54 protein-coding genes (2 of these 54 running past the window's edge) are annotated in these 55,223 nt (G+C 67.9%); 31 read left to right on the forward strand and 23 right to left on the reverse strand.

Going from position 1 to position 55,223, the window contains the following annotated elements:
- The 3 genes from AC5P6S_RS00815 to AC5P6S_RS00825 form a co-directional block, all read right to left on the reverse strand.
- Window positions 1–80: the beginning of an LPS-assembly lipoprotein LptE gene (locus tag AC5P6S_RS00815; RefSeq protein WP_005410539.1), read on the reverse strand. 505 nt of this gene lie to the left of the window's left edge; 80 of the gene's 585 nt are visible here — the first part of the coding sequence; the start codon lies at window positions 78–80; its stop codon lies beyond the left edge, outside the window.
- Between the two features lie 136 nt (window positions 81–216).
- Window positions 217–2,859 (reverse strand): leucine--tRNA ligase, encoded by a 2,643-nt coding sequence (gene leuS, locus AC5P6S_RS00820; protein ID WP_012480931.1) that lies wholly within the window; start codon window positions 2,857–2,859, stop codon window positions 217–219.
- Between the two features lie 105 nt (window positions 2,860–2,964).
- The gene (locus AC5P6S_RS00825; RefSeq protein ID WP_062606135.1) at window positions 2,965–3,567 is read right to left on the reverse strand and encodes a DUF998 domain-containing protein; all 603 of its coding nucleotides are present in this window, start codon (window positions 3,565–3,567) and stop codon (window positions 2,965–2,967) included.
- 124 nt (window positions 3,568–3,691) lie between these two features.
- Here AC5P6S_RS00825 and trxA point away from each other — a divergent pair, with 124 nt between their 5' ends.
- The 4 genes from trxA (at window position 3,692) to AC5P6S_RS00845 (ending at window position 8,507) form a co-directional block, all read left to right on the forward strand.
- On the forward strand, window positions 3,692–4,549 hold the full coding sequence (gene trxA, locus AC5P6S_RS00830) for a thioredoxin (protein ID WP_012480933.1): 858 nt from the start codon (window positions 3,692–3,694) through the stop codon (window positions 4,547–4,549).
- Between the two features lie 153 nt (window positions 4,550–4,702).
- A complete protein-coding gene (locus AC5P6S_RS00835; RefSeq protein ID WP_235643505.1) occupies window positions 4,703–6,358 on the forward strand; it encodes a FecR family protein in 1,656 nt (551 codons plus the stop codon).
- Window positions 6,355–7,980, forward strand: a complete 1,626-nt coding sequence (locus tag AC5P6S_RS00840; protein ID WP_235643504.1) for a CHASE2 domain-containing protein — start codon at window positions 6,355–6,357, stop codon at window positions 7,978–7,980. The genes AC5P6S_RS00835 and AC5P6S_RS00840 overlap by 4 nt, the downstream gene beginning before the upstream one ends.
- Before the next feature lie 74 nt (window positions 7,981–8,054).
- Window positions 8,055–8,507, forward strand: a complete 453-nt coding sequence (locus AC5P6S_RS00845) for a DUF4442 domain-containing protein (RefSeq protein ID WP_010482929.1) — start codon at window positions 8,055–8,057, stop codon at window positions 8,505–8,507.
- 7 nt (window positions 8,508–8,514) lie between these two features.
- Here the strand turns inward: AC5P6S_RS00845 and AC5P6S_RS00850 are convergent, their stop codons facing one another.
- On the reverse strand, window positions 8,515–9,831 hold the full coding sequence (locus tag AC5P6S_RS00850) for a hypothetical protein (protein ID WP_065183441.1): 1,317 nt from the start codon (window positions 9,829–9,831) through the stop codon (window positions 8,515–8,517).
- A gap of 76 nt (window positions 9,832–9,907) precedes the next feature.
- On the opposite strand from AC5P6S_RS00850, the gene AC5P6S_RS00855 reads away from it, so the two are divergent.
- The 9 genes from AC5P6S_RS00855 (at window position 9,908) to rnfB (ending at window position 19,036) form a co-directional block, all read left to right on the forward strand.
- Window positions 9,908–10,603 (forward strand): DUF502 domain-containing protein, encoded by a 696-nt coding sequence (locus AC5P6S_RS00855; RefSeq protein WP_005414135.1) that lies wholly within the window; start codon window positions 9,908–9,910, stop codon window positions 10,601–10,603.
- Window positions 10,600–11,385, forward strand: coding sequence for a queuosine precursor transporter (locus AC5P6S_RS00860; RefSeq protein WP_049459669.1), 786 nt, complete (start codon window positions 10,600–10,602; stop codon window positions 11,383–11,385). Before AC5P6S_RS00855 ends, AC5P6S_RS00860 begins: the two co-directional genes overlap by 4 nt.
- A gap of 95 nt (window positions 11,386–11,480) precedes the next feature.
- On the forward strand, window positions 11,481–13,421 hold the full coding sequence (locus tag AC5P6S_RS00865; RefSeq protein ID WP_099484055.1) for a DUF885 domain-containing protein: 1,941 nt from the start codon (window positions 11,481–11,483) through the stop codon (window positions 13,419–13,421).
- Window positions 13,422–13,437: 16 nt separating this feature from the next.
- Window positions 13,438–14,505 (forward strand): serine hydrolase domain-containing protein, encoded by a 1,068-nt coding sequence (locus AC5P6S_RS00870; RefSeq protein WP_043035453.1) that lies wholly within the window; start codon window positions 13,438–13,440, stop codon window positions 14,503–14,505.
- Window positions 14,502–14,906 carry an SMU1112c/YaeR family gloxylase I-like metalloprotein gene (gene gloA2 / locus AC5P6S_RS00875; RefSeq protein WP_005414138.1) on the forward strand — a complete coding sequence of 135 codons (405 nt, stop codon included), beginning with the start codon at window positions 14,502–14,504 and terminating at the stop codon, window positions 14,904–14,906. Before AC5P6S_RS00870 ends, gloA2 begins: the two co-directional genes overlap by 4 nt.
- Before the next feature lie 410 nt (window positions 14,907–15,316).
- Complete coding sequence (locus AC5P6S_RS00880) at window positions 15,317–15,760, forward strand: DUF2147 domain-containing protein (protein WP_012480941.1); 444 nt, start codon at window positions 15,317–15,319, stop codon at window positions 15,758–15,760.
- Window positions 15,761–15,862: 102 nt separating this feature from the next.
- The gene (gene metG / locus AC5P6S_RS00885; RefSeq protein ID WP_043035451.1) at window positions 15,863–17,929 is read left to right on the forward strand and encodes a methionine--tRNA ligase; all 2,067 of its coding nucleotides are present in this window, start codon (window positions 15,863–15,865) and stop codon (window positions 17,927–17,929) included.
- Between the two features lie 78 nt (window positions 17,930–18,007).
- Window positions 18,008–18,598, forward strand: coding sequence for an HAD family hydrolase (locus AC5P6S_RS00890; protein WP_005414141.1), 591 nt, complete (start codon window positions 18,008–18,010; stop codon window positions 18,596–18,598).
- A gap of 24 nt (window positions 18,599–18,622) precedes the next feature.
- On the forward strand, window positions 18,623–19,036 hold the full coding sequence (gene rnfB / locus AC5P6S_RS00895) for an Rnf electron transport complex subunit RnfB (RefSeq protein ID WP_012480943.1): 414 nt from the start codon (window positions 18,623–18,625) through the stop codon (window positions 19,034–19,036).
- Between the two features lie 151 nt (window positions 19,037–19,187).
- On the opposite strand, the gene AC5P6S_RS00900 is transcribed toward rnfB, so the two are convergent.
- Window positions 19,188–19,535: a RidA family protein gene (locus AC5P6S_RS00900; protein ID WP_005410556.1), complete on the reverse strand. Its 348-nt coding sequence runs from the start codon at window positions 19,533–19,535 to the stop codon at window positions 19,188–19,190.
- 192 nt (window positions 19,536–19,727) lie between these two features.
- Between AC5P6S_RS00900 and mprF the strand changes: the two genes are divergently transcribed.
- Window positions 19,728–22,292 (forward strand): bifunctional lysylphosphatidylglycerol flippase/synthetase MprF, encoded by a 2,565-nt coding sequence (gene mprF, locus AC5P6S_RS00905; RefSeq protein WP_049461140.1) that lies wholly within the window; start codon window positions 19,728–19,730, stop codon window positions 22,290–22,292.
- Window positions 22,293–22,390: 98 nt separating this feature from the next.
- On the opposite strand, the gene AC5P6S_RS00910 is transcribed toward mprF, so the two are convergent.
- The 4 genes from AC5P6S_RS00910 to AC5P6S_RS00925 form a co-directional block, all read right to left on the reverse strand.
- On the reverse strand, window positions 22,391–23,737 hold the full coding sequence (locus AC5P6S_RS00910; RefSeq protein WP_223846435.1) for a virulence factor family protein: 1,347 nt from the start codon (window positions 23,735–23,737) through the stop codon (window positions 22,391–22,393).
- Between the two features lie 78 nt (window positions 23,738–23,815).
- Window positions 23,816–24,433, reverse strand: coding sequence for a DUF998 domain-containing protein (locus AC5P6S_RS00915; protein WP_060381071.1), 618 nt, complete (start codon window positions 24,431–24,433; stop codon window positions 23,816–23,818).
- Entirely contained in the window at window positions 24,430–24,603 is a 174-nt protein-coding gene (locus tag AC5P6S_RS00920; RefSeq protein ID WP_050550426.1) for an oxidoreductase-like domain-containing protein, read from the reverse strand. Before AC5P6S_RS00920 ends, AC5P6S_RS00915 begins: the two co-directional genes overlap by 4 nt.
- Before the next feature lie 49 nt (window positions 24,604–24,652).
- Complete coding sequence (locus AC5P6S_RS00925) at window positions 24,653–25,255, reverse strand: HD domain-containing protein (protein WP_005410561.1); 603 nt, start codon at window positions 25,253–25,255, stop codon at window positions 24,653–24,655.
- Window positions 25,256–25,495: 240 nt separating this feature from the next.
- On the opposite strand from AC5P6S_RS00925, the gene AC5P6S_RS00930 reads away from it, so the two are divergent.
- Complete coding sequence (locus AC5P6S_RS00930; protein WP_012480949.1) at window positions 25,496–26,647, forward strand: transglutaminase-like domain-containing protein; 1,152 nt, start codon at window positions 25,496–25,498, stop codon at window positions 26,645–26,647.
- Between the two features lie 6 nt (window positions 26,648–26,653).
- Here AC5P6S_RS00930 and AC5P6S_RS00935 read toward each other — a convergent pair whose 3' ends face one another.
- Window positions 26,654–26,989, reverse strand: a complete 336-nt coding sequence (locus AC5P6S_RS00935) for a zinc ribbon domain-containing protein YjdM (RefSeq protein WP_005414225.1) — start codon at window positions 26,987–26,989, stop codon at window positions 26,654–26,656.
- Window positions 26,990–27,171: 182 nt separating this feature from the next.
- Between AC5P6S_RS00935 and AC5P6S_RS00940 the strand changes: the two genes are divergently transcribed.
- From AC5P6S_RS00940 to AC5P6S_RS00950, 3 genes are all read left to right on the forward strand, one after another.
- Complete coding sequence (locus AC5P6S_RS00940) at window positions 27,172–28,533, forward strand: Hsp70 family protein (RefSeq protein WP_012480950.1); 1,362 nt, start codon at window positions 27,172–27,174, stop codon at window positions 28,531–28,533.
- Between the two features lie 229 nt (window positions 28,534–28,762).
- Window positions 28,763–29,056 carry a YkgJ family cysteine cluster protein gene (locus AC5P6S_RS00945; protein WP_053462562.1) on the forward strand — a complete coding sequence of 98 codons (294 nt, stop codon included), beginning with the start codon at window positions 28,763–28,765 and terminating at the stop codon, window positions 29,054–29,056.
- Between the two features lie 11 nt (window positions 29,057–29,067).
- The gene (locus tag AC5P6S_RS00950) at window positions 29,068–29,250 is read left to right on the forward strand and encodes a hypothetical protein (protein ID WP_005410566.1); all 183 of its coding nucleotides are present in this window, start codon (window positions 29,068–29,070) and stop codon (window positions 29,248–29,250) included.
- Between the two features lie 49 nt (window positions 29,251–29,299).
- Here the strand turns inward: AC5P6S_RS00950 and AC5P6S_RS00955 are convergent, their stop codons facing one another.
- From AC5P6S_RS00955 to AC5P6S_RS00965, 3 genes are read right to left on the reverse strand one after another with little or no spacing between them, the layout of a single operon-like run.
- Complete coding sequence (locus tag AC5P6S_RS00955; RefSeq protein WP_242875228.1) at window positions 29,300–30,181, reverse strand: DUF4097 family beta strand repeat-containing protein; 882 nt, start codon at window positions 30,179–30,181, stop codon at window positions 29,300–29,302.
- Window positions 30,182–30,191: 10 nt separating this feature from the next.
- Window positions 30,192–30,725 (reverse strand): hypothetical protein, encoded by a 534-nt coding sequence (locus tag AC5P6S_RS00960; RefSeq protein ID WP_242875227.1) that lies wholly within the window; start codon window positions 30,723–30,725, stop codon window positions 30,192–30,194.
- A complete protein-coding gene (locus tag AC5P6S_RS00965; protein ID WP_005414221.1) occupies window positions 30,722–31,300 on the reverse strand; it encodes an RNA polymerase sigma factor in 579 nt (192 codons plus the stop codon). The genes AC5P6S_RS00960 and AC5P6S_RS00965 overlap by 4 nt, the downstream gene beginning before the upstream one ends.
- 126 nt (window positions 31,301–31,426) lie before the next feature.
- On the opposite strand from AC5P6S_RS00965, the gene AC5P6S_RS00970 reads away from it, so the two are divergent.
- Window positions 31,427–31,606 (forward strand): hypothetical protein, encoded by a 180-nt coding sequence (locus AC5P6S_RS00970; RefSeq protein WP_005410570.1) that lies wholly within the window; start codon window positions 31,427–31,429, stop codon window positions 31,604–31,606.
- Between the two features lie 33 nt (window positions 31,607–31,639).
- On the forward strand, window positions 31,640–32,233 hold the full coding sequence (locus AC5P6S_RS00975) for a mechanosensitive ion channel family protein (protein WP_005414220.1): 594 nt from the start codon (window positions 31,640–31,642) through the stop codon (window positions 32,231–32,233).
- Window positions 32,234–32,741: 508 nt separating this feature from the next.
- Here the strand turns inward: AC5P6S_RS00975 and AC5P6S_RS00980 are convergent.
- Entirely contained in the window at window positions 32,742–33,008 is a 267-nt protein-coding gene (locus AC5P6S_RS00980; RefSeq protein ID WP_012480956.1) for a DksA/TraR family C4-type zinc finger protein, read from the reverse strand.
- 170 nt (window positions 33,009–33,178) lie between these two features.
- Window positions 33,179–33,736 (reverse strand): DUF2058 domain-containing protein, encoded by a 558-nt coding sequence (locus tag AC5P6S_RS00985; RefSeq protein ID WP_062607877.1) that lies wholly within the window; start codon window positions 33,734–33,736, stop codon window positions 33,179–33,181.
- 62 nt (window positions 33,737–33,798) lie between these two features.
- Here AC5P6S_RS00985 and AC5P6S_RS00990 point away from each other — a divergent pair, with 62 nt between their 5' ends.
- The 3 genes from AC5P6S_RS00990 (at window position 33,799) to AC5P6S_RS01000 (ending at window position 36,768) form a co-directional block, all read left to right on the forward strand.
- Window positions 33,799–34,299: a M48 metallopeptidase family protein gene (locus AC5P6S_RS00990; protein ID WP_005414217.1), complete on the forward strand. Its 501-nt coding sequence runs from the start codon at window positions 33,799–33,801 to the stop codon at window positions 34,297–34,299.
- A 47-nt stretch (window positions 34,300–34,346) separates the two neighbouring features.
- Complete coding sequence (locus tag AC5P6S_RS00995) at window positions 34,347–35,045, forward strand: RNA pseudouridine synthase (protein ID WP_043035442.1); 699 nt, start codon at window positions 34,347–34,349, stop codon at window positions 35,043–35,045.
- A gap of 130 nt (window positions 35,046–35,175) precedes the next feature.
- Window positions 35,176–36,768 carry a phospholipase D family protein gene (locus AC5P6S_RS01000; protein WP_235643502.1) on the forward strand — a complete coding sequence of 531 codons (1,593 nt, stop codon included), beginning with the start codon at window positions 35,176–35,178 and terminating at the stop codon, window positions 36,766–36,768.
- A 3-nt stretch (window positions 36,769–36,771) separates the two neighbouring features.
- On the opposite strand, the gene AC5P6S_RS01005 is transcribed toward AC5P6S_RS01000, so the two are convergent.
- On the reverse strand, window positions 36,772–37,848 hold the full coding sequence (locus tag AC5P6S_RS01005; protein WP_005410577.1) for an HDOD domain-containing protein: 1,077 nt from the start codon (window positions 37,846–37,848) through the stop codon (window positions 36,772–36,774).
- Window positions 37,849–38,127: 279 nt separating this feature from the next.
- Between AC5P6S_RS01005 and AC5P6S_RS01010 the strand changes: the two genes are divergently transcribed.
- On the forward strand, window positions 38,128–39,225 hold the full coding sequence (locus AC5P6S_RS01010; RefSeq protein ID WP_005410578.1) for a Glu/Leu/Phe/Val dehydrogenase dimerization domain-containing protein: 1,098 nt from the start codon (window positions 38,128–38,130) through the stop codon (window positions 39,223–39,225).
- A gap of 45 nt (window positions 39,226–39,270) precedes the next feature.
- Here the strand turns inward: AC5P6S_RS01010 and AC5P6S_RS01015 are convergent, their stop codons facing one another.
- On the reverse strand, window positions 39,271–42,117 hold the full coding sequence (locus AC5P6S_RS01015) for an autotransporter serine protease (RefSeq protein WP_012480961.1): 2,847 nt from the start codon (window positions 42,115–42,117) through the stop codon (window positions 39,271–39,273).
- A gap of 183 nt (window positions 42,118–42,300) precedes the next feature.
- Here AC5P6S_RS01015 and AC5P6S_RS01020 point away from each other — a divergent pair, with 183 nt between their 5' ends.
- The 3 genes from AC5P6S_RS01020 (at window position 42,301) to AC5P6S_RS01030 (ending at window position 44,510) form a co-directional block, all read left to right on the forward strand.
- Window positions 42,301–43,476, forward strand: coding sequence for a thiolase family protein (locus tag AC5P6S_RS01020; protein ID WP_005410580.1), 1,176 nt, complete (start codon window positions 42,301–42,303; stop codon window positions 43,474–43,476).
- Window positions 43,477–43,600: 124 nt separating this feature from the next.
- On the forward strand, window positions 43,601–43,942 hold the full coding sequence (locus AC5P6S_RS01025) for a hypothetical protein (RefSeq protein WP_005410581.1): 342 nt from the start codon (window positions 43,601–43,603) through the stop codon (window positions 43,940–43,942).
- A gap of 157 nt (window positions 43,943–44,099) precedes the next feature.
- On the forward strand, window positions 44,100–44,510 hold the full coding sequence (locus AC5P6S_RS01030; RefSeq protein WP_005410582.1) for a hypothetical protein: 411 nt from the start codon (window positions 44,100–44,102) through the stop codon (window positions 44,508–44,510).
- A 236-nt stretch (window positions 44,511–44,746) separates the two neighbouring features.
- Here the strand turns inward: AC5P6S_RS01030 and AC5P6S_RS01035 are convergent, their stop codons facing one another.
- A complete protein-coding gene (locus AC5P6S_RS01035; protein WP_012480962.1) occupies window positions 44,747–46,384 on the reverse strand; it encodes an acyl-CoA dehydrogenase family protein in 1,638 nt (545 codons plus the stop codon).
- Window positions 46,385–46,497: 113 nt separating this feature from the next.
- Between AC5P6S_RS01035 and AC5P6S_RS01040 the strand changes: the two genes are divergently transcribed.
- Genes AC5P6S_RS01040 through pdeM form a run of 4 tightly spaced genes read left to right on the forward strand, consistent with a single transcriptional unit; the run spans window position 46,498 to window position 52,187 of the window.
- Window positions 46,498–47,496 carry a ligase-associated DNA damage response exonuclease gene (locus AC5P6S_RS01040; RefSeq protein ID WP_005414211.1) on the forward strand — a complete coding sequence of 333 codons (999 nt, stop codon included), beginning with the start codon at window positions 46,498–46,500 and terminating at the stop codon, window positions 47,494–47,496.
- Entirely contained in the window at window positions 47,493–49,100 is a 1,608-nt protein-coding gene (locus AC5P6S_RS01045; RefSeq protein WP_495204429.1) for an ATP-dependent DNA ligase, read from the forward strand. The genes AC5P6S_RS01040 and AC5P6S_RS01045 overlap by 4 nt, the downstream gene beginning before the upstream one ends.
- Window positions 49,097–51,556 carry a ligase-associated DNA damage response DEXH box helicase gene (locus AC5P6S_RS01050; protein WP_043035437.1) on the forward strand — a complete coding sequence of 820 codons (2,460 nt, stop codon included), beginning with the start codon at window positions 49,097–49,099 and terminating at the stop codon, window positions 51,554–51,556. The genes AC5P6S_RS01045 and AC5P6S_RS01050 overlap by 4 nt, the downstream gene beginning before the upstream one ends.
- Window positions 51,546–52,187, forward strand: a complete 642-nt coding sequence (pdeM, locus tag AC5P6S_RS01055) for a ligase-associated DNA damage response endonuclease PdeM (protein ID WP_043035436.1) — start codon at window positions 51,546–51,548, stop codon at window positions 52,185–52,187. Before AC5P6S_RS01050 ends, pdeM begins: the two co-directional genes overlap by 11 nt.
- A gap of 1 nt (window position 52,188) precedes the next feature.
- Here pdeM and AC5P6S_RS01060 read toward each other — a convergent pair whose 3' ends face one another.
- From AC5P6S_RS01060 to AC5P6S_RS01080, 5 genes are all read right to left on the reverse strand, one after another.
- Window positions 52,189–52,458: a hypothetical protein gene (locus AC5P6S_RS01060; RefSeq protein ID WP_024958257.1), complete on the reverse strand. Its 270-nt coding sequence runs from the start codon at window positions 52,456–52,458 to the stop codon at window positions 52,189–52,191.
- A gap of 177 nt (window positions 52,459–52,635) precedes the next feature.
- Window positions 52,636–53,904, reverse strand: coding sequence for an FAD-dependent oxidoreductase (locus tag AC5P6S_RS01065; RefSeq protein WP_012480967.1), 1,269 nt, complete (start codon window positions 53,902–53,904; stop codon window positions 52,636–52,638).
- A 103-nt stretch (window positions 53,905–54,007) separates the two neighbouring features.
- A complete protein-coding gene (locus AC5P6S_RS01070) occupies window positions 54,008–54,214 on the reverse strand; it encodes a cold-shock protein (protein WP_005410590.1) in 207 nt (68 codons plus the stop codon).
- 88 nt (window positions 54,215–54,302) lie between these two features.
- Window positions 54,303–55,049, reverse strand: a complete 747-nt coding sequence (locus AC5P6S_RS01075) for an S-methyl-5'-thioinosine phosphorylase (RefSeq protein WP_006461208.1) — start codon at window positions 55,047–55,049, stop codon at window positions 54,303–54,305.
- 82 nt (window positions 55,050–55,131) lie between these two features.
- Window positions 55,132–55,223 carry the end of a hypoxanthine-guanine phosphoribosyltransferase gene (locus AC5P6S_RS01080; protein ID WP_005410592.1) on the reverse strand. Its footprint extends 463 nt past the window's final position, so only the last 92 of its 555 coding nucleotides appear in the window; its start codon lies off the right edge, out of view — the gene reads right to left on this strand; its stop codon occupies window positions 55,132–55,134.

Here is a 55,223-nt window from a genome sequence, read left to right on the forward strand (position 1 = left end):
AGCATCAGCTTGTTGCGCAGATGGAAACCGCAGCCGGCAAGGCCGAGGACAAGAACGAGGGCAAGCAGTATTCGGGTCATGGAGACAGTCTGGCGGAGCCGGGCGATCACGGCAACACACAGCCTGCCCGAAGCCGCGTGAATGCAGGGCCATCAAGTGCATGGCCCCGCACCGGGAAGGTACCGGCCACCGCGTGGGTGACCGGCCCAGGATGCATCAGGCAGCGACGATGTTCACGATCTTGCCCGGCACGATGATGATCTTGCGCACGGTCAGGCCTTCCATGAACTTGGCCGCATTCGGCTCGGCCAGAGCCAGTGCTTCGACCTGCTCGCGTGCAGCATCGGCGGCCACCTCGATGGTGCCACGCAGCTTGCCGTTGACCTGCACGGCCAGGGTCAGCGCGTCGCGCACCAGCGCACCGGCGTCGGCCTGCGGGAACGGCTGGTCTTCCAGCAGCGTCTCGCCATGGCCCAGCACCTGCCACAGGGCGTGGCTGGCATGCGGGGTGATCGGGTTCAGCAGCAGCACGATGGCCTGCAGCGCTTCCTGGCGCACCGCACGGCCCTGCTCGCTGCCGTCCTCGAACTTGGCCAGCGCGTTCATCAGTTCCATCACCGCCGCGATGGCGGTATTGAAGCTGTGGCGACGGCCATAGTCGTCACCGACCTTGCCGATGGTCTCGTGGGTCTTGCGACGCAGTGCCTTCTGGTTGGCGTCCAGCGCGGCCACGTCCAGCGCCGGGGCGGCACCGTCGGCGGCGTGCTTCTGCACCTGGGCCCACAGGCGGCGCAGGAAGCGCGCCATGCCGTCCACGCCGGCTTCGTTCCACTCCAGCGACTGTTCCGGCGGGGCGGCGAACATCGAGAACAGGCGCACGGTGTCGGCACCGTACTTGTCGACCATCGCCTGCGGGTCCACGCCGTTGTTCTTCGACTTGGACATCTTTTCAGTGCCACCGACCACCACCGGCTGGCCGTCGGCGATCAGCGTGGCGCCAGTGATGCGGCCGCGCTCGTCGCGCTGCACTTCTACATCGGCCGGATTGATCCAGTCCTTCGAGCCGTCCGGGTTCGGGCGGTAGTAGGTCTCGGCGATCACCATGCCCTGGCACAGCAGGTTGCGTGCCGGTTCGTTGCTGTCCACCATCCGCGCGTCGCGCAGCAGCTTGTGGTAGAAGCGGAAATACATCAGGTGCAGGATCGCGTGCTCGATGCCGCCGATGTACTGGTCGACCGGCAACCAGTAATTGCCGCGCTTGTCGACCGCATCTCGGGCACCCGGCGAGGTGTAGCGGGCGTAGTACCAGCTCGACTCCATGAAGGTGTCGAAGGTGTCGGTCTCGCGCTCGGCCGCGCCGCCGCATTCCGGGCAGGTGGTCTTGCGCCATTCCGGATCGGTCTTGATCGGCGAACCAGTCCCCGAGAACGCCACGTCCTCCGGCAGCACCACCGGCAGCTGCTCTTCCGGCACCGGCACCGCACCGCACTTGTCGCAGTAGATCACCGGAATCGGGCAACCCCAGTAGCGCTGGCGGCTCACGCCCCAGTCGCGCAGGCGATAGTTGACGCGGCGCTGGCCCTGGGCCTTGCGCTCGAAGCGTTCGGCCAGGGCTTCGAAGGCGCCCTGGAAATCCAGCCCATCGAATTCGGCCGAGTTGACCAGCTCGAAGGCACGGTTCTTGTCGCTGTACCAGTCCTGCCAGCGGGCACCATCCCAGGTGCGCTCGTCGTCGTTGCGCGGATCCTTCAGCGCGATCACCTGCTTGATCGGCAGGCCGTACTTGTTGGCCACTTCATTGTCGCGCTGGTCGTGGCCCGGAACAGCCATCACCGCACCGGTGCCGTAGCCCATCAGCACGAAGTTGGCGACCCACACCGGCACCTTTTCGCCGGTGACCGGATGGATGGCACGCAGGCCGGTGTCCATGCCGCGCTTTTCCTGGGTTTCCAGCTCGGCCTCGGACACGCCACCCTGCTTCATTTCCGACAGCAGCGCAGCCAGTTCCGGGTTGTTCTTCGCCGCATGCAGGGCCAGCGGATGTTCGGCGGCGATCGACACGAAGGTCACGCCCATCACGGTATCCGGACGGGTGGTGAACACGCGCAGCGGATCCAGCGCAGTGCCGTCGACATCACGCACGTCGAACTGGATTTCCAGGCCTTCGGAGCGGCCGATCCAGTTGCGCTGCATGGTCTTGACCGAATCCGGCCAGCCGTCCAGTTCATCCAGGCCGTCCAGCAGTTCCTGGGCGTAATCGGTGATGCGCAGGAACCACTGCGGGATCTCGCGCTTCTCGACCAGCGCACCGGAACGCCAACCACGGCCATCGATGACCTGCTCGTTGGCCAGCACGGTCTGGTCGACCGGATCCCAGTTCACCACCGCATTGCGGCGGTAGGCCAGGCCCTTGCGCATCAGGCGCGTGAACATGCGCTGTTCGTGTACATAGTAGTCCGGGCGGCAGGTGGCGAATTCGCGCGACCAGTCCACCGCATAGCCCATGGCCTTGAACTGGCCACGCATGTGCTCGATGTTCTTGTAGGTCCAGGCCGCCGGTGCGGTCTTGTTCTTGATTGCCGCGTTCTCCGCCGGCAGGCCGAACGCGTCCCAGCCCATCGGCTGCAGCACGTTGTGGCCGGTCATGCGCTTGTAGCGGCTGATCACGTCGCCGATGGTGTAATTGCGCACGTGGCCCATGTGCAGCGCACCGGACGGGTACGGAAGCATCGACAGGCAGTAGTACTTCGGCTTGTCCGAAGTCTCGTCGACTTCGAAGGCACGGGTGGCGTCCCAGTACTTCTGGGCGGCGGATTCAACCTGCTGCGGGTCGTAGGCGTTGGTTTCAGCGCTGGTCATGGAACACGCGGATGCGGCGGCAAAGCGGTACAGCGTACCGCAGTGCGGCAAACGTCTCCAATCCTGCCCGCCGACCGCCGGCCCCGCCAGCGCCCGGAGCCGGTCTCAGCGCGGTCGCGACAGAGGCAGGGCCAGCGCCAGCCAGACCGCCCAGCAGGCGAATGCAAGCCGTTGTGCCAGCGGCGCCGGCAGCACGCCCTGCAGCGCAAAGGCAGCCAGCGCCGCCAGCACGCCACAGGCGATCGCCACCCCGCCCAAGGCGCGCCCGTGCGTCTGGCGCAGCTGCGAGATGCCCAGCAACAGGGTGCCGGCGACGAAGCCCAGCACCCAGATCATCCAGGCACTGGCGTGCAGCTGGCTGGCCGGCCCGTGCAGATCGTCCACATCCAGCGGCATCAAGCCCATCGCGGTGAAGGCCAGTCCGCCCAGCAACAGCATCTGGCTGCCCACCCGCGGCGCCCAGCCAGCACTGGCCGGCAGCTGTCGGCGCAGGCACTCGGCCACGACCACCGCCAACAGGCCCGGCAGTACGAAGCCCAGCAGATTGAAGGCCAACGCGTGCGGCACGCCGTGTGCGCCCAGCAGGGCCACCGGGTGCCGCGCCTGTGCATAACCTTCCAGGCCGGTGCCGAAGCCCAGCACCGCCAGCACGAACAGCAGTGCGGCGGCGGGGCCGGACAGACGCAACAGGGAAGACGGGGAGGTCATGCAGGCTCCAGGAGCAACGGCGGCGGGAACGACGCATTGTCGGGCATTTGCCGCAGTCCGGGTTGAGACTGGCATCGATCGTCACCATAGAATCGGTCTCCAGATGCCAATCGATGCCTCCCCCATGACCGAGACGACCTACGTATTCGACGCCACCACTGCGACCTTCGAGGCCGAAGTCCTGCAGAAGTCGCTGCAGACGCCGGTGCTGGTCGACTTCTGGGCCACGTGGTGCGGCCCCTGCAAGACCCTGGGGCCGATGCTGGAAAAGCTGGCCGCCGAATACAACGGCGCCTTTGAGCTGGCCAAGGTCGATGTCGACAAGGAACAGCAGATCGCCGCCGCCTTCCAGATCCGCTCGGTGCCGACCGTGTTCCTGGTCAAGGGCGGCCAGCTGGTGGACGGCTTCCCCGGCGCCATCCCGGAAGGCCAGCTGCGTGAGTTCCTGGCCCAGCACGGCATCGTGCCGGCCGACGTCGGTGACACCGCCGCCGACGACGAAGCGCCGTTGGATCCGCAGGCACAGGTGGATGTACTGCGTGCGCAGATCGCCGCCGAGCCGGACAAGGACGAGCTGAAGCTCGACCTGGCCCTGGCCCTGCTGCAGATCGGCGGCGTGGACGAAGCCGGTACGCTGATCGACGGCCTGCCCGCCAACCTGGCCACCGACGACCGCGCCGTGCGCGCCCGCGCCCGGTTGTCCTTTGCCGCTGCCCTGAAGGACGCCCCGGCCGCCGAGGTGCTGGACGCGCGCATCGCCGCCAACGGCAATGACCTCAAGGCCCGCCACCTGCGCGGCGTGCAGCTGCTGCTCGGCGGCCATGACGAAGCCGCGCTGGCGCAGTTCCTGGACATGCTGCGGATCGACCGGAGTTTCGAGGAAGGCCTGCCGCGCAAGGCGCTGATCGATGCCTTCAATGTGATCTCCGACGAGGACCTGGTCGGCCAGTACCGCCGCAGGATGGCCTCCCTGCTGTTCTGAACGGAAGCCGGGTTCGTTCAGAATCCCTGCACTGGACGCGGGCAATAATGCGCACGATGGCGGCCGTAGGGCCGCCACGATCCGTTCGGGGGGATGAGGTCGGGGCCATGGGGTCTTGCAGCTGCACCCCCGCATTGCCGGGATTGCAAAACTGTGACCTTCGTCCGCTCGCTGTTGTTTGCCATGCGCTTCCAGGGCGCCCTGCTCTGTGCCCTGCTTCTGCTGCCGGCCATCGCCGCCGCGCAGGACTGGAACTACCGGGTCCGCCCCGGCGACACCCTGTGGGATCTGGGTGGCGTGTATCTGAAACCCTCGGTGCGCTGGCAACAGCTCCAGCAGCACAACCGAATCGACAATCCCTACCGGCTGCCGCCCGGCCAGCTGCTGCGTTTCCCCATCAGCTGGCTGCGCATCGAACCGGCACCGGCGCGGGTGCTCTCGGTCCGCGGCAAGGTCGAACTGTCCAGTGGAGACGGCAGCGCCAGCCGCGCCATCCAGGCCGGCGAGCAGCTGCATATCGGAGACACCGTACAGACCGAGGGCGAATCCAGCGTCACGCTGGAATTTGCCGATGCGTCGCGCCTGCAGCTGCGTGAGTACTCGCGCCTGCGCCTGGACCAGCTCAGCCGCTATGGCCACACCGGCATGGTCGACACCCGCCTGCGCCTGCAGCAGGGCCGCGCCAGCAATCGGGTGACGCCCGCGCGCGGCCCGGCATCGCGCTACATCATCGATGCGCCCACCGCCACCAGCAGCGTGCGCGGCACCGTCTTCCGGGTCAGTGCCGGCGACGGTCGTGATGTCGCGGCCACCGAGGTCCTGCAGGGCAAGGTGCAGGTCGGCAACGCCCATGGCCAGCGCATGGTCCAGCCCGGACAGGCCACCCGCAGCGCCAGCGCAGACGCCGCTCCGGACACAGTCTCCGTACTGCTGCCGGCACCGCAGCTGCGCAACGATGAACTGCGCCTGGCCCCGTTGCCGACGCTGCTGGCATGGACTCCGGTCGCCGGCGCCGCGCATTACCGCGTTGAAGTGGTGGAGGCAGCCACGCCGGAGATCCTGCTGTTCGCTGCCACCACCCCCGATACCCGCCTGGCCATCGGCGATCTGCCGCCGGGCCAGCTGCGCATCCTGCTGCGCGCGGTCGATGCGCAGGGTGTGGAAGGCATCGACGCCAGTGCCGACTTCGAACTCAGCGACCAGCCTCCACCGCCGCTGACCCTGGCCCCGCTGCATGGACAGACAATCAACAGCGACCGCCCGCGTTTCCGCTGGAGCCAAGCCCCCGGTGCGCGCAGCAGCGTGCTGCAGATCGCGGCTGATTCCACCTTCGTACAGCCACTGCAGGAACAGACCAGCACCGGCACCGACCTGCGCCTGGCGCAGCCATTGCCGCCGGGTCACTACTTCTGGCGGATCGCCTCCCGCAGCGCCAATGGGCACCAGGGGCGCTATGGCCAGGCCCTGCCACTGCAACTGAGCAACGAGCCGGTGGATCCTGCGCTGCAACCGCCCGAGGCCGCGCACGGTGAGCTGACCCTGCGTTGGCAGGCCGGCAGCGAAGGCCAGCGCTATCGCGTGCAGGTCGACCGCCGCGGCGACTTCAAGGCACCCCTGGTCGACGAAACCGTGGCCGAACCGCAGGTCAGCTTCAAGCGTCCGTGGCGCGGCACCCTGCATGTGCGCGTGCAGTACATCGACGATGACGGCCATGCCGGCGAGTTCTCGCCTGCCCAGCAGATCGCCCTGCCGTGTCGCCTCTGCTATGGCACCGGCGGCGGTGCCCTGCTGCTGTGGCTGCTGTTGTGAGGCGCTCGCCGCTGCCGTGGTCGAAGCGGATCCTGCTGGCCATGCTGGCCGGGATACTGACCCTCGTCGCCAGCCAGGGCCAATGGCTGTGGCGGCAGGACGAGGCCACCTACGACGCGATGGTCGGCAACTGGGACTATCGACCCGACCCGAGCGTGCTGATCGTGGCCATCGACGAAGGCAGCCTGCAACGCATCGGCCAATGGCCGTGGCCGCGCTCGGTCCACGCCCGGTTGCTGGATCGCCTGACCGATGCCGGTGCCGAACGGGTCGCGCTGGATCTGATGCTGTCCGAGCCGGACCGCCGCGACAGCCGCCAGGACGACGCGCTGGCCGCGGCCATCCGTCGCAATGGCCGGGTGGTGCTGCCGGTGCTGGCCGCACCGGCAGCCGGTGATCGCATGGCCGAGGAAATGCTGCCGGTTCCGCAGATCGCGGCCAGTGCCGCCGCCATCGGCCACACCGACGTTGAGGTGGACAGCGACGGCGTCGCCCGCGGCATCTACCTGCATGCGGGCATCGGCAAGGCGCATTGGCCGGCGCTCGGGCTGGCCCTGACCGGCCTGCCCGCGGGCGCGGTGCGCGGGCTGCCCGACCCTGATCCCGAGGTGGGCTCGCCCTATCAATGGCGGCGCAACGACTACGTGCGGGTGCGCTATGCCGGACCTCCCGAGCAGTTGCCGCAGGTTTCCTACGCAGACGTGCTCGATGGCCACGTGGACATGGCGATGCTGCATGGCCGCCGCATCATCGTCGGCATGACCGCCAGCGGCATCGCGCCGCGCCTGCTGACCCCGACCACCCGCGAGTTCTGGATGAGCGGCAGCGAGTACCAGGCCAACATCGCCTCGATGCTGCTGCAGCACAAGCAGATCGAGGTGCTGCCCCGCTTCTGGCAGCACACCATCAGCGCTGTGCTGGTGGCGCTGTGCGTGATCCTGCTCGGCCTGCGCCTGCCGTGGCTGGCGGCGCTGAGTTCGCTGCCGCTTGCCCCTCTGCTGAGCTGGTTGCTGTTGCGCACCAGCAACCTCTGGTGGGCGCCAGCCACCGCCCTGCTGGGCGTCCTGCTGGTCCTGCTGGCCTGGGCGATCTGGCGGATTTCGGCCTGGCACCGGCAGGCCAACCGCGACGCACTGACCGGCCTTGGCAATCGCCTGCGTTTCGAACAGGCGCTGCAGCAGGAATGCGACGCCGCACGACGCAACGGCAAGCCACTGAGCCTGGCGCTGATTGATGTCGACCACTTCAAGCGCCACAACGACCGCCATGGCCACCAGGTCGGCGACCGCGTGCTGCGGGACGTCGCCCGGTTGATCGGCGCGCATGCGCGGCGGCCGCGCGACATGGCCGCGCGTTACGGTGGCGATGAATTCGCGCTGGTATTGCCCGATACCCCGGCCGAAGGCGCGCGGCTTGTCATCCAGGACCTGATCGACTGCGTACGTGCATTGCCGGTACACGGTGACGGCAGCGACGATCGGGTGACGCTCACCATCGGCGTGTTTACCCGGGTACCGGAAGGCGGGCTGCAACCGCATCATTTCGTCGAAGGGGCCGACACCGCGCTGTACCAGGCCAAAGCCAACGGGCGCGACGGGTATGTGATCGACGGCGACGCGTGACCGGTGCCACCAGGGTGCAACATACGCATGCGAATGGTTAGACTGGACACCTCGCCCAGCGCCCCCGGATCCGCATGAACGCCCGTCTGTTCCGCTTCGGCATCAACCTCTGGCCGCCCTTCCTGTTCACCGGCATCCACGTCACCCGCATCACCCCCGACTACCGGCAGATCGATGTCGAGCTGCGCCTGCGGCCATGGAACCGCAACTACGTCGGCACCCACTTCGGCGGCAGCCTGTTCGCGATGACCGATCCGTTCTGGATGCTCGGCCTGCTGCACATCCTCGGCCGCGACTACTACGTGTGGGACCGCGCCGGCGCCATCGACTTCCTCAAGCCGGGCCGTGGCATCGTGCGGACGTCGTTCCGCATCGACGACGCGCTGCTGGACGAACTGCGCGCCGAAGCGGCCAGTGGCGAGAAGGTGCTGCGCTGGTTCAGCAACGACGTGATCGATGAAAGCGGCGAGGTGGTCGCACAGGTCCGCAAGCAGGTCTACCTGCGGTTGAAGCCACACGCACGCTGAGCGCGCCTCAATCGCGCGCCAACGCAGTCGAAGCTGGCTCCGCCTGCAACGGCACCGACAGCCATGGGCTTTCGTCGTTGCTGCGGGACGGCGAGCGGCGTGGCACCTGCAGATGGCGGCCATCCGCCGACACCTGCGGCGCCCGCACCGGCGAGGCGAACTGTGCCGGCAACCGCTGCAGGGCATCCACCGGATCCCCCGGCTGCTGCCGCAGCCAGCGCTGTGCACCCAGCAGGCGCAGCATCGCCGCGGCGTCCTGGGTGCGCGACGAATAGGCCGGATAGACCGGACCCGCAATGTCGGTCAACAGGCAACCCATGACGTTCGACAGGCAACCAAAGTCACGCTGCGGCGGCGCCGGTGCCGGCAACGGACGGTCCGCCTCCAGCGCAGCGGTCGCCGTCGCGCCACAGGCCCAACCGAGATTGCCGGCCGCACGGGCCAGGGTGCTGCTGCGGTCCAGTACCAGCGCGCCGCCGAATTCCCGCGCCGAGGTCTCGATCGCCACCCGGTTCATCGCATACTCGCCCTGCATCGCACGGCACAGGCTCTGCTCGTCGGCCCGCATCGGCTGCATGGCCTGTTCGCATTCGGCCGGCAGCGGGTGATCGGCAGGCAGTTCGACCAGCATGTCGGCCAGCAGCTGCGCGTTGGCCTGTACCAGGCTGGCGCCGATGATGCTTTCGACCAGATAGCTGCCACCGGGCACCAGCCGCCGGCCCAGCCGCACTCCCCGGCAGCTGCCGCGCAGGGCACCGTCGATGTCACCCTGTACGAACGCCAGCGCGCGTGCGCTGGTGGCATCGACCACCAGCCCGTAGGTCGGCATCGGCACCAGGATGCCCTCGCCCTTCGGCTGGAACGGCGATACGAAGTAGTCTGCTTCGGCGAGCTGATCCAGCCGCGCGTGCAACTGCTGGTGCCCGGCATGGGCCTCCACGAAGCGTTGCGGGTCCGCGCGGACCTGGGCGAGGCAGCCGCGGGCGGCCGGCCCGCAACTGGCACCGGGCCGCGAGCGCAGCTCGGCATGGTTGGCCACCAGGTGTGTCTGGCCGCCGCTGCTGCCCCGCAGGTCGGCCTCCCAACGGCGCACGTCCTCGGCCAACGCCTGCTCGCGCTGGCGGGCATCCAGATCGTCGAACGGCAGCGTCCACAACAGGGCATAACCGTTGCGCCCGCTCGCCGGCAGCCGCGCTTCCAGCCGTTGCTGCGCCTGCAACCGCGATTCCGGCACCGGCCACATGCGTGAGGCGCACCACACCACGATGGTCAACAGCAGCAGGCCCGCCAGGGTCCAGCCCAGTCCACGCAGAATCTTCAACACAGCTTCCCTTCCATGGCTCGTTGCCGCAGTCGATCCACCAGCGTAATCGACCGGCAGTGACCGCTACAATGCGCACATGTCGCTCGAAGCCCCCGCCCTGGTCCCCCGCCCCTCCCTGCAGCGCCTGTTCCTGACCGGCCTGCTGACCCTGCTGCCGATCTGGCTGACCTGGGTCGTGGTCAAGTTCGTGTTCGTGTTGCTGTCGGGCATTTCCAGCCCGCTGGTGGTACCGCTGTCCGAGCAGATCGCGACAAGCTTTCCGCACTACCTCGGCTGGGTCCGCGCCGAATGGATCCAGGACACCATCGCCCTGCTGGCCACCCTGCTGGTGATCCTGGCGGTGGGCGTGGCCAGCCGCCGCGTGCTCGGCCAGCGCCTGCTGCGCTGGGTGGGCGCGGTCATCAAGCGCATTCCGCTGGCCAGCATCATCTACGACAGCGCAAAGAAGCTGCTGGACATGCTGCAGACCGAACCGGGCAGCACCCAGCGCGTGGTGCTGATCGACTTCCCGCACCGCGACATGAAATCGGTCGGCCTGGTCACCCGCGTGATCAAGGAACACGGCACCGACCGTGAGCTGGCCGCGGTGTATGTACCGACCACGCCGAACCCGACCTCGGGCTACCTGGAAATCGTGCCGGTGGAACTGCTGACCCCGACTGACTGGACCGTCGACCAGGCCATGAGCTTCATCATTTCCGGCGGCGCCGTCGCACCGTCCAGCGTGCCGTTCACCCGCGCCGGCGAACGCACCGGCGAACGCACCGAATGACCCCGGCGCCGATCGAGCGCCCGCTGCAGGACCGCGCGGTCCTGCTGTTCATCGTGCTGGCCGCGTTCTTCTGCGGCAATGCGGTGCTGGCCGAGCTGATCGGGGTGAAGATCTTCGCGCTGGAAGACACGCTGGGCATCGCCCCGCTGAACTGGAACCTGTTCGGCCAGACCGGCTCGCTCAGCTTCACCGCCGGTACCCTGCTGTGGCCGGTGGTGTTCATCATGACCGACACCATCAACGAGTTTTTCGGCAAGCGCGGCGTGCGCTTCATCTCGTGGCTGGCGGTGGTGCTGATCGGCTACGGTTTCCTGTTCGCCTTCGCGGCCATTTCGCTGGCGCCGGCCAGCTGGTGGGTCACGTCGATGGATGACCATGGTGTGCCCGACTACCAGGCCGCGTTCGCAGCCGTGTTCGGCCAGGGCATGTGGACCATCGCCGGTTCGCTGGTGGCCTTCCTGCTCGGCCAGCTGATCGACGTGGCGGTGTTCCACCGCATCCGCCAGGCCACCGGCGAACGCCACGTGTGGCTGCGTGCGACCGGATCGACTGCGATCTCGCAGGTGGTGGACAGCTTCGTGGTGATCTGGATCGCCTTCGTGCTGGGCCCGCAGCACTGGCCGACCTCGCTGTTCCTTGCGGTCGCCAGCGTCAACTACGTGTACAAGATGGGCTTTGCGATTGCCCTGATTCCGTTGCTCTACCTGATGCGGCGTGCCATCACCCGCTATCTGGGCGCCGATCGCGCGGCGGCACTGCGCGCCGCCGCTGCGGCTGACTGAAGCCCCAGCGCCACCAAGCTGACTGCGTCTTCACGCTGGCCGTACGCGCGCGGATCGTGCAAGCTCCACGATCTGTGTTCCACGGAAGCTTCTTGATGCCGTATTCCCCCCGCGTCCTGGCCGCTGCCATTGCCGCGTTGTTCCTGTTCAGTGCCGTGCCGTCGGCCGAAGCAGCGAAGAAGAAGGCCAGCCGCCCTGCCGCTGCGCAGACCCGCCAGGCCGCCAAGCCCAAGGCCAGGCCCGCCCGTGCCACCGCACCGGCCCGTGGCAGTTCGGCGCGCCGCGCTGCGCCGCGTCCGGTCGCACCGGCCCGTGCCGTGCCCAAGCAGGTGCAGCTGGAACGGCTGTACGACGAGTACTGGGATGCCTCGATGCGGTTGAACCCGCTGCAGGCCACGTTCCAGGGCGAACCGCGCTACAACGACCAGCTGCCCAACATCCTGTCCGCCGCCTGGCGCCAGCAGTCGCACGACTTCACCACGCAATGGCTGGGCAAGGTCGAAAAACTCGGCAGCGATGGCCTGCAGGGCCAGGACCTGCTCAGTTACGAGATCTTCGTCCGTGACGCGCGCGCCTCGCTGGCTGCCGAGCGCTACCCGAGCTGGATGATGCCGATCAGCCAGTACTACAACATCGGCAGCATCATGGCGATCCTCGGCTCCGGCGCGGGCGCGCAGCCGTTCAACACCGTGCAGGACTATGACACCTGGTCGCGCCGCTCGCTCGGCATTCCCGAACTGTTCGACCAGGCCATCGACAACATGCGCCAGGGCATGAAGGCCGGCGTGGTGCAGCCGCGCGACCTGATGGAGAAGGTGCTGCCGCAGCTGGATGCGGTGATCAAGCCGACCGCTGAAGAGAGCATCTTCTGGTCGCCGATCCGCACCATGCCGAACACGATTGCGGCCGAAGACAAGGCGCGCATCAGTGCCGAGTACAAGCGCATGATCGAACTGCGCATCATGCCCGCCTACCGCGCCCTGCGCGGCTTCATCGCCACCGAGTACCTGCCGGCCACGCGCGCCAGCAGCGGCATGGGCGCGCTGCCCGACGGCCAGGCCTGGTACGCCAACCTGATCGTGCAGACCACCGCCAGCGACCAGACCGCCGCGCAGCTGCACGCGCTGGGCGAGCAACGCGTGCAGGAACTGCAGGCACAGATCGCCACGGTGATGAAGGACGCCAAGCTGCGTGGCACGCCGGCAAAGCTGCTGCGCAGCATGCGCAACGATCGCCAGTTCCAGTACAGCGATGCCAATGCACTGATCAGCCGCTACCGCCAGGTGCAGCAGCAGGTCAACGCGCGCCTGCCGCAGGTGCTCGATACGCTGCCGAAGTCCGCGCTGGAAGTACGCGCAGTGGAACCGGAACGGGCGCTGACCGCCGCCGCTGCCGCCTACCAGCCGTCGCCGCCCGGGCAGCCCGCCGTGCTGTACATCAACACCCGCGACCTGCCCAGCCGCAAGCGCTGGAGCGTGCCGGTGCAGTACCTGCATGAAGCGATTCCCGGCCATCACGTGCAACTGGGCCTGCAGCAGGAGCTGGCCAAGCTGCCGCGCTTCCGTCGCCTCGGTGGCGATCTTGCGTTCGTCGAAGGCTGGGGCCTGTACGCCGAAACACTGGGTGAAGACCTCGGCGTCTACACCGATCCCTACGACCGTATCGGCTACCTGTACTCACGCCTGCTGCGCGCCGCGCGCGTCGTCGCCGACACCGGCGTCAATGCACAGGGCTGGAGCAAGCAGCAGGCCGTGGCCTACCTGCAGAAGACGGTGGACATGAGCAGCGATGACGCCAACGCCGAAGTCGAGCGGATCATGGCCCAGCCCGGCCAGGCACTGTCGAACGTCGCCGGCCTGACCACCATCGTTGCCCTGCGCGACAAGGCCAAGGCACGCCAGGGCGCAGCCTTCGATCTGCGCCGCTTCCATGCAGAACTGCTGAAAGACGGCTCGATGCCTCTGGACGTGCTGGACCGCAAGATGGAGCGCTGGATGGCACAGCCGGCCAGCGCTGCGCCCACACCTTCGCCCTGACGCTTCCGGAGCCACCATGCGCCCTGCCGTCGCCCTGTTCGCCGCCGTGCTGGGCCTGCTGCCTCTGGCGGGCGCCGCCGCACCGGTGCTGACCCCACCGGATGCCGGTATCGACGGCCTGATGCAGGCCTACGATGGCCAGGTGCCCGGCGCCGCAGTGCTGGTGCTGCATGACGGGCAGCCAGTGTTCCGCCGTGGCTACGGCCTTGCGGTGGTCGAAGACGGCACCCCGGTCACAGCCGCCAGCAATTTCCGGCTGGCCTCGGTCAGCAAGCAGTTCACCGCTGCGGCGGTGCTGCTGGTGGAAGACGGCCGGCTCGGGCTGGACCAGCCGGCCCGGCAGTGGCTGCCCGAGCTGCCACCGGCTGCAGCGGGCATCACCCTCCGCCACCTGCTCTCGCATACCAGCGGCCTGCTCGACTACGAAGACCTGATGGACCCGGCAGACACGCGGCAGGTACACGATGCCGATGTGCTGGCCCTGCTGTCGCGCCAGGACCGGCTGAACTTCGCGCCGGGCACGCAGTACCGCTACAGCAACAGCGGCTATGCACTGCTGGCACTGATCGTGGGCCGCGCATCCGGCCAGGATTTCGCCGCCTTCCTGCAACAACGCATCTTCCGCCCGCTGGGCATGGCGCATACCGTGGCCCACCAGGACGGCGTGGACACGGTCGCCACACGCGCCTATGGCTACAGCAGGATCGATGGCCGCTGGCAGCGCACCGACCAGAGCACTACCAGCGCTGTACTGGGAGACGGCGGGATCTACTCCTCGCTGGACGACCTGGCCCGCTGGGATGCGGCGCTGTACGACGACCGCCTGCTGTCGAAGGCTTCGCGCCGCGCGATGTTCAGCCCGGCGACGACCACATCGGAACCGGACGTGCCGCATTACGGCTTCGGCTGGCGGCTGAATGGTCCGGTGCAATGGCACAGCGGCGAGAGCATCGGCTTCCGCAACGTGATCGTGCGCCACCCGGAGAAGCACCTGACCGTGATCGTGCTGACCAACCGCAACGACCCCGAACCCTATCCGCTGGCGCAGAAGATCGCCCAGCGCTGGCTGGACACCCTGCAATGACCCCCGGTTCCGACGCCCTGCTGGGCATCCACCACGCCGCACTGATCTGCAGCGACTACGCACGCTCGAAGGACTTCTACGTGCGCATCCTCGGCCTGCGCGTGCTGGCCGAGAACCACCGCGCCGCACGCGATTCCTGGAAGCTGGACCTCGCCCTGCCCGACGGCGGCCAGCTGGAACTGTTCTCCTTTCCCTCGCCGCCGCCCCGTCCCAGCCGCCCGGAGGCCCAGGGTCTGCGCCACCTCGCGTTCCGGGTGGCTGCACTGGAACCCTTCATCCAGCGCCTGGCCGCGCATGGTGTCGCCTGCGAACCGATCCGCGTGGACGAATACACCGGCCGACGCTTCACCTTCTTCGCCGACCCCGACGACCTGCCGCTGGAGTTGTACGAAGTCGGTTGACGTCCCCGGGGGTCAGATCCCTTTTCCGACGGAAAAGGGATCTGACCCCATCGCCGCAACCAAAACCTCATTCACGCATGGCATGGATCTACCGTGTCGACCAAGGTCGACACCTACCCACAGCCGCAGAAATCTGTCAGAGGTGGGGCGGTGTGGGTGGGCAGGACCGTTGGCGCCATGGATGGCGCCATCGAGCCCCCATGGATGGGTTTACGGCGTGTCCTGCCCACCCACACCGCCCCGCCATCCCACGGATAGCTGCCTTTGCTTTTGAGGTTGCCGGCCAGCGGCCGGCACTACCGCAGGTGCAGGGCGCAGCCCTGCCACGCCCCTCTTCCCCATACCCCGCCGAATGGGTATACAGTCGACCCGTACCGGCACCGTGCCGGAATGAACCCTGGGAGGGGACCATGCGCAACACCTTCAAGACCCTGTTGCTGGCACTGCCGCTGTGCCTGGCCGCGCTCTCGGCGCAGGCCGCCGATGGCGCCGCCGGCCGCTGGAAGACCATCGACGACAAGACCGGCAAGGTGAAGTCGATCGTCGAGATCACCCAGGCCGCCAACGGCACCCTGACCGGCAAGGTGGTCGACATCCTGCACTCGGACAAGGGCCCCAACCCGGTCTGTGACGGCTGTGAAGGCGCCAACAGGAACAAGCCGGTGAAGGGCATGACCATCCTCTGGAACCTGAAGGCCGACGGCGCCAACAAGTGGTCCGGTGGCACCATCCTCGACCCGGCCAACGGCAAGACCTACAAGTCGAAGATGGAACTGCAGCCCGGCGGCACCCGGCTGGACGTGTCCGGCTGCATCGCCTTCATCTGCCGCGCGCAGACCTGGCAGCGCGAATAAGCGCCCCGGCCCCCGCTTCATCCCCGTGACCCGGCCTCGGCCGGGTCACCTCGTTGCGGGCATGCGATACTCTGCGGTTCCCCTCGGCTTCACCCCGCGACCATGACCCGTACCGCGCTCGTCACCACCGCCCTGCCCTACGCCAACGGCCCGCTGCACCTGGGCCACCTGGTCGGCTACATCCAGGCCGACATCTGGGTGCGTGCGCGGCGAATGAGTGGCGGCAAGGCCTGGTTTGTCTGCGCCGACGATACCCATGGCACGCCGATCATGCTGGCCGCGGAAAAGGCCGGGGTCACCCCGGAAACCTTCATCGCCAACATCCAGGCCAGCCACGAACGTGACTTCGCCGCCTTCGGCGTGGCCTTCGACCACTACGACTCGACCAATTCGGCGGCCAACAAGGCGCTGACCGAGCAGTTCTACCTGAAGCTGGAAGCGGCCGGCCACATCAGCCGCCGTTCGGTGGCGCAGTTCTACGACCCGGCCAAGGGCATGTTCCTGCCCGACCGCTACGTCAAGGGCATCTGCCCGAACTGCGGCAGCCCCGACCAATACGGCGACAACTGCGAAGTGTGCGGCGCTACCTATGCGCCGACCGATCTGAAGGAACCGCGTTCGGTCATCTCCGGTGCCACGCCGGAAATGCGCGATTCGGAGCACTTCTTCTTCGAGGTGGGCCACTTCGACGCGTTCCTGCGCGAATGGCTGGCCGGCGACGTCGCCCTGCCGGGCGTGAAGGCCAAGCTCGGCGAGTGGCTCAACGCCGAAGGTGGCCTGCGCGCGTGGGACATCTCGCGCGATGCGCCGTACTTCGGCTTCCAGATTCCCGGCCAGCCGGGCAAGTACTTCTACGTCTGGCTGGACGCGCCGATCGGCTACCTGTCCAGCTTCCAGACCCTGTGCGGCAGGATCGGCGAGGACTTCGAAGCGCACCTGCGCGCCGGTACCAGCACCGAGCTGCACCACTTCATCGGCAAGGACATCGTCAACTTCCACGGCCTGTTCTGGCCGGCGGTGCTGCACGGCACCGGTCACCGCGCGCCGACCCGCCTGCACGTCAACGGCTACCTGACCGTGGACGGCGCCAAGATGAGCAAGTCGCGCGGCACCTTCGTGATGGCGCGTACCTTCCTCGATGTCGGCCTGGAGCCGGAAGCGCTGCGCTACTACTACGCCGCCAAGTCCGGCGGTGGCGTCGACGATCTCGACCTGAACCTGGGTGACTTCATCGCCCGCGTCAACGCCGACCTGGTCGGCAAGTTCGTCAACCTGGCCAGCCGCTGCGCCGGCTTCATCAGCAAGCGCTTCGACGGGCAGCTGGCCGCGCAGCTGCCCGATGCGGCGCAGTACCAGCGCTTCGTCGATGGCCTGGCGCCGATCCGTGAAGCCTACGAGCGCAACGACCCGGCCGCGGCGATCCGCCTGACCATGACCCTGGCCGACGAAGCCAACCGCTACATCGACGACGTCAAGCCGTGGGTCATCGCCAAGCAGGAAGGCGCCGATGCGCAACTGCAGGCCGTATGCAGCCAGGGCCTGAACCTGTTCCGCGTGCTGGTCACCGCCCTGAAGCCGGTGCTGCCGGCCACCGCCGCGCAGGCCGAAGCCTTCCTGGCCGCGCCGGTGAACGACTGGACCGAACTGGCACAGCCGCTGCTGGGCCACCGCATCACCGACTACACCCCGCTGTTCACCCGTATCGACCCGAAGAAGATTGACGCCATGATCGACGCCTCCAAGGACACCCTGCAGCCGGCGGCTGCCGCTGCCCCCGCCGCCAAGCCGGCCGCCCCGGCCCCGGCCAAGGACGAAGCAAAGAGCGCCGACGCGCCGGCCTACATCGGCATCGACGATTTCGCCAAGCTCGACCTGCGCATCGGCAAGGTGCTGGTCTGCGAGTTCGTGGAAGGATCGGACAAGCTGCTGCGCTTCGAGCTGGATGCAGGTGAACTGGGCAAGCGCCAGATCTTCTCCGGTATCCGTGGCAGCTACGGCGAGCCGGAGAAGCTGGTCGGCCGCAGCGTGGTGTTCATCGCCAACCTGGCCCCGCGCAAGATGCGCTTCGGCCTGAGCGAAGGCATGATCCTGTCGGCCGGCTTCGACGGCGGTGCGCTGGCGTTGCTGGACGCCGACAGCGGCGCGCAGCCGGGCATGCCGGTCCGCTGATGCCCGCAGCGGGCGTGGCCTCGGCCGCGCCCGCCGGCAGCATTGGCCAGCGGAGGCAACGCGATGGGAGGCAACGGAATGGAACTGGCGCTGTTCGACTTCGACCACACCGTGACCACCTGCGATACCTATGGCCGTTTCCTGCGCCGCGTGGCCACCGCCGAACAGCTGGCGCAGGCGTGGTGGAAGGTCGGCCCGTGGCTGCTCGCGTACAAGCTGAAGCTGATCTCGGCCGAACGCATCCGCGCGCGCGTCACCCGCCTGACCTTCAGCGACCGCCACAGTGACGACATCGCCACCCTGGCCGCCGGCTTCTCGCGTGAGTTCCTGCCCGACGTGGTGCGCCCGGAAATGCTGGAGCAGATCCGCTGGCACAAGGAACAGCAGCACACCGTGGTGATCGTGTCCGGCTCGCTGGACCTGTACCTGCGGCCGTGGTGCGAGCAGCTGGGCCTGCAGTTGATCTGCAACCGGCTGGAATGTCAGGACGGACGCCTGACCGGCCGTTACGCCGGTGGCGACTGTGGCCCGCGCAAGGTCGAGCACATCCGTCGCCAGTTCGATCTGTCGCGTTACGTGCGCATCCATGCCTACGGTGACAGTTCCGAAGACAAGCCGATGCTGGCGCTGGCCCACGAGCGCTGGTTCCGCGGCAAACCCCTGAAGTAACCCGACGCGCAGCCTTCGCCACGCATGAGCCTGATCCCACCCCTGACCGAACGCCTCGACCGCCTGTTGCCGCAGACCCAATGCGGGCAATGCGGCTACGACGGTTGCCGACCGTACGCGCAGGCGATGGCGCGCGGCGAGGCAGGCGTCGACCGCTGCCCACCCGGTGGCGATGCCGGTGCACGCGCGCTGGCCCAGGTTCTGCGCGTACCGGCGATTCCTTTTGATCGTTCGCGCGGCGAGCACAAGGCGCCGCAGGTGGCGTTGATCGTGGAAGCCGACTGCATCGGCTGCACCAAGTGCATCCAGGCCTGCCCGGTGGACGCCATCGTCGGCGGCGCCAAGTACATGCACACGGTGATCGCCGATCTGTGCACCGGCTGCGAGCTGTGCATCCCGCCGTGCCCGGTGGACTGCATCGAGCTGGTGCCGGCCTAGCCACCAGACCAACCGGCGGTGGAGCGGCGGGGTAGAGTCGGCTGTTAGTCGACTGCTCTTCGTTCCGGCGGCGCAAAACCCCGCGCTGCGCGCGACAGTCGACTAACCGTCGACTCTACCCCCCCTCCACTGCTGGGAGGTGACCCCGCCGTTACGGCACTGCCGCCGTCACCACGATTTCGACCTTCCAGTCGGCGTGGGCCAGCTTGGCCTCGACCGTGGCGCGCGCTGGGGTCGCACCTTCCACCACCCACTCATCCCATGCCTTGTTCATACCGTCGAAATCGGCCATGTCGGCCAGGAACACTTCGGCGCGCAACACGTGCTGGCGATCACTGGCCACCAGCGCCAGCAGCTTGTCGATCTCGGCCAGCACCTGCCGGGTCTGCCCGGTGATGTCCTGGCTGGTGTCTTCCGGAATCTGGCCGGAAAGGTAGGCGACCTTGTTGTACACGGTCATTTCGGACATGCGCGGTCCGACGTCGTAACGCTCCATCATGGGCGTGGCTCCTGCGGGTGATCAGGCCTGCATTGTCCTCCAAACCGGTCAACGATGGGTGCAGGGCAGCCATCCACACACGGTCACTACCGGCTTCCGACAGCGACGCTGGTCAAATGCCAGCGACAGGCGCACGATGCGCCACGGCTGCATTGACACCGCCCTCGCCCTCCCTGACGCACCCTTGCGCCGATGACCGAAACCACCGACCCCGCCACCGCTCCCTCCACCCCGGCATGGAAGCGGGTCCTCACCATCGTCATCCCGCTGCTGATCCTTGCGTTGGCGCTGCACGGCCTGGCCAACGAGTTCGATGAGAACGGCTACCGCGCCATCCGCCATGCCTTCCACCAGCTCAGTGGCACGCAGATCGCGCTTACTGTCGTGCTGGGCCTGGCCAGCTATGCCTGCCTGATCGGCTTTGATGCCATCGGCCTGCGCCGCAGCGGCATCCGCGTGCATCCGGCGCGCATCGGCATCACCGCGTTCCTGGCACACACGCTCGGCCAGACCGTGGGCTTTGCCGCGCTCACCGGCGGTGCGGTGCGCCTGCGCGGCTACCGTACTGCCGGCCTCGACCTGGCGCAGATCGGCCAGGTCGTGCTGATGAGCACGCTCGGCTTCGTGTTCGGTGCGTGGCTGCTGATCAGCGTGGCGCTGTGCATGGAACCGGCGGCAGCGGCGCTTGCCCTGCCGCTGGACCCGGATGCGGTGCGCGTGGTCGGCATCGTCGCGCTGCTGGCCTATGCGGCCACCCTGCTGCTGGTCGGCCGCGATGGACGCCAGTTCAGCGTGTTCGGCCATGTGCTGTGGCTGCCCGACCGGCGCACGATGATCGGGGTGACCGTGCTCAGCGTGATCGAGCTGGTGCTGGCCAGTGCCGCGTTCTATGTGCTGCTTCCGGACTCGACGCCGACCGGCCTGCCCGGCTTCGTCGGCCTGTACCTGGTCGCGGTGCTGGCCGGCCTGGTTTCGACCGTGCCCGCCGGCCTCGGCGTGTTCGAATGGAGCCTGCTGAAGCTGCTGCCACAGGTGGCACCGGCTGCGGTGCTGGCGGCGGCGTTGATCTACCGCGTCACCTACTACGTGCTGCCCCTGCTGCTGGCCACTCTGCTCGCGCTTGCACCCGCGCTGCGCCAGCCGCTGCAGGCCAGTGCCGGGGCAACCCGTGCCGGCTGGAACGCGCTGCGCCCATGGTTGCCGCAGATCATCGCGCTGGCGGTGTTCAGCATCGGTGCTGCGCTGGTCATCGACGGCACGTTGCCCACGCCGCGCCGTCACCTGGTCAACGCATCACTGCCGATCCTGGAAACGTCCCATCTGATCGGCAGCCTCAGCGGCGTCGCCCTGCTGCTGATCGGCCAGGGCCTGGCCCGGCGCAGCCATGCCGCATGGATGCTGGCGATGGCCGTGTGCGTGATCACCCCGTTGCCACTGTGGCTGCGCGGTGGCCAACCGTTGATCGCGGTCTCCGCCCTGCTGGTGGCGATGGCGCTGTGGGCCGCACGCCGCGAGTTCTACCGCCAGGGCGCGCTGCTCGATGAAGCATGGTCGTGGCCATGGCTGCGCAACCTCGGCCTGGTACTGGTGGCGGTCACCTGGCTGTTGTTCTTCACCTACAGCCATGTCGAGTACCAGAACGAGCTGTGGTGGCAGTTTGCGATATCCGGCAACGCACCGCGTGCGCTGCGTGCGCTGCTGGTGGTGGCGATCGCGCTTGTGATGTTCGGCCTGGCGCGGCTGCTGCACAGTACGCGCAGCCCGCTGCCAGCCGCCGACGAGGCCACGCTGCAATCATTGGCGCCGGTACTGGCCGGTGCCACCGATACCCAGGCCTGCCTGGTACTGACCGCCGACAAGGCGGTGCTGCGCGATGATGCGAAACAGGGCTTTGTGATGATGCAGCGCTACGGCGGTTCGCTGATCGCGATGGGCGATCCGGTCGGCCCGCCTGATGTGGCGCGCGCGCTGATATGGCGCTTCCGCGAGGAAGCTGACCGGCTCGGCCTGCGGCCGGTGTTCTACCAGGTGGGCGAGACCTACTGGCAGACCTATCTCGACCTGGGCCTGGGCCTGGTCAAGCTGGGCGAGGAAGCGATCGTGCCATTGCACGACTTCGGCCTGGAAGGCCGCGAACGCGCCGATCTGCGCCAGGCCTGGAACCGTGGCAAGCGCGGGGGCCTTTCGTTCCGCGTGGCACCGGTGGAAGAGATTCCCAGCCTGCTTCCCCGCCTGCACGCGATCTCCAACGCGTGGCTGGAAGACAAGGCCGGCGACGAGAAGGGTTTCTCGCTGGGCAGCTACGATCCGGATTACCTGGCGCGCTTCCCGGTGGCGCTGGTCGAAGCCGAGGGCCAGATCGTGGCATTCGCCAACCTGTGGCAGGCACCGGCCGGTGCCGAGCTGTCGGTGGACCTCATGCGCCACGTCAACGAGGCACCGAAGGGCACGATGGACTTCCTGTTCATCGAGCTGTTCCTGTGGGGCCGCGCGCAGGGCTATGCGCGCTTCTCGCTGGGCATGGCGCCGCTGTCCGGGCTGGCCCAGCATCGCCTTGCTGGTCGCTGGAACCGACTGGCCGGCCTGCTCGCGCGGCATGGCGAACGCTTCTATGGCTTCAGTGGCCTGCGCCGCTTCAAGTCGAAGTTCGACCCGCAGTGGCGACCGCGCTATCTGGCAGCACCCGGCGGCATGCATCTGCCGGCCGCGTTGCTGGATGCCACGCGCCTGATCTCGCTGGACCCGCGGCGTAACTGAAGCCCTGAGCCGCCGGGCATGGCCCGGCGCTGCAAACCACCCGGTAGGTGTCGACCTTGGTCGACACGGCGGCGACAGCGTTCGGGCGTGGCCCGGCGCTACGCCCCGCCCTTGAGGATCACTTCGGCCAATCGGTCGTAATCACCATTGAAGTGATGGTCGCCCGGCAGCTTCACCTTCTGCACGCCGTCGTTGGCCGGCAGGCCGGGGCACAGCGCGTCGTCATCCTTGTCGCCATACACGCAGAGGGTCTTCGCCGCCGGCAGCTTCGCCACTTCCGGCGCGATCGGCAGACCATCGCCGCCACCACCCAGCCAGTTGCTGACGTGGAATTCAAAGTCGGCCTTCCTGCCTACCGACAACAGCACGATACGATCCAGCGCTGCGCGGGTATCGGCATCGAGCTGGTTGATGGTGGCCGGCAGCACGTCGGCACCCTGCGAGAAACCGATCAGCATCACCTTGTCGCGATGCCACTGCTGGCGGTAGTGATCGATGATCTTCTGCAGGTCAGTGGCAAATCCCTTCGGCGTGCGTTCGCTCCAGAAGTAGCGCAGTGAGTCGATGCCGACCACGGCCACGCCATGCTCGTTGAGCGACGATGCCACGTCCTTGTCCAGGCCGGCCCAGCCGCCATCGCCGGAAACGAACACGGCCAGCGTGTCGCCATTACCGGCAGCGGGTACTTCCACTATCGGCAGGCCCTTCAGCGCGGCTGGTGGCGGTGCCAGGCTGACGCCGGCCTGCGCGCCGATCACCCGCGCCGCCGCCACCAGGCCGGGTGAAGCATCACCGCGCGCGGTGCGCTTGAACTCGCGTGCCATCGCCACCTGCTGCACGAAGCGGCTGGCCTCGCCAACCTTGCAGCCATGGTCGCCGGCGGCGCTCAGCCACGGGGAATTCAACTCGGCAGGCTGCAGCTTGTTGTGCTTCACGCCATCGCCGCAGACCATGCGCTCGTGGCTGCGATCCGGGCAGAAGCCAGTGGTCAGCAGGCCGGCGAACACTTGGGTGTCGGCCTGTGCGGCCAGCGTGTAGGCCATCTCGGCGCCTTCACCATCACCACCGACCAGCGGCAGGTGGTAGCCAGGCAGGTGCAGGGAGGCCTGCAACCAGCGCGAGAAGTTCTCGACGTCGCCGGAACCGAACGAACAGGTCGGATTCCCCTCGCGCTTGAGCACGCTGCGCAGATGCGCGATGTCCACGGCAGCGACCATCGCGCCATCGGCACGCAGGGCCTCGATCGGAAGGCGGCTGGTATCACCACCGGCGGTGGGTTCATGGAACCAGATCACCACACGCTGCGGCGTGCCAGCCGGCATGTGCACCGGAATCTGCTCGAACCGCCCGTGGCTGAACTGCTGCACGTTGGCCGCCGCCATTGCCGGCAGTGCTGCCAACGCCAGAACCACACCCATTGCCCTGCCCAGCCCTGCACGCTTCATGTCGCATCCCCGATGGAATGCGCACACGATACGCCGCCGCCGCGTGCACGGCACGTACCGGCGCAGGCCGTTGGGGATTCAGTGGGCTACGGCCCGACGGCTGCGCCGGTACAGGGCCATCGCCAGATACAGCAGCCAGCCAACGATCACCGCGATCACCACTTTCTGTCCCAGCCCACGCGGTGGTCCACCACGCCACAGCACATGCAGCCACAGCAGCACGAAGGCCAGCCATGCCCAGCCCCAGAGCAGGCCCGCGGCGGACTGCCAACCCGGTTCGCGGCGCAGGTACCAGGCCTGCAGCAGCATGCCGACGCTGGCACACAGGAACGCGGTGTTGGCTGCCAGTCCATGGATGAACGGTGCAAGCAGCGGGGTCGCTTCAGGCAGCCAGCTGTCACCGATGGCGACCGTCGCCAGCCCCAGCGCAGAGACAGTGAACAACAGCGGCGCCGCCGCACTGCGGCGCGGCCCGATGCTGCCGCGATACAGCGCAATGCCAAGCGCCGCAATGGCCAGCGCCAGCAGGCAGTAGGCAGCGCGCAATGCCAGGCCCCACGGCCCGTGCAGGTACAGGCTCAAGGTTGCCCGCACCCAGTCCAGATCACTGCGCGCGACCTGGGTCCACAGCGCGGTGGCCACGAACAGCAGCAGCGCCACCAGTGCCAGCACCGCCGCCGGACGCGCACGGCTCATGGCGTTGCCTCCGGATGCCGCGTCTTCCACTCGGCCAGCGCCTTGCGATAGCGCTGCAGCTCATCGGCGTACAGATCCAGCACGCACAGCGGGCAACCACTGCCACAGCATTCGTTGGGACCGGGCTCTTCCGGTGGCAGCGGGCGGGGATCGGGATCAGGGACGGACACAGTGGGAAGCGACAATCGGTGAGAGCAGGCCCAAGTGTACCGGTCCAGCTCAGCGGGCCAGCTGTCGACGCAGGTTTTCCCGAGCCGCCGCATCCAGGCGCTGGTGGAAGAAGTCACTGAGGAAGATGCGCGGCGCCCGCAGCAGCCCCTGCAGGAAACGGCGACGCCCGGCGCGGTACAGGAAGCCCGGCACGACCCCTTTGTACTCTTCGGCCACACCACGATCGTAGGCGGCGAACACCGGCTCGGGCGCGGCCAGGATCGCCATGTCGCAGTCCAGGAACAGCGCGGCCTCGGCATCAACGTCGTCCGGGCCCAGATCGCCATGGCGGGCTGTCAGCAGGATCAACTGCTCGACCCGCGCGGCGTCGACGCCGGCCAGTTCCGGGGCCCGTGCGATTGCCTGCAGGGCCAGCGCCGCCGAACGCGCTTCGTTGTCCTTGCGGCCCGCCACATAGATCGCGTCGTGGTAGAGCACGGCCAGGTACACCTCGGCGGGCCTCTGCCAGCCCGGGCCGTCAGCCACGTCCTGGCAGTGCTGCAGCACCGCGCGTACGTGTCCGAAGTGGTGGTAGGCGCGGGGCGGCGTTGCGTAGCTGTCCTGCAGCGCCTGCCACTGCGCAGGAGCCAGCGTCAGCGGAGAGAAATCCATACCCGGATCATCCCGCCTGCGCAGCCCCGCGGCAAGCTGATGGTTTTTTCACCACATACTCACAACGCTTGCCCGGTGAGGCCTGGACGCGGTTGTCCACAGCTTTGTCGAGCGCTGGTCCACATCGGTTGTGGATGAAACGCCGTACCGGCCACGCGCCGACCAACGGTCACTGCAGCGCGGCGCCGCCGGGTCTACACTCGCTGCAGGCGGGAGCGCCCGCCGCTGCCGGGAACTGTCATGTACCGCCCTGCCGCCCGCATCTTCATCGTGGTCCTGGCCGCTTTGATGGCCGCGCCGCTCTGCGCACAGGACCACCCGCGCACCGATGCACTCCCGCCCATCGGAAGCGTCACCCCGGTGGAGGTCCCCTCACCGGAACAGGTCTTCGCGATTCCTCCCGCAATGCGCGCGATGCTGCAGGCGCAGGTGATCGACCGCAGTTCATCGCGCGAGCAGCGGCTGCAGGCACTGGTGGAAATGATCTTCGGCCGCCAGGGGCTGGACCTGCAGTACGACGCGAACGCGACCTACACCGTGGACGAAGTCTGGCAGCAGCGCCGCGCCAACTGCCTCGCCTTCACGCTGATGTTCGTGGCACTGGCGCGCGAGGCTGGCATCCAGGCCCGCGTCCAGGAAGTCGGCCAGGTCGTGTCCTGGTACCAGGACCAGGACGCCGGCGTGGTCTACAGTGTGGGCCACGTCAACGCGGGCGTGGAGATCGCGGGGCGTTACGCCACGGTCGACCTCGATCGCAACGTACTCTACGACCGCCACGGCCCGCAGCCGGTCAGCCGCGCGCGTGCACTGGCCCATTTCTACAACAATCGAGGTGCCGAACGCATGGCCGAAGGAGACCTCGTCGGCGCCCGCGCGTTCTTCGATGCCTCGGTCGTGCAGGATCGCGCGTTCCCCTCGGTCTGGAACAACCTGGGTGTGCTCGACAACCGTGAGGGCAACACCGATGCGGCGCGGCAGGCACTGGACCGCGCCCTGCGCCTGGACGGTCGCCAGGATGCGGCGCTGACCAATGCCAGCGCGCTGTATCGGCAGCTTGGGCTGGATGCGCAGGCCAAGGCCTTGGAGCGACGCTTGAAGTCGGTGCAGCGTGAGGACCCGTTCGCGCAGTACATGCTGGGCACGCAGGCCGAGCAGGCCGGAAAGCTGGCCGAAGCCATCCGCTATTACCGGCAGGCCGTGCGCCTGTATGACACCGCGCACCAGTTCCACTTCGGGCTGGCGCGCGTGTATTTCCTGTCCGGGCAGCTTGAGCGCGCCGACCGTGAACTGACCCGCGCGCAGCTGCTGGGTGGTGCACCGGAGCAGGCACGCTACCAGGCCAAGCTCGACAGCCTGGCCCGCTGGCGCGCGCAGCAGCAGGCCAGGCGCTGAGACCGATCAGGCCTTCTTGAGGAAGCAGGTCTTCAGGACCAGGCCCTTGATCTTGTCCGAGTTGCCTTCGATGTGCTCGGCATCATCTTCGACCAGGCGGATGTTGCGGATCACGGTGCCCTGCTTCAGCGGGATCGAAGACCCCTTCACCTTCAGGTCCTTGATCACGGTGACGGTGTCGCCGGCCTGCAGGGTATTGCCGTTGCTGTCACGCACGACCAGGGTCGAACCGGCACTTTCCTCGGCGGTCCATTCGAAACCGCAATCGGCGCAGATCCACAGCGCGCCATCGGCATAGGTGTTTTCCAGGGTGCACTGCGGGCAGGCGGGAACAGACGACATCGGCAAGTACCTCAAAGTGAATCAACAGCCGCCATTGTAACCGCCCGGTCCGGGGCCCCGGCTCCCTGGCAGGTGCCCGGCCGCCGCCATGACCGCGGCTGGAGCAGCCGTGACGCTGGAACTTGCAGTCGGCGACGAACTGCAGCAGAGTGCGCGGCCCCTGACCGCCCCCGGAACTCCCCATGCGCCTCGGCATCGACTTCGGTACCAGCAACTCCGCCGCCGCCATCGTGCATGAGGGGAAACTGCTGCCGATCCGTTTCGGTGACGCCGAACAGTTCCGCACCAGCGTGTACTTCCCCGGCGTGGTGCCCGACCCGGACGACTTCCAGCTCGACGACGGCCAGGAACACCAGCTGCAGCAGATGATCGACAGCGCCGCGCGTGCAGCCCGTGCCGCCGGCCAGGAACGCACGCCGCAGGCGCTGCGCCGTGAAGCCCTGCGCGCCCTGCGCCGTGAATGGATGGAGGCCCGCGCCGGCAAGGAACGCAGCGCCAGCGACCTGCTGCAGAACGCGGTCTACGGCGACGACGCGCTGGAAGCCTATTTCGAGGAACACGAAGGCAACCTGGTGCAGAGCCCGAAGTCGATGCTGGGCTACAACCTGCACCCGCGCGCGAAGCAGACCATCACCGGCATCGCCGCGCACATCCTCGAACACATCCGCCTGACCGCCAGCGCCCAGCTTGGCCAGCCGCTGCGTGCCGCTCTGCTCGGCCGCCCGGTGCAGTTCCGCAGCTCGATCGGCGCGGCCGGCAATGACCAGGCACTGGATATCCTGCGCGAGGCCGCCACCCAGGCCGGCTTCGACCAGATCGATTTCCTCGAAGAACCCGCCGCGGCGGCCATGCACTACCACGCCGAAAGCCGCGAGCGGCACCAGGCGGTGATCGTCGACATCGGCGGCGGTACCACCGATATCGCGCATGCCGAAGTCGGTGGCGACGACGCCCCGCGTATCCACCGCGCGTGGGGTATCGCCCGCGGCGGTACCGACATTGATCTGGCGCTGAGCCTGTCCAGCTACATGCCGCTGTTCGGCCGCGGCATCACCCGCGTGCCCGCCCACCACTATGTGGAAGCAGCCACCGTGCAGGACATGACGCGCCAGCGCGACTTCCGCCAGCACAAATACGATCACGTCGACGAGCCGTGGGGCGGGCGCCTGCAGGCCCTGCAGGACACCGGCAATACCGCCCGCCTGTACCGCGATGTCGAACGCGCCAAGATCGCCCTCAGCGCCGCCAGCGAGCACCGCAGCACGCTGGACTACATCGCCCGCGACCTGCATGCCGACAGCAGCGCCGATGGCCTGGCCGCCGCCGCCCACGGCTACCTGGAGCAGATCCGGGAACTGCTGGCCCAGGTCCGCAGCGACATCGGGGGCGACCCGGATGCGGTGTTCCTGACCGGCGGCATGTCCCGTGCCGGCTACCTGCGCCAGGCCGTGGCCGAGGCCTTCCCGGGGGCCCGCATGGTCCACGGCGAGCCCTCGCTGGGCGTGGTCCAGGGCCTGGCATTGGCGGCAGCCAGCCAGGATTAACAAAACGTTACGCGGTCTAAGTTACTCTTGGTCGGCTAGAACCCCGCTGCACCTTCCACCGGCCACGCCGGTGTGTGTCCACGGTGCAGCCTGGCCCGCCCTGCGGGCCTAGCGGCCATGCCTTCCTGGCTCGTTCATGGTCCGCGCAGCACCTGAGCCGCCATCGAGACCCGCTTTGGGCACCCGCCAGGCCCCTGTGGCCTTACAACCTGACGCAGCACCTGCACCCATCGACTGCCGCCGTTGTGACGCGGTCTGTTGCCGGCTGCCCGTGCTGCTGCAGCCCGGCGACCACGTGCCTGGCCAGTTCCTGTCACGCGACACCCACGGCCGTGCCGTGATGGCGCGCAACGAGGAAGGCTGGTGCGCGGCGATCGATCCCTATCACCTGCGCTGCACGATCTATTCGCAGCGCCCGGCGATCTGCCGCCAGTTTTCGATGGGCGGCGATGACTGCCGCCGCGAGCGGCAGGACTACCTGCGCCAGGCCGACGCCTGGGCGCTTTCCTCCCCTTCCACCTGACAGGAGCAACCATGCCCCGCAAGGCAAAGACCCCCGCGAAGGCCAGCAACAGCATCCGCAGCGAACGCAAGGGCGCGGCCGCCAGCACCGTGGTCAGCAGCGATTCGATCGCTTCGGACCTGGCAGCGTTCCGCAAGGCCGGTGGCAAGATCGAAGTCCTCGGCACCACCTGGGCGCTGAAGAAAGCCAGCTGACCCAGTACCGACCGCGGCGGCGCTGCCGCCGCGGCCTGCCGGACCGTGCTCAGCGATCCAGGCGTACCCGCACACTGCCCGAATGCGACTGGATGCGGATGTCTCCATCGCCGCCCCCCAGACGCATATCGAGATGGCTGCCCGGCCCGTAGCGCGGCCGCTCCACCTGACCGGCGTCGCTGTTGATCGAGCCGCTGAAGCTGTTCACCGACAGCTGTGCCGACACCGTGCGTGGCAGGCTCAGCGTGACCGAGGCACTGACCGATTCGACATTGATGCGGCCACCGGGCGCCAGCCCGGCCGCTGCCAGATCGATGCTGCCAGAGACGGTTTCCACCGCCAGTCGCTGCACGCGCCCGGCGTCGACCTCGACCCGTCCGGACACCGTCTGCGCACCGATATCACCGGACACGCCGCCGCCGGCCTCGATGCGGCCACTGACGGTGTTCACATCCAGCTTCGGCGTCTGCAGGCGTGCGCTGACGCTGCCACTGACCGTGTTGAGCTTGCTGTCGCCACTGCGGCCAGCCGCGCTCAGGCTGCCGCTGACCGTGTCGGCCTGCAGCCGTCGCACATCGATACCACTGATGTCCTGGCTGGCGCTGACCGTGCTCAGCAGCAGCTCCACCGATCGCGGCACGTTCAGCACCAGCGTTGCACCGCCGTTGTTGCTGCGGCGCGGATACTCGATCTCCCAGCGCACACGGTTGGCGCTTTTTTCCTGGCGCAACTGCAGGCCGTCGCTGAGCGTGCCGGTGAGCTGCACGTCATTGCGGTCCCAGCCACGCACGGTCACCTTGCCGGCCACGTTGCTCAGCTCGATGCGCCCCCCCGCAGCCAAGGTGTGGCGCTCGTCGATGCGCGTGTCGGCCAGCGCCACGGCAGGGGCCAACAGCAGCGCGACGCAACAGGAAATCAGGGTTCGGGTCATGGGGGTCTCCTCAGGTCGTCAAGCCGGACTCGGCGGCATAGGCCGCCTGCCGGGTCAGTTCCAGCCGCAGCGCATAGGTGCGCTTGAGCTGGCCAAGCAGGTGCGGCGCACGCGGGTCCTGCGCCAGGGCGGCACGGATCTGCGCCGCGCTTTCATCCAGTTCATGCAGGGCCGGCTGCCATTCCGGCGCCCGTCCATCGGGCAGCGCGGCCACGGCCTGCTGGTACTGCTCGGTCATCGCCGCGGCCTGCAGCTGCAGGGCGGACGGCGCCGGCGTATCCGGCTGCGCATGCCGCCACGGCGCCACCGCATACAGTGCCAGGCTGGCAGCCAGGGCAGCGCCGGCCGGCAACCACCAGCGGCGCCGCGAACGCACCGGCAGGACCACCACGTTGTCCGTTGGCGCGGGTGCTGCCTGCGATTCACGCGCCGGCAGCCGGGCGGACAGGCGCGCCCAGCCATCGGCGGGTACATCGCGCTCGTTCGGCAGCGCGCGCAGCCGGGCCAGCAGGTCGTGATCGGAATCGTGTTCGTGTGTACTCATGTCATGTCTCCCAGCCGTGCGCGCAACAGGCCGCGCGCACGATGCAGCTGTGCCTTGGAACTGCCGACAGCCATCTGCAGCTGCTCGGCGATTTCCTGGTGTTTCCAGCCTTCGATATCGTGCAGCACCAGTACCGCACGCGCCCGTGGTGGCAGTGTCGACAATGCGCGCTCCAGGTCACGCTCGGTACCCGCGCAACGGTCATGCACCGCCAGTTCCTGCAGGCCGCCATCGACATCCTCCAGACTGTCGTGATCCTGCCCTGCGGCGCGACCGCGCAGTTCCATCAGTGCGGCGTTGACCCCCAGCCGATGCAGCCAGGTGGACAGGCTGCTCTCGAAACGGAACCCTGGCAGGGCTTTCCAGGCCTGCAGGAAGGCCTCCTGCAACGCATCCTCGGCACGTGCCTGCTGGCCGCCACACAACCGCCACAGGACAGCGAATACACGCGGCGCGTGACGCCGGTACAGCAGTTCGTAGGCAGCGGTGTCGCCGGCGGCCGCCGCCCGCACCAGGGCGGGTTCGTCGACGGCGTCGTTGGCGGCAGGCAGCGCGGGCATGGTGGTGTCGAGCATATCGCTTGGATGCGGCGACCCGGGAAAAGGTTTAGAGCCGATCGACGGCCGATGCCATGCAACCTTTTCGACGGCTGCTGCATCCATGGAAGGTCCTTCGCGAATCTGCCGTCCGGGAGTCCTGCCATGTCCAGCCCTTCCTGCGCCGCCCTGCTGGTGATCGCTGCCTGCGTCCTGCTGCAGGCGCTGGGCCTGTCACTGCAGCTGCGCCCCGACAACGGCCGCGCCTGCCTGCAGCAGCACCGCCAGGAGCTGGTCTGCCTGGCTTGGACCCCGGCGGTCGAATCCCCCGCACGCGCCGGGTAACATCGAGGGCCGTTATTGCCACCCGTCGCCCTCATGATGTTGTCGCTGAAGGATCACCTGCCGGCCTGGACCTACCCTTGGCTCCACGACGCGGGTATCGCCGTGAAGATCCTGCTCACCCTGCTGGCCGCGTGGCTGCTGCGGGTGCTGGCACGGCGCTTGATCCGCCGCTTCGCCGAGCACTACACGCTGCCACCGGAAATGGTGATGGGCGCGCGCCGGATCACCAGTTTCGTGGTCTATTTCAGCGCAGTGCTGTACATCCTCAGCCTGCTCGGCGCATCGCCGTCGGTACTGTGGACCGCGTTCACCGGCTTCGCGGCGGTGGGTGCGGTGGCCTTCTTCGCGGCCTGGAGCGTGCTCTCCAACATCTTCTGCACGCTGCTGATCTTCACCACGCGCCCGTTCCGCCTGCATGACTACATCGAGGTGCTGGAGAACGGCGAGAAACCGGGCCTGAAGGGCCGGGTGATCGACGTGAACCTGATCTACACAACGCTGCAGGAGTCCGGCGACGGCCACGAGGGCACGGTGCTGCAGCTGCCGAACAACCTGTTCTTCCAGCGCACGGTGCGGCGCTGGCGCGACCCGGCGCAGGCCCCCGGCGGCATCCAGGGCGACGGCTGAGGGGGTTTGCCTTTGCAGGGCTGCGCCCTGCACCTGCAGAGGCCGAAGCCGAAGCAAGATCAAGAGCGGCATTCCGTGGGATGGCGGGGCGGTGTGGGTGGTCAGGACACGCCGTAAACCCGTCCATGGGGGCTCGATGGCGCCATCCATGGCGCCAACGGTCCTGCCCCCCCACACCGCCCACCTCTGACAGATTCCGCGCGCTGTTGGGGTGCCGACCGTTGGTCGGCACATCTGTCAGATATCGATAGTCAAAATTGAATCCGACCCCGTGCCGACCAACGGTCGGCATCAGCAGCGGGTTCCAACAGATCGCGGAAATCTGTCAGAGGCGGGGCGGTGTCGGAGTGCGGGGTGTCCGCGGCATGGATGCCGCGGCCAAGCCCCCATGGACGGGTTCACGGCGTCCCCGCACTCCGACACCGCCCTGCCAACCCACGGAATGCCAGCCTTTGATGTTGACGTTGCTTCTGCAGGTGCAGGGCGCAGCCCTGCAATAAAACACCCCTTACCTCAGCTGGCTGTCCTTGCTGCCACGCCGGTTGTACCCGGCATGCGCCTGCTCTTCGTCGTCATGCGCCTGCTGGCACGCCACGCACAGCCGTACCCCAGGCACGGCCCGGCGCCGCGCCAACGGAATCGGTGCGTCGCATTCCTCACAGTGTTCCAGACCAGGGCCCTGCCGCAGCTGGCGCCGCGCGCGGGCAATCGCATCGTCGACGGTGGCGTCGATCTGGTCCTGGACCGCGCCGTCTCCCGCCCAACCGGTGGCCATGGCCATCCTCCGCAGGTGTGTCGCCTGATATGGGGACGATACACCCGCGCACAAAGGAGCAGACCTGTGTTGAGCCGAGCCATGCCCGGCTGATCTTCAGCAATCTGAGCAGAACGTGGAGGGCTTCAATCAGGTCGATCGCGACTTAATCCCCTCCGTCCCCTTTTTGCTTACCAGACCAGGTCGTCGGGCACCTGGAACTGCGCGTAGTAGGCGTCGTCCTCGGCGTTGCCGGTGGAGATCTCCGCGGTCGAGCCCGGCTGGCCGTGGTCGACGATGATCGCTTCCGGGGCGCGCTCACGCACCTTCTCGGCAGCAGCACGTGGCAGCAGCGCGTAACCGTCGCCGTGGGCAACGATGACCAGCACGCCCACCGACAGCGCCTTGCGCAGCTTGGGGTCGATCAGCAGGGTGCGGATCGCCGCGCCATCGCTGAAGCGGTACTCGTCATCGCCCTTGTGGGGCACGGCATGGGCCGCGATGATCTGCTTCGCCTGCGCCTTCTGTTCAGCCTGCCTGGCCTGCGCATTGCGCTCGGCGGCCAGCGCGCGGTCGCGCTCGACCTTCTCGGCACGGGCCCGTTCAGCCTCGCGCTGGACGTCGGCCGAGGTCGATTCGGCCTTGCCCTGCCGGGCCTTGGCCTGCTCGCGCGCGGCGGCGCTGGCCTGCGACTTCTTGGCCAGGCCGGCCTTGAGCAATTGTTCCTGCAGCGCGTTGGGCTTTGCCATGGTCGGTGCGTACCGCGTGTAATCTTGGATGCCCCATTCTACCGACGCCCCGCCGCCCCTGCATGGCAGTCCTGAAGTACCTCACCGGCTATCCCGAACCCCTGGTCGCCCAGGTCAGCGAACTGCTGGCGCAAGGCAAGCTCGGCCCCTGGCTGCAGCAGCGCTATCCCGACCCCCACGAGGTGCGCAGCGACCGCCAGCTGTACGACTACACCCAGGAGCTGAAGGACCGCTACCTGCGCAAGTCGGTGCCGCTCAACAAGGTCTGCTACGACAACACGCTGGAAGTGATCAAGCACGCGCTGGGCACTCATACCGCCATTTCCCGCGTGCACGGCGGCCGCCTCAAGGCCAGCCGCGAGATCCGCATCGCCACCGTGTTCCGCCAGGCACCAGCAGCGTTCCTGCGCATGATCGTGGTACATGAGCTGGCCCACCTGAAGGAAGCCGACCACAACAAGGCCTTCTACCAGCTGTGCCAGCACATGGAGCCGGAGTACCTGCAGCTGGAGTTCGATACCCGCCTGTACCTGACCGAGCTGGCCAACCGCGGCCAGCGCTGACCGGCCGCAGCAGCTACACTGCGCGCCCCCTGCCCGACCTTGCCGCCATGGAACCGATCCGTCTCGACAAACGCCTGTCCGCCCTGCTCGGCATCCCGCGCGGCGAAGCGCGACGCTACATCGAAGGCGGCTGGGTCACGGTCAACGGCGACGTGGTGGAGCAGCCGCAGCGCCCGGTCGATGACAGCGCGGTGATCGTTGTGGCCGAACAGGCCAGCGATGAAAAGGCCGAGCGGGTCAGCATGCTGTTGAACAAGCCGGCCGGCGTTGCCGCTGAGACCCTGTGTGCGCTGGTCAGCAGTGACAGCCGCAGCGAACTCGATGCCAGCGACATCCGTCCGCTGCAGCGTCACTTCCATGGCCTGCAGCTGGCCGCCTCGCTTCCGGCCAGCGACAGCGGCTTGGTGGTGGTCAGCCAGGATCCGGCCACGCTGGCCCATCTGCAGCGCAATCTTGGCCGCACCGAACAGGAATACCTGATCGAAGTGGCCGAAGGCGGCCCGGAGCGTGGGCCATGGCTGATGGCGCGTCTGCAGCAGGAGGCCGGCGGCGGCAAGGTCAGCTGGCAGAGCGAACAACGCCTGCGCTTTGCCGGCAAGGGGCTTACCGCCAAGGGCCTGCGTGCAGCGGTGACAGCCGCCGGGCTGCAGGTGACCGGGGTGCGCCGCCTGCGTATCGGACGCGTGGCGCTGGGGCCGCTGCCGCCGGGGCAGTGGCGCTACCTGGGCAGCGACGAGCGGTTCTGAGGTGTGCGGGTCAGAGCCCTTTCCTGTGGAAAGGGATCCGACCCCATCAGTGACGCCCCCTCGGGGTGGGATCCCGTGCCGAAGGCAAGGGCTCTGACCCCCTGCCGATCCTGCAGGCATTCCTTCACGCATGGCGTGGCTCTACCATCGGGGCATGAGCCTGCCCAAGCCGCTGTGGCGACGCCTGCTGCGCATCGCTGCAATCATCCTCGCCGTGCTGGTGCTGCTGGTGCTGTCCGGCCTGCTGCTGGCCGACCACCTCACGCCGCAGACGCATGGCGCGCCTTCGCATGTGCTGCCACTGCAGCCGGCGCAGACCCGCATCGACCAGCAGATCGTGCCATTGCAGGAGGCCCATCCCGGCCAGTCCGGCGTGGCCTTCCTCAGTGATGGCATGGATGCCTTCGCCGCACGCGCGATGATCACCACGCACGCAGGCCGCAGCCTGGACCTGCAGTACTACATCTGGCACGACGACCTGATCGGCCACCTGATGGCCAAGGCGCTGTATGACGCCGCCGAGCGCGGCGTGCGCGTGCGCATCCTGCTTGATGACATGAATGCCAAGGACAAGGACGCGCTGATGATGGCGCTCGATGCGCATCCGAACATCGAGATCCGCCTGTACAACCCGTTCCGCAACCGGACCGGCATCCTGCGCATGGTGGAGATGGTGCAGCGCTTCTTCAGCGTGAACCACCGCATGCACAACAAGAGCTGGATCGCCGATGGCCGCGTCGCGATCGTCGGTGGCCGCAACATCGGCGAGGAGTATTTCAGCGCGCGCACCGATGTGAACTTCCAGGATCTGGACCTGCTGGTCGCCGGCCCCGCCGTGGAGCAGGCCAACCGCATCTTCGACGACTACTGGAACAGCGAAACCGCCATTCCGGTATCCGCGCTTGCCTTCCATACCGACGCACAACTGCGCCTGCTGGTGCGCGAATCGGACCATGAGGCGCAGCGGGACGTGGCCCGGCCGTACCTGGCGCGCGTGGCCGAATCGCGCAAGCGGCAGCGCCCGAGCCCCGAGCCGCTGCGCTGGAGCGGTGCAGTGCGCATCGTGTCCGACCCGCCGATGAAGCACCGCAAGGACGATCGCGCTGCCTGGCTGGTGTCGACCCTGATCAGCGAGCTGCAGGCCGCCAGGCACAAGGCCCTGTTGATCTCGCCCTACTTCGTTCCCGGCAACGAGGGCCTGGATGGCTTTTCGGCCATGTCCGGGCGGGGCGTGCAGGTCGGCGTGGTCACCAACTCACTGGCCACCAATGATGTCGCCGCCGTACATGGTGGCTACATGGGCTACCGCGTGCCGTTGCTCGAAGCCGGCGTCCACCTTTACGAACTGAAGGCACAAGGGCAGTCCGGCGATGCCGGCGTGTTCGGCAGCAGCGGCGCCAGCCTGCATACCAAGGCGTTCCTGGTCGATGACCGCCGCGGTTTTGTCGGTTCATTCAACCTCGACCCGCGCTCGGCCTATCTGAACACCGAGATGGGCGTGCTGTTCGACGATCCGGTGCTGGGCGCACAGCTGCGGGACGAGTACCTGCGCCTGGCTGATCCCAGGCACAGCTGGTGGCTGGCGCTGGATGACCGTCGCCGGTTGCGCTGGCTGGAGCGCGAACCGCCACCGCACTGGGTGGAGGCGGAGCCGGGGGCAACGGCGCGCAAACGCTGGTTGTCGCGGGTGATCAGCTGGCTGCCGGTCGAATCGCAGCTGTAGCGCTCAGGGCGTTGGACCCGCCTCTTCCTGTCCGGCCTCATCACGTGTTTCCACGCTGCGTCCATGCAGGCGCCGCCAGATCCAACGCAGGGCATGCGGCGGCGCTGAAGGCAACTGTTCGAGCAGGGCCAGCATGCGGCTCTGGCTGGCATGTCCATGCCGGCACAGCAGGCTGGCTGCCGCCGCAGCGCTGGCCAGACGCAGGCTGTCGGCGAGTGGGCCATCGGCCTCCGGCGCCAGTGCCTGGTGCACGGGCTCGGGCAGCTCCCAGGCTGCAGCCACGCGTTGTGCCAGCGGCAACGACCATTGCTGGAGCAGTTGCAGGGCCAGCGCCGGCTCCACGGTTTCATCGCGTGCCTGCGCTTCCTGCAGCAGCTGGCGCATCACCAGCGCTGACCCCAGCCCCTGCACCAGGCCCAGCCACTGCGCAGCGAAGGCATCACCGAAGGTGACCGTGCGCGCATGATCGGCGGCCGCACGCGAAGCCAGCAGTGCGTGCTCCCAGATGATCGTGCTGAACTGCGGAAACATGCCGCACTGCACCTGCATCACCGGCTGCACCAGCACCGCGCTGATGATCTGGCGCACGCCCTCGGTACCGACCAGGGTCACCGCACGCTGCAGGCTTTCCACCGGCCGCTCATGCACCTTGTAGGCCGGGCTGTTGGCGATGCGCAGCAGATTTCCGGTCAGCACCGGGTCCTGGCCGATGATCGCCGCCATCACCCGTGCCGAGGCGGCATCGTCGTTGACGGTCTGGATCAGCTGCGGCAGCAGTTGCGGGCGCCGTGGCAGGTGCCGGGCGGCCCAGTCACGGTCCTGCAGCGCGCGCGCCACCGCTTCGCCCAGTGCCGGATCCTGCACGGGGGCAGGCTCGCCGGCCAGCCGTGGGTACAGGGCAAGTGCATGCAGGCCGCGCTGCAGGTGGGCGGCGATCTCACCGGCCTGCAGCGCCTCGCCCTGAAGGCTGGCTGCGGCAGCAGCGACCGCCTGTCGCGATACGGCCGCCAGGCGCAACGGAGCCGCCCCGGTCGAGCGCGCCAGCCAGCCGCGCAGCGATCGCCACCAGGCCGGCGTCATCGCCGCCTGCCCTGTCGTTGTGGTGCCCTTGCCGTCACTGACCGCCCTGCCTCTTCACGCGAATCCGGCCACCCGCCGTCGTCGCAGCATCGGCCGCACTTTCATCTTCTTTAACCGGAAGGGCGCCGATGTCGACGGCAGCGACCGGGGGAATGGACTAGAATGGCGCCGCGCGACCCGTCCCCCTGCACTGACGACGTCGCTTTTTTTGTTTTTGGGACCCTACCGTTCACTGGCCGTTCGCTGCAGTTCGCCGCTGTTCGCGCCATCGGAGACGCCATGCTATTCGAAACCCTCGCCACCACCGGCCACGAACAAGTGGTGTTCTGCCACAACCACGATGCCGGCCTGAAGGCGATCATCGCCATCCACAACACCACCCTGGGCCCCGCCCTGGGCGGCGTGCGCATGCGCCCTTACGCCAGCACCGACGAGGCGCTGGCCGATGTGCTGCGGCTGAGCCGGACGATGACCTACAAGAATGCGCTGGCCGGGCTCAACGTGGGCGGCGGCAAGGCGGTGATCATCGGCGATCCGAAGACGGACAAGACCGAGGTACTGTTCCGCGCCTTCGGCCGCTACGTCGATTCGCTGGGCGGCCGCTACATCACCGCCGAGGACGTTGGCACCGACGTCAACGACATGGAGAACATCTACCTGGAGAGCCAGTTCGTGACCGGCGTGCACCAGGTCCATGGTGGCTCCGGCGATCCGGCGCCTTTCACGGCCTACGGCGCACTGCAGGCACTGATGGCGTCGATGCGCTTCAAGTTCGGCCATGAGGAAGTAGGCAAGACCAGCATCGCGGTGCAGGGCCTGGGCCACATCGGCATGGAACTGGTGAAACTGCTGCGTGACCGCGGCGCCAAGCTGTATGTCACCGACCTGGACAGTGCGCTGGTTGATCGTGCAGTCAGCGATTTCGGCGCCGAGGCGGTCAAGCCGGACGAGATCCACGAAGTGAACGCCGATGTGTTCGCACCGTGTGCGCTGGAAGGCGCGATCAACGCCGACACGCTGCCGCGGATCAAGGCCAAGATCATCTGCGGCACTGCCAACAACCAGCTGTCGAGCCTGGAGATCGGCGACGAACTGCATGCGCGCGGCATCCTCTACGCCCCGGACTACGCCGTCAACGCCGGCGGTGTGATGAACGTGTCGCTGGAGATCGACGGCTACAACCGCGAACGCGCGATGCGCCTGATCCGCAGCATCTACCACAACCTCACCCGCATCTTCGAACTGTCGCAGCGCGAGAACATCGCGCCGCAGCGGGCGGCCGATCGTATTGCGGAAAGCCGCATCCTGTCGATCGGCAAGCTGAAGATGCCGCTGGGCCGCAGCACTCCTCGCCTGGGCAACCTGCGCGGCGGCTGAGGCTGCAGACGTCGCGCCGGGAGCCTTCCCGGCGCGACCGATTGCTCAGAACCCGGTGCTGTAGCGCAACGCAGCCTGCCGCGCGCCCTCGCCACCGATACGCTGGTCGAAGCCCAGGCTCAAGCGGCCATTGCGGCCCCACCACGATTCCAGCGCGACGCCGATCAGCGCGCTGCCGCGCGGCGCATTCCAGCCTGCCAGCGGCGCCCAGGCATCCACGCCGACAAAACTGGCCTGCCAATCGGCGTCACCGCCGTCCAGCCGCTGCTGCCACTCGGCGTGTCCGCGCAGGTTCCAACGCCCCCAGCCCCGCTCGCCGCGGACGCCGGCCAGCATCTGGCTGCGCTGCGCGCGGGTGGCATCACCCCGCAGGCCGAAGCCGAAACCGCCCAGCTCATTGAACGCATCGGTATCGACACGCGTGGTGCTGGCACCGAGGTAGGGCGTCAACGAAGCGCCTGCGCGGCCCAGGCGATATCCGCCTTCCACGCTGGCGCTGCTGAAACGCCCGCCGTAACGCGCCGAGACACCGTAGGCGCCCGCACCCAGCAGCAGCTGGCGATCCAGCGCGCGGGTGAACTGGCCACTGCCGAACTGGGCCAGCGCATAGCCACGCCCCAGGCTCCAGCCAGCGTACAACTGCGCCTGCGCCTGGCGGTCACGGCCGCGATCACCGCCGAAACTGCTGCCACCATTGCTGCGGGTCTCGCCGAAGGCGACGCCCATCAGGCCGTTGCCGCCCAGCGGCAGATCCTGGCCGGCCATCCAGCCCCGGCTGTCGGCGGCGTTGCCGGCGAAGCTGCCCTGCCCCGCCTCACCCAGCGCGCTCTGCCAGCTCCCGCGCAGGCGCGGGGTGGCCTGTACACGATCGAAGCGCTCGGCAATCGCACGCCGCGACATGTCGATGCTGTCGAAGGTGGCAGCCTCGGCGCGGGCATGCGCCTGGCCGGACAGGCTCTGCAGGCTGTCGGCCAGGCCCTGCTGGCCGCCTCCGGCCCACTGCAGCGCACCGGCTGCCGTACCGAAGGGCGATCCCTGCAGGCCGGTGTTGCCGTCGAGCACTGCGAATGCGCCTTCCAGGCGCTGCGCTGCGGCCTGTGCGGAGGCGCTCAGGCCACTGGCTGCGGCGGTGACGCTGACCTGGTTCACGTTCAACCAGGCGTTGTTGCTGTCGTAGCCATACGTGGGTGCCACCAGGGTCAGCCCCTGCAGGCCGGTGGAAGTGGCTTGGGTACTGAAGGTACCGTTCAGGCCACCCGCGGCGTGGATGAGGTCCTGGCGCGTTCCGTTCTGCGGCACATAGCCGGAGACAAAGCCGTGCACACGCACACCGCCATTGATCGTTGCGTTGCCGGTGACCTGAAGTGCGTTGGCACCGAGCGCGATCATCAGCTGCGCGCCGGGCTGCTGGGTGTAGTTGCCCTCGATGGTGCCGGTGGTGTTGCCGGTGGTGAGGAACACGCTGCCGCCGTTGACCACATTGCCGATCACCCGCGGCGTGCCACCGTTGAACTGCAGACCGGTGGAGTCCGGGTCGGGCTGGGCGAGGATCGTCACATTTGAACGGATCACGCCACCGTTCTGCAGCGTCAGGATGCCGCGCTCGATGCGGGTGGCGCCGGAATAGCTGTTGTTGCCGGCCAGTACCAGCTTGCCTCCGCCCTGCTTGACCAGGCCACCGCTGCCGGTGATGTCGTTGCTCCACATCGAGTTGGTCGAGCCGGCATCAACGTTGGCAACCACATCGCCCCAGTCGAAGCGGCCGGGACCGTTGATCGCGCGACCGATGTCGAGCAGGCCATAGCCGAACACCGGATCCACGCCAGGCGCACCGATGTCCTTGGCAGTGCCCAGCAGGGTCTGCCTCACCAGATCGTTGTTGAAGTAGGGGAAGCGCTGCCAGACCAGCGCCGCCGCACCGGAGACCAGCGGCGCGGCGAACGAGGTGCCGTAGTTCCAGTAGTAGCTGCCACCGTTGGCATCCGGGTAGACCGCGCTGCCCGGCGCTGCCAGGCAGTAGCGGGCCGCCTGGCCGCAGGCATTCGAATAGCTGGCCAGCGCGCCCGGCGTAAACGGGTCCACCGCCGTGGCCACCAGCCAGCCGCGCTCCAGATCGGCCGCCGGAAGCGTGCCTGCCACGCCCTTCTGGCTGGGCAGCGCGGCCAGGCTGCTCGGCTCGCTGCGGCCGTCATTGCCGGCGGCGAACACCACCAGGCCACCGTGGTTGATCACGAACGGCCGGTATTCGGCGGCTACCTGCGCGGTGGTCGGCAGGTCGGTCCAGTACAGGCCGCCCCACGAGTTGTTCATCACCTTCACGTTGTAGCTGATCAGGTCCTGGTGGACCTGGGCCACGCCCAGCGGCCCACTGAAGGCATTGCCCTGGCCACTGCCGTCATCGGTCGGCGGCTTGTCGGAAATGATTCTTGCCGAGACGATCTGGGCGCCTGGCGCGATACCGCCCGGCCAGGTCCCCACTGCTGCGCCGGCGGCGAGGCTGGCCACGGCGGTGCCATGCCCGACCACGTCATCAACCGCCAGGTTGTTCCTGGCGGGATCGATGTAATTGAAGTTGGCCAGCACGCGACCATTTAAGGCCACCGCGTTGCGCTGCACGCCCGAATCGACGATGCCGATGCGCACGCCCTGCCCGGTCAGGCCGGCGGCCTGTGCGGCACGCGCGTTGGTGACTGAAAGATGCGCGTCAAAGGCCGGCTCCTGCGGCTTGGCCGGCGGTGGTGTCGTCGGCGGAGGCGTGGTTGGAGGTGTCGGCGTGGTCGGGGGCGGGTCGACGCGCACGTTGCTGCCGCCTCCGCCGCCTCCACCACAGGCCGTCAGCGCCATCGCCAGCGCGGTTGCCAGCACAGACCTCACCATCATCGTTCGCTCCATCGATTCCTTCCCGTGAACGTTGGCCTGCCTTCATCCCGGCAGGCGTTCGGCGCCGCACAGCGGCAGCCCTCCCCGACCCTCTATACTTGGGCCGACCCCCACGCAGTCTGCCGGGAAACCGGGGCGCATCCAACGGCCTCCGGTCTCCTTTCCGAACATTGCTTACGCATCAACGAGATTGCCATGTCCAACATCGTCATCGCCGCCGCCAAGCGCACCGCCATCGGCTCCTTCCTCGGCCAGTTCAACGGCGTGCCGACCCCGACCCTCGGCGCCGCAGCCATCGCCGCCGCGCTGGAACAATCGGGTGTCCCGGCCAGCGACGTTTCCGAAGTCCTGATGGGCTGCGTGCTGCCGGCCAACCTCGGCCAGGCGCCCGCCCGCCAGGCGGCGATCGCCGCCGGCATCCCGCTGTCGGCCGGTGCCACCACGCTGAACAAGGTGTGCGGCTCGGGCATGAAGACCATCATGCTCGGCCATGACCTGATCAAGGCCGGCTCGGCCAGCATCGTGGTCGCCGGCGGCATGGAATCGATGTCCAACGCCCCGCACATGCTGCCGAACTCCCGTACCGGCAACCGTTTCGGCAACTTCCAGGCGGTCGACCACATGGCCCACGATGGCCTGGTCAACGCCTATGACGGCAAGGCCATGGGCGAATTCGCCGAGTGCGCGGTGGACAAGTACCAGTTCAGCCGCGAAGAGCAGGACGCCTATGCGATCGAGTCGGTCAAGCGCGCGCAGGCTGCCCAGGCCAATGGTGCGTTCGCCGACGAGATCGTCGCGGTGAAGGTAGCCACCCGCAAGGGTGAGGTCGAGGTCGCCATCGACGAGCAGCCGGGGCGCTCGGACATCGCCAAGATCCCGACCCTGCGCCCGGCCTTCAAGAAGGACGGCAGCGTCACCGCCGCCAGTTCCTCCAGCATCTCCGACGGCGCCGCCGCGGTGGTGCTGCTGACCGAAGAGGACGCCGCCGCGCGAGGCATCACGCCGCTGGCCCGTATCGTCGGCCACGCCACCCACTCGCAGGAGCCGGAGTGGTTCACCACCGCGCCGATCGGTGCGCTGCACAAGCTGCTGGGCAAGACCGGCTGGTCGCTGGACCAGGTCGATCTGTTCGAAATCAACGAAGCCTTTGCCGTGGTGGCGATGGCCCCGATGCGCGAACTGGGCATCCCTCACGACAAGCTCAACGTGAATGGCGGCGCCTGCGCACTGGGTCACCCCATCGGTGCTTCCGGCGCACGTCTTGTGGTGACCCTGGTCAACGCTCTGCGCACGCGTGGTGGCAAGCGCGGCATTGCCACCCTCTGCATCGGCGGCGGCGAAGCAACGGCAATCGCCATCGAATTGATTTAAAAAGATTTAACGATGATTTCGCAAAAATGAATGCGGGATCGCTTGACACCCAATCTTGGCTTGTCATCATGTTGTCGGCGCGCAGCATGCGCGTTGCCTAATTCTAACGACGAGGATTTACACAATGAGCATCAACAAGCTGCTGGTCGCGATGTCCCTGGCTCTGGCCCTGGCCGCCTGCTCGAAGCAGGAAGCTGCCCAGGACGCCGCTGCTTCGGCCAACGAAGCCGCCACCGAAGCCCAGGCTGCTGCCGACCAGGCCGCCGCTGCTGGCGCCCAGACCGCCGACGCTGCCCAGCAGGCCGCTGACACCGCCGCCACCGCTGCTGACGCCGCCACCGACGCCGCTGCCCAGACCGCCGGTGCTGCCACCGACGCTGCTGCCGGCGCTGCTGCTGACGCTGCCAAGGCTGCTGAAGGCACCGCTGAGAAGGCCAAGGACGCTGCTGAAGAAGCCAAGAAGTAATAACTTCTTTCTTCACGCTGTTCTGGAAAAGCCGCTGGTTCGCCAGCGGCTTTTTCTTTGCGTGGATGCCGGCGATCAAGCCCCTGCATCGCGACCCGGTCTTCACAACGGCATGAATAGGCTGGCGTCCCCATCCATTGCAGTGCCGGAGACCGCCATGAAGATTCGTCCGATCACCACCACCCTGCTGGCCGCCTCCCTGCTGCTGGCCCTGGCCGCCTGCAAGGGCCCGGAAGCCGAACAGGCCAAGCAGGACGCGCAGCAGGCGGCCGACAGCGCCGGCGCTGCCGCCCGCGACGCCGTCGACAAGGCTGCTGCCGCCACCCGCGAAGCCGCCGACAAGACCGCCGCCGCTTCCGAGCAGGCCGCCGCCGATACCCAGCAGGCGCTGGACAAGGCCGCAGACGCCACTGCCAACGCCGCCGACAAGGCCAAGGACGCCGCAACCGACGCCGCCGCGCACGCCAGCGACGCCACCGCCGACGCCGCGCAGAAGGTCGCCGACAAGGCCCGCGATGTCGCCAATGACGCCAAGGCCAACGCCGCCAAGGAAGAAGCCAAGCACTAAGCCTTACCGGCAGCCGAGCACCGGCTCGGCTCCACAGGAAAAGCCGCGGCACTGCCGCGGCTTTTCTGCTTTTCGCTCCCTGCTTCTTCTGTTGATTCCGTGGTGTGCGCCCACGGAAAGTGTCCAAGGACGCGCGGGCAGGTTGCGCAGGGGCGTAAGCGCCATGGATGGCGCGCCCGAGCCTTATCTGATGAAAATCTGTCAGCGTAGGTGTCGAGAGCCGGCGTGGGCCGCCGCTACGGCAGCGCGCGCGCCAGCATCGCCGTCAGCTCCAGCCCCGCCGGCAGCGTCCCGAACGCCAGCCCATGCTCCCCTTCCAGCCGGCTACGCACGAACGCCTCCGCCATCGGACTGCGCGCACGCAGCAGCAGCGCCGCCTGCAGCAGCAGCGCAGTGCGCTCGCAGAACAGCCGCGCCTGCGCTTCCTCCGGTGGCGGCGCCGCTGCCCAACGCTGCAATGCTGCTGCATAGCGCGCATCACGGTCAGCCACCGACGCCAGCTCACCGCGCAACGCCGCCATCGCCTCCGGTTCACGCGCCAGCGCACGCAGCACATCCAGGCACTGGATGTTGCCGCTGCCCTCCCAGATCGAATTCAACGGTGCCTGCCGGTACAGGCGGGGCAGCATCGACTCCTCCACGTAGCCGGCACCGCCCAGGCATTCCTGCGCTTCATTGACGAAGGCCGGCGCACGCTTGCACAGCCAGTACTTGCCCAGCGCCGTCCCCAACCGCGCCATCGCCGCTTCATTGGCATCCACACCGGCACGATCCACCGCGCGTGCGATGCGCATCGCCAACACCGTGGCCGCTTCCGACTCCAGCGCCAGATCAGCCAGCACGTTGGTCATCAGCGAGTGCTCCACCAGCAGCTTGCCGAAGGTGCGCCGATGGCGTGCATGATGCAGCGCCTGCGCCAGCGCCATGCGCATCTCCGCGGCCGCACCCAGCATGCAGTCCAGGCGGGTCATCATCACCATGCCGATGATGGTCGCCACGCCACGCCCTTCTTCGCCCACGCGCCATGCCTGCGCGCCACAGAACTCGACCTCGCTGGACGCATTGGACCAGTCACCCAGCTTGTCCTTCAGCCGCATCAGCCTGAATGCATTGCGGTCGCCATCGGCCAGCCGGCGCGGCATCAGCAGGCAGGTCAGCCCGCCCGGCGCCTGCGCCAGCACCAGGAAGCCATCGCACATCGGCGCGGAAAAGAACCACTTGTGGCCGACCAGGCGGTAACGTTCGCCATCGATCGGCTCGGCGCGCGTGCTGTTCGCACGTACATCCGAGCCGCCCTGCTTCTCGGTCATGCCCATGCCCAGCGTGATGCCGTTTTTGTCCGCCACCGGCACGTCGCGCGGGTCATAGACCGGCGCGGCGGCCTTGCGCGCCCATTCGGCCAGGTGCGGCTGCGACTGCAACACTGCCACCGCCGCATGGGTCATGGTCAAGGGGCAACTGGTGCCGGCTTCGGCCTGGTGGTGCAGGTAGCTCAGCGCCGCACGCGCGACGTGTGCGCCGGGCTGCGGCTCGTGCCAGGACAAACCCGCCACGCCATGCTGCTTCGCTGCGGACATCAGCTGGTGGTACGCAGGGTGGAACTCGACCGTATCAATGCGGTGGCCCTGCGCATCGTGCGTACGCAGCCGCGGGCGATCACGGTTGGCATCGAAGCCAAGCCGGTACAACTCGTCGCCGGCCAGGGCCCCGTACACGGCCAGGCGTGGCGCTAAGGCACCGGCACCCTCGCGATGCACCGCCTCCGCCAACGCCACATCGTCGGTCCACAGCTGGCGGCCCGCGAACGGTGGCGGCTGGTTCAGCACCACATGGGTTTCAAACGGCGCGTTGCTGCTGAAGCTGGGTCCACTCATCCGGTCCATCCTGGCGGCAAGAGGTATGCGGTCCGATTGTGCCGCATGCCCCGCCAAGCCCGTGTTCAGGCCGGTTCTCACCGCCTGCACGAAGCGCAGGCCACAGTGGCCGCATGGAAGGCAATGACGATCTGGTGGTGCTGCGTCCGGAGGGGCTGTACTGCGCCGCGGGAGATTTCCACATCGATCCCTGGCGCCCGGTGCCGCGCGCGGTCATCACCCATGGCCACGGCGACCACGCGCGCCCGGGCATGGGCGAATACCACTGCAGCGAAGGAAGCCTGCCGATCCTGCGCTGGCGGCTGGGCGATGTTGGCGTGCAGGCGCACGCCGAGGGGGTGCCGTTCCGCTTGGGCCGGGTGCAGGTATCGCTGCATCCGGCCGGTCATGTGCTCGGTTCGTCGCAGGTGCGCATCGACGATGGTGAACGGGTGTGGGTGGCGTCCGGCGACTACAAGCGCCAACCCGACCCGACCTGCACGCCCTTCGAAGTGGTGCCCTGCGATACGTTCATCACCGAAGCGACGTTCGCGCTGCCGATCTATCGCTGGCCGGACACCCCGGCGGTCGCCGCAGAGATCGTGGCGTGGCGCCGCGAATGCGAACAACGTGGCGAAGCGGCGATCCTGCTGTGCTATGCACTCGGCAAGGCGCAGCGGGTGCTGGCCGAGTTGTTGCCACTGGACGACCGCCCCGCGTGGCTGCACGGCGCCATCGCCAATGGCGTGTCGGTCTACCGGCAGGCCAACATCCCGATGCTGGAGACGCTCACCGTCGCCGAACAGGGGCGTCAACCCGATGCCGCCGGCCAGTTGATCCTGGCCCCACCCTCGGCCGCAGGCACGCCGTGGATGCGCCGCTTCGGGCCGCATCAACTGGGGTTCGCCTCGGGGTGGATGCAGCTGCGCGGCAACCGGCGACGCCGCAACGTCGACCGGGGCTTCGTCATTTCCGATCACGCTGATTGGCCCGCGCTGCTGCAGACCATCGAACAGACCGGCGCGCAGCGGGTCATCGCCACCCATGGCAATACCGATGCATTGATTCCGTTCCTGCGCGAGCGCGGCGTGGCGGCTGAAGCCTTTCGCACCGACTTCGGGAGCGAGGAATGAAGGCCTTCGCCGCGCTCTACCAGCGCCTGGACCGCAGTACTGCGACGCTGGACAAGCGCGCCGCACTGGTCGACTACTTCCGCCACGCAGCGGCGCACGATGCGGCGTGGGCGCTGTATCTGCTCAGCGGCGGCAAGGTCGGCGGCGCACGCCGCAGGATCGCCGCCAGTGGTGAGCTGCGCATCTGGATTGCCGAGGAATCCGGACTGCCCGCCTGGCTGGTGGAAGACAGCTACGCTCAGGTCGGCGATCTGGCCGAAACACTGACACTGCTGCTGGATGACCCCTTGCATCCCGCCGCCGACCGGCCGTTGTCGGACTGGATCGAACAGCATCTGCTGGCGGTGGCCAACCAGCCCGAAGTGGTGCGCCGTGCGGCGGTCGTCGCCGGCTGGCGGCAGCTGTGCAGCGGCGAGCGCCTGGTGTTCAACAAGCTGCTCACCGGCGCGCTGCGCGTGGGTGTCTCGCAACGGCTGGTGCAGCAGGCGCTGGCAGAATGGTCCGGCCTGGACATCGCGCGCATCGCCCAGCGCATGCTCGGCGAGTGGGTGCCCTCTCCCGCGTTGCTGGGGCAGCTGCTGTCGCCGGATGAACTGCCACTGGACCGGCAGCAGCCGTACCCGTTCTTCCTGGCCTCACCGTTGGAGGGCGAACCGGGCGAACGGCTGGGTCCGGTCGAAGACTGGCTGCTGGAGTGGAAGTGGGATGGAATCCGTCTGCAGCTGCTGCGCCGACGCGGTGAAGTGGCGCTGTGGTCACGTGGCGAGGAACGGCTGGATGGCCGCTTCCCGGAAATTGAACAGGCCGCGATGGCGCTGCCCGACGGCTGCGTGCTGGACGGAGAACTGCTGGCCTGGGACGAGAGCGACGACCTGCCGCGCGCCTTCACCGCGCTGCAGACCCGCATCCAGCGTCGCAAGCCCGGTGCAGCGACCTTGCGCAACACCCCGGTACGCGTGCTTGCCTACGACCTGCTTGAACGCGATGGCGAGGATCTGCGCGGGCTGCCACTGCAGCAACGGCGTGCACAGTTGGCCGAGGTCATCGGTGCCCTCGGCGACACACGCATCCAGCTGTCGCCCGACGTACCCGCTGGAGACTGGCTGCAGGCGGCCACGTTGCGGGAGGCCGCCCGTGAGCGGGGCGTCGAAGGGTTGATGCTGAAACGCCGGACGTCCGCCTACCAGTCAGGGCGACGGCGCGGCGACTGGTGGAAATGGAAGGTCGACCCCCTGACCATCGATGCCGTGCTGCTGTACGCGCAGGCCGGCCATGGACGGCGCAGCACGCTGTACACCGATTACACCTTCGGCGTCTGGGACGGCGATACGCTGGTGCCGGTGGCCAAGGCCTATTCGGGCCTGGATGACAAGGAAATCCTGGCCCTCGATCGCTGGATCCGCGCCAACACCCGTGAACGGTTTGGCCCGGTGCGCAGCGTGCGTGCCGAACAGGTGTTTGAACTGGGCTTCGAGGCAGTCAACCGCAGCAGCCGGCACAAATCCGGCATCGCCGTGCGCTTTCCCCGCATCCTGCGCTGGCGCCACGACAAGCCCGCCACGGAAGCCGACCAGCTGGCCACGCTGCAGGCGCTGGCGCGATGAACCGCCGCCAGGCGTTGCGCCGGCTGGAAGACTGGTTCGCTGCGCGCGGCTGGCGCTCACTGCCGTTCCAGCGCGCGATGTGGCGGCACTATCTGGCGGGCGACTCCGGGCTGCTGCACACCCCCACCGGCAGCGGCAAGACGCTGGCCATGTTCGGCGGCCCGCTGCTGCAGGCGATGCTCGATCCACCGTCGGCACCGCGCCGGGCCAGCGCGGTGCGGCCGCTGCAGGTGCTGTGGGTGACGCCGCTACGGGCATTGGCCAGTGATACCGCACGTGCGCTGCAGGCAGTGGTCGACGGGCTGGGCTTGGGCTGGCGGGTCGGCCTGCGCAGCGGCGATGCCAGCAACCGCGAGCGCCGGCAGGCCCGCGAAGGCCGCGTCGACGTACTGGTGACCACGCCGGAATCGCTGGCACTGCTGCTGAGCTATCCCGACACACTGCCACGCATGCGCCAGCTGCGCTGCGTGGTGGTGGACGAATGGCATGAACTGCTGGGCAACAAGCGCGGCGTCCTGCTGCAGCTGAACCTGGCGGTGCTGCGCGACGCCGCTCCTTCCCTGCAGCTTTGGGGACTGTCGGCCACGCTGGGCAACCTGCCGCAGGCCCGCGACGTGCTGCTGCCTGGCCAACAGGATGCACCGATCGTACAGGGCGTTCGCCCGCGCGCGATCAGCGTGCGCAGCCTGCTGCCGGAACCCGGTGAACGTTTCCCTTGGGCGGGGCATCTCGGCCTGGCGCAGCTGCCGCGCGTGCTGGACGCGCTGATGGCCGTACGCAGCAGCCTGCTGTTCACCAACACCCGCGCGCAGGCCGAGCTGTGGCACCAGGCGCTGGCGGCGGTATGGCCGGAAGACGCGGACACGCTGGCACTACATCATGGCTCGCTGGATCCAGCACTGCGCCAGCAGGTGGAAGACGGCCTGCGCGCAGGCGCGTTGCGCTGCGTGGTGGCGACCTCCAGCCTCGACCTCGGCGTGGATTTCCCGGAGGTTGAACAGGTACTGCAGCTGGGCAGCCCCAAGGGCGTGGCGCGGCTGCGCCAGCGCGCAGGGCGCGCACGCCATCGTCCCGGCGTCGCGGGGGCCATCGTCTGCATACCCAGCCACGCACTGGAACTGGCCGAATATGCAGCGGTGCGCCGCGCACTGCACGAAGGCGTGGTCGAAGCGCGTCGACCGCCGACGTTGTCACTGGACGTGCTGGCACAGCATGCGGTCAGCCGCGCCCTCGCAGGCGGCTTTGACAGTGATGCGCTGCTGGCGCAGGTGCGTCGCACCCATGCCTTCGCCACGCTGGGCGATGAACAATGGCGGGCCGTGCTGGACTTCATCGTGCAGGGTGGGCAGGCGCTGGCGCAGTACCCCGATTTCCACAAGGTCGTGCGCGATGCCGATGGCAGCTACCGCATGCACGATCGCCGCCAGGCGCTGCGGCACCGCCTGTCGATCGGCACCATCAGCAGCGATGGCAGCGTGCGCGTGCAGTTCCTGCGCGGTGGCGGGCTTGGTGCAGTGGAGGAGCAGTTCGCCAGCCGCCTGCGTCGCGGCGACCGTTTCCAGTTCGCCGGGCGCCTGCTGGAACTGGTGCAGCTGCGCGACATGACCGCTTTCGTGCGGCTGGCACGAGGGCGCGGTGATGGTGTGGTGCCGCGCTGGCAGGGAGGCCAGTTGCCGCTGTCGATGCCACTCGGCCGTGAGCTGGAGTGGGTGCTGTCCGGCGCCGACGACAGTGCCGAATCCCGCTGGTTGTCACCGTTGCTGGCACTGCAGCAACAGCTGTCGGCGCTTCCCGGCCCAGAGCACCTGCTGGTGGAAGAGGTGCGGCGCCGCGAAGGCCAGTTCATGTTCGTCTACCCCTTTGCCGGCCGCCACGTACACGAGGCACTGGCCGCGCTGTTGGCGCTGCGCTGCACCCGCCAGCAACGCAACAGCATTGGCTATGCGGTGAACGATCATGGCCTGGTGCTGGCGCCGGCGCGGCCGATCGATCTGGATGAGGCGCAATGGCGTGCGTTGTTCGGCAATGACCGGTTGCTGGACGATCTGCGCGCCGCAGTGAACCTGGGCGAGCTGGCGCGACGTCAGTTCCGGGGCATCGCACGCGTAGCAGGCCTGCTGGTGCCCAGCCTGCCCGGTGGCATGCCACGGTCGCTGCGCCAGCTGCAGGCGTCCGCGGGCCTGCTGTACGACGTGCTGCGCGAGCACGATCCGGAACACCTGCTGCTGGCGCTGGCGGAACATGAAGTGCTGTACGACAGCCTCGACCTGCCGGGGGTGCAACAGGTACTGGAGCGGATCGGCACGCAGCAGCTGTCGCTGCAGCGACCATCATCACTCACGCCGCTGGGCTTTCCATTGTGGGCCGAACGCCTGCGCGGTCAGTTCAGCAATGAAGACTGGCGTATGCGCGTGCAGCGCGCGGCCCAGCAACTGGAGCGCCGCCATGACCGATGAATTACCGCTGCTGCTTGCTGGTGAGTCCGTGGTCCTGGTGGGCGCGCGTGCGCTGTACTGGCCCGCGCGGCAGGCACTGCTGATCGCAGACCTCCACCTGGGCAAGGCCGATGTGTTCCGTCGCGCCGGCATCGCGTTGCCCAGCGGCGGCACCGGCGAAGACCTGCAACGCTTGCAGCGGCTTCTGGACCTGCATGCCTGCCGCGAGCTGTGGATCCTGGGCGACATCCTGCATGGGCCGGCGCATCGCGCTGGGTGGTACCAGCAATGGCTGGGATGGCGTGAACGCAATGCTTCGCTGGACGTGCATGTCCTGCGCGGTAATCACGACCGCCAGCTGCCGCATGCGCAGTTGCAGGTCCAGATCCACGATGAAGTACGACTGCGGCCGTTCCTGCTTCGGCATGAGCCGATGCCCGATGCGGCGCTGCATGTGATCGCCGGGCATCTGCACCCGCAGGTTGCCTTGAGGCCACTGCGACGGCGCTTCCCCGCGTTCTGGCTGCGTGACCGGATGACGGTCCTGCCGGCCTTCTCCGCATTCACTGCAGGCATCGTGCCTGCCCCCGCCCGCGGCGAACAGATGATCGCCTGCGTGGAAAGCGGCCTGGTGGAACTGCCCGTCGCCTGACTCAGGCCGGGCCAATGCCCAGCTGCGGCATCAACTGGAAATCAGGGGTGTCATTCTCACGCCGCCGCGGCAAGGCCTGGATTGCCGCCAGCATCTCCTGCGCGCAGGTCCGGATGCGTGCGTGGTGTTCCGGCGACGCATGGCTGACCAGGCTGCCGACATGGAACTCGAATACATCCTCCAGTACGTCGGGCTGGTCCTCGTGCAGCATCTGCAGCAGTCCACGCAGCTTGCAGATTTCCGATTCCAGCTCTTCGACCGCGAACAACATGGCGTCCTCCTCTTCATCAAGCGGCACGTCTGGGCCGCAACAGGCCGCAACAGCAGCGCTGCCCGGGCCACGCGCGATGTTGATCACGGAAAGGAAAACGGGCGACGCGCAGTCGCGTGCAAGCTACTTCTCGCACATCCGCGGTGAGGCAACCGTTAATTCACGTGACGGCACGCTTCACGCGGTGGCCGTGATCGCGTTGCTGCGAGGTATTTCCATCGTCGTCGCCAATGCGTCGATGAAGGCCGGATCCAGCGTAAGCGAACCGAACCACCCCTGCTGCGTGCCGCTGAGCACGCGCAGCATGTGGCCACGGCCTCCGGGCAGGCGCCCCATCGGGCCCAGCAGCACGTCGCGCGTCTTCGCCCAGGCATCGCGATCGGACTGGAACAGCGGCGTCAGCCAGCGACTCCAGCGCTGGTAGACCGCCACGTGCGCCCTGCGTTGCGCCTGGTAGGCCTGCAATGCAGCGGCACCACCGCCATGCGTGCGCACCGCATCGCGCAGCGCCAGCGCATCGAGCAGCGCCATGTTCACCCCCTGCCCCAGCTGCGGGCTCATCGCGTGCGCCGCATCACCTGCCAGCACCATGCGGCCCTGGTGCCAGCGCGTCATCACTGCATCGCGATAGACCGCGCGCGCCAGCTGGCCGGCATCGCGCAGGTGGGCGAAGCGCGCACTGGCCTGCGGCCACAGCGCATGCAGCTCGTCCAGCCAGGGCGTCATGCCATCGGCCTGCCAGCGCTCGAAGTCGGTGCGTGGCAGGCTCCAGAAGAAACTCAGGCGCGGCGTGTCATCGCCGGGGCGCGTGCCGACCGGCAACAGGCCGATCATCTTGCGCGCGGCCACGTAGCGCTGCCGCAGCTCCTGCACATGCGGCCAGTCTTCAGCCGGCAACAGGCACCACAGCGCTCCCCACGGATACACGCGGTCCAGCCCGGCACCGCCGGCAATGGTGCTGCGCAGCGTAGAGGCCGCGCCATCGGCGGCCACCACCAGGTCGAACGGGCCATGCAGGCGCCCTTCGCTGTCGCGCAGGCGGCCCTGCTCGGCATCCACGGCAGCGATGGTGACGCCCGCATGCAGATTGCCTGCCCCTGCGCGCGCCTGGTCCAACAGCGAGAACAACGCCCCACGCTGCATGCCCAGGCCATGCAGGCGCGCATCCAGACCGTCGTAGCGCATGTCCATCACCGCGCGCTCGCATGGCGTGTCGCCATACAGGCGGTGCACCGGCGCGGCATGCGCGCGCACCGCATCCAGCAGGCCCATCTGCCACAGCACCTGCAGGCCGCTGGGCTGCAGCAGGAAACCGGCACCCACCGGTCCCGGCGTCGGCACGCGTTCGAATATCTCCACTTCGTGGCCGTCACGGGTGAGGAGGATGGACACCGCCTGTCCAGCGGTGCCGTAGCCGATCACGGCGATACGCAGTCGTTCCGTCATGGCCACATTGTGCCCGAGGCGGGTGGATCGCGAACCGGCCGCGGGCACGCCGCGCAAAAAAAAACCCCGCCGAAGCGGGGTTTTCAACGCACTGTCGAGTGGATCACTCGGCCGGCGTGATGTTCGAAGCCTGGGCACCCTTCGGGCCCTGGGTCACGTCATAGGTGACACGCTGGCCTTCCTGCAGGCTGCGGAAGCCCTTGGAGTTGATGGCGGAGAAGTGCGCGAACACGTCGGCGCTGCCATCCTCCGGCGAGATGAAGCCAAATCCCTTGGCGTCGTTGAACCACTTGACGGTACCGTTCGGCATGGTGATGCGAGACCTTATGCAATGAATGGGTGGTGTACGCTGAACCCGCGCACAAGCTGAGTATGCAAAGCTTGCTCGGGGAAGACAATCACCCCCGCGCCAATTCGCCCACCAGTTCCGGAAGTCCGTTGCTGGCCGCCTGTACGTTGGCCAGCACTTCGGCCATCGTAATCTCCTCGCCATCACCACAGCCGGCAGCCCAGTTGGCGATGATCGCCAGGCAGGCGTAATCCAGCCCCAGTTCGCGTGCCAGCGCGGCTTCCGGCATGCCGGTCATGCCCACCAGGTCGCAGCCGTCGCGGCGCATGCGGGCGATTTCAGCGATGGTTTCCAGGCGCGGGCCCTGCGTTGCGCCGTAGCAGCCACCGTCATGGACCGTGACGCCGGTCACTTTGGCCGCCGCCAGGATCTTGCTGCGCAGCATCGGCGTGTACGGGTGGCCGAAATCGACGTGGACCACATCGGTGCCCTCTTCTTCACAGATGGTGCTGATGCGGCCCCAGGTGTAGTCGATGATCTGGTCCGGGCAGGCCAGCACGCGCGGGCCGAAATCCTCGGTGATGCCACCGACCGTGTTCAACGCCAACACGCGCTGCGCGCCCAGCTGCTGCAGCGCGGCCAGGTTGGCGCGGTAGTTGATCTTGTGCGGCGGCAGCGAGTGGCCTTCACCATGGCGCGCCAGGAACGCCACGCGATGGCCGAGCAGCGTGCCCACGCGCACCGGACCGGACGGGCGGCCGAAGCGGGTGTCGACCTCGTGGGTCTGCACGTCGTCAAGCTTGGCCAGGTTGTAGACACCGGTACCGCCGATCACGGCCAGGGCGATCTGTTGCATTCGAAGCACTCCATGAAAAGACGAACGCCGGCACCCGAGGATGCCGGCGGCAGAAGAAGACGCGCCGCGGGCGGCTGCGCCGTTATTCCTTCATCGCGTAGATGGCCGGCACGCAGCGCAGGGTTTCGTTGACGTCCATGCCGAAGCCGAACACGTAGCGGTCCGGCAGTTCGA

This window comes from Stenotrophomonas sp. YJH_SMC_119 (genome assembly GCF_059368315.1).

Excerpts from the sequence above, each read along its gene's own strand:
- leuS (WP_012480931.1), bottom strand. The coding sequence starts at position 2,859 with ATGACCAGCGCTGAAACCAACGCCTACGACCCGCAGCAGGTTGAATCC.
- AC5P6S_RS00825 (WP_062606135.1), bottom strand. The coding sequence starts at position 3,567 with ATGACCTCCCCGTCTTCCCTGTTGCGTCTGTCCGGCCCCGCCGCCGCA.
- trxA (WP_012480933.1), top strand. The coding sequence starts at position 3,692 with ATGACCGAGACGACCTACGTATTCGACGCCACCACTGCGACCTTCGAG.
- AC5P6S_RS00845 (WP_010482929.1), top strand. The coding sequence starts at position 8,055 with ATGAACGCCCGTCTGTTCCGCTTCGGCATCAACCTCTGGCCGCCCTTC.
- AC5P6S_RS00855 (WP_005414135.1), top strand. The coding sequence starts at position 9,908 with ATGTCGCTCGAAGCCCCCGCCCTGGTCCCCCGCCCCTCCCTGCAGCGC.
- AC5P6S_RS00860 (WP_049459669.1), top strand. The coding sequence starts at position 10,600 with ATGACCCCGGCGCCGATCGAGCGCCCGCTGCAGGACCGCGCGGTCCTG.
- AC5P6S_RS00865 (WP_099484055.1), top strand. The coding sequence starts at position 11,481 with ATGCCGTATTCCCCCCGCGTCCTGGCCGCTGCCATTGCCGCGTTGTTC.
- AC5P6S_RS00870 (WP_043035453.1), top strand. The coding sequence starts at position 13,438 with ATGCGCCCTGCCGTCGCCCTGTTCGCCGCCGTGCTGGGCCTGCTGCCT.
- gloA2 (WP_005414138.1), top strand. The coding sequence starts at position 14,502 with ATGACCCCCGGTTCCGACGCCCTGCTGGGCATCCACCACGCCGCACTG.
- AC5P6S_RS00880 (WP_012480941.1), top strand. The coding sequence starts at position 15,317 with ATGCGCAACACCTTCAAGACCCTGTTGCTGGCACTGCCGCTGTGCCTG.
- metG (WP_043035451.1), top strand. The coding sequence starts at position 15,863 with ATGACCCGTACCGCGCTCGTCACCACCGCCCTGCCCTACGCCAACGGC.
- AC5P6S_RS00890 (WP_005414141.1), top strand. The coding sequence starts at position 18,008 with ATGGAACTGGCGCTGTTCGACTTCGACCACACCGTGACCACCTGCGAT.
- rnfB (WP_012480943.1), top strand. The coding sequence starts at position 18,623 with ATGAGCCTGATCCCACCCCTGACCGAACGCCTCGACCGCCTGTTGCCG.
- AC5P6S_RS00900 (WP_005410556.1), bottom strand. The coding sequence starts at position 19,535 with ATGATGGAGCGTTACGACGTCGGACCGCGCATGTCCGAAATGACCGTG.
- mprF (WP_049461140.1), top strand. The coding sequence starts at position 19,728 with ATGACCGAAACCACCGACCCCGCCACCGCTCCCTCCACCCCGGCATGG.
- AC5P6S_RS00910 (WP_223846435.1), bottom strand. The coding sequence starts at position 23,737 with ATGAAGCGTGCAGGGCTGGGCAGGGCAATGGGTGTGGTTCTGGCGTTG.
- AC5P6S_RS00915 (WP_060381071.1), bottom strand. The coding sequence starts at position 24,433 with ATGAGCCGTGCGCGTCCGGCGGCGGTGCTGGCACTGGTGGCGCTGCTG.
- AC5P6S_RS00925 (WP_005410561.1), bottom strand. The coding sequence starts at position 25,255 with ATGGATTTCTCTCCGCTGACGCTGGCTCCTGCGCAGTGGCAGGCGCTG.
- AC5P6S_RS00930 (WP_012480949.1), top strand. The coding sequence starts at position 25,496 with ATGTACCGCCCTGCCGCCCGCATCTTCATCGTGGTCCTGGCCGCTTTG.
- AC5P6S_RS00935 (WP_005414225.1), bottom strand. The coding sequence starts at position 26,989 with ATGTCGTCTGTTCCCGCCTGCCCGCAGTGCACCCTGGAAAACACCTAT.
- AC5P6S_RS00940 (WP_012480950.1), top strand. The coding sequence starts at position 27,172 with ATGCGCCTCGGCATCGACTTCGGTACCAGCAACTCCGCCGCCGCCATC.
- AC5P6S_RS00950 (WP_005410566.1), top strand. The coding sequence starts at position 29,068 with ATGCCCCGCAAGGCAAAGACCCCCGCGAAGGCCAGCAACAGCATCCGC.
- AC5P6S_RS00955 (WP_242875228.1), bottom strand. The coding sequence starts at position 30,181 with ATGACCCGAACCCTGATTTCCTGTTGCGTCGCGCTGCTGTTGGCCCCT.
- AC5P6S_RS00960 (WP_242875227.1), bottom strand. The coding sequence starts at position 30,725 with ATGAGTACACACGAACACGATTCCGATCACGACCTGCTGGCCCGGCTG.
- AC5P6S_RS00965 (WP_005414221.1), bottom strand. The coding sequence starts at position 31,300 with ATGCTCGACACCACCATGCCCGCGCTGCCTGCCGCCAACGACGCCGTC.
- AC5P6S_RS00970 (WP_005410570.1), top strand. The coding sequence starts at position 31,427 with ATGTCCAGCCCTTCCTGCGCCGCCCTGCTGGTGATCGCTGCCTGCGTC.
- AC5P6S_RS00975 (WP_005414220.1), top strand. The coding sequence starts at position 31,640 with ATGATGTTGTCGCTGAAGGATCACCTGCCGGCCTGGACCTACCCTTGG.
- AC5P6S_RS00980 (WP_012480956.1), bottom strand. The coding sequence starts at position 33,008 with ATGGCCACCGGTTGGGCGGGAGACGGCGCGGTCCAGGACCAGATCGAC.
- AC5P6S_RS00985 (WP_062607877.1), bottom strand. The coding sequence starts at position 33,736 with ATGGCAAAGCCCAACGCGCTGCAGGAACAATTGCTCAAGGCCGGCCTG.
- AC5P6S_RS00990 (WP_005414217.1), top strand. The coding sequence starts at position 33,799 with ATGGCAGTCCTGAAGTACCTCACCGGCTATCCCGAACCCCTGGTCGCC.
- AC5P6S_RS00995 (WP_043035442.1), top strand. The coding sequence starts at position 34,347 with ATGGAACCGATCCGTCTCGACAAACGCCTGTCCGCCCTGCTCGGCATC.
- AC5P6S_RS01000 (WP_235643502.1), top strand. The coding sequence starts at position 35,176 with ATGGCGTGGCTCTACCATCGGGGCATGAGCCTGCCCAAGCCGCTGTGG.
- AC5P6S_RS01005 (WP_005410577.1), bottom strand. The coding sequence starts at position 37,848 with ATGACGCCGGCCTGGTGGCGATCGCTGCGCGGCTGGCTGGCGCGCTCG.
- AC5P6S_RS01010 (WP_005410578.1), top strand. The coding sequence starts at position 38,128 with ATGCTATTCGAAACCCTCGCCACCACCGGCCACGAACAAGTGGTGTTC.
- AC5P6S_RS01015 (WP_012480961.1), bottom strand. The coding sequence starts at position 42,117 with ATGGAGCGAACGATGATGGTGAGGTCTGTGCTGGCAACCGCGCTGGCG.
- AC5P6S_RS01020 (WP_005410580.1), top strand. The coding sequence starts at position 42,301 with ATGTCCAACATCGTCATCGCCGCCGCCAAGCGCACCGCCATCGGCTCC.
- AC5P6S_RS01025 (WP_005410581.1), top strand. The coding sequence starts at position 43,601 with ATGAGCATCAACAAGCTGCTGGTCGCGATGTCCCTGGCTCTGGCCCTG.
- AC5P6S_RS01030 (WP_005410582.1), top strand. The coding sequence starts at position 44,100 with ATGAAGATTCGTCCGATCACCACCACCCTGCTGGCCGCCTCCCTGCTG.
- AC5P6S_RS01035 (WP_012480962.1), bottom strand. The coding sequence starts at position 46,384 with ATGAGTGGACCCAGCTTCAGCAGCAACGCGCCGTTTGAAACCCATGTG.
- AC5P6S_RS01040 (WP_005414211.1), top strand. The coding sequence starts at position 46,498 with ATGGAAGGCAATGACGATCTGGTGGTGCTGCGTCCGGAGGGGCTGTAC.
- AC5P6S_RS01045 (WP_495204429.1), top strand. The coding sequence starts at position 47,493 with ATGAAGGCCTTCGCCGCGCTCTACCAGCGCCTGGACCGCAGTACTGCG.
- AC5P6S_RS01050 (WP_043035437.1), top strand. The coding sequence starts at position 49,097 with ATGAACCGCCGCCAGGCGTTGCGCCGGCTGGAAGACTGGTTCGCTGCG.
- pdeM (WP_043035436.1), top strand. The coding sequence starts at position 51,546 with ATGACCGATGAATTACCGCTGCTGCTTGCTGGTGAGTCCGTGGTCCTG.
- AC5P6S_RS01060 (WP_024958257.1), bottom strand. The coding sequence starts at position 52,458 with ATGTTGTTCGCGGTCGAAGAGCTGGAATCGGAAATCTGCAAGCTGCGT.
- AC5P6S_RS01065 (WP_012480967.1), bottom strand. The coding sequence starts at position 53,904 with ATGACGGAACGACTGCGTATCGCCGTGATCGGCTACGGCACCGCTGGA.
- AC5P6S_RS01070 (WP_005410590.1), bottom strand. The coding sequence starts at position 54,214 with ATGCCGAACGGTACCGTCAAGTGGTTCAACGACGCCAAGGGATTTGGC.
- AC5P6S_RS01075 (WP_006461208.1), bottom strand. The coding sequence starts at position 55,049 with ATGCAACAGATCGCCCTGGCCGTGATCGGCGGTACCGGTGTCTACAAC.